The organism is Providencia sp. PROV272, assembly GCF_049901975.1.
Classification (GTDB): Bacteria; Pseudomonadota; Gammaproteobacteria; order Enterobacterales; family Enterobacteriaceae; genus Providencia; species Providencia stuartii.
In genome coordinates this window covers 865,072-922,742 of the sequence record NZ_CP096291.1, presented here as the reverse complement: position 1 = coordinate 922,742, position 57,671 = coordinate 865,072, and the positions used below count along the sequence as shown (strand labels likewise).

Here is a 57,671-nt window from a genome sequence, read left to right as displayed (position 1 = left end):
CTTCCATCTAACATGACCGAGCGTTGCACTTATTATCTGAATTCGCGAGGTAAGCCAGTAAAAGATATAGATTATGGTTATGACCATGGTGCGGAGGATCCACATGTCCATAGTGGCAATATTCATCAAATTCTTCCCTAAGCAAAATTAGGTCAGCCGGAAGACCACTTCAGTCTGGAGAAGCTATCAATGATTAATAATATTAATTTTCATGATGTAAATATATATGGTATATTTTATATCGAAGAAGGGGAAACTCTTGAGTTATTTTTATCTAATAATAAAAAATTACGATTTGAACGAGTTATACATTGGGATTTTTCTGAATTTGAAAAGCAAAATATAATATTTGATATTAAGCAGTATCAAGAAGTTCCTTTGTGGATTAAAGAAAATTTTGGAATAAAAAAAGAATTACCATTAAATAATTTACTATGTTATATAGACTCAAGCGTAGGCCTTTCTGGAATAATAATATATAGAAATGTAAAAATTTTTGAAGATGTAATCTCATAAATAATTATCAACATACGTTAATGGTATTAACGTATGTTGATTTATAAAGTAAAATATTTCAAACAAGACATCGTCTACCAAGATTAAATCTCATTTAATAAAAGAGGCTAAATGAAAATAATCATTATCCCTCTTTCTGAAGATGCTATGCATAGATTGGATTATAACGAATCTGTTGGTGAAGATTTACTAGATTTAAGTAATAACTAATCTAAAAGTTGGCCCCCAACTTTGGGATGTTTTTTATGGCAAAATATTCACTGAGACTGTAATTTAAATTGTGTATTTGCCTTCCATTTTAGGGGAAGTGAACACTCTGCTATCAAAGTTGTTCAAGCTGTCTTGCCAACCGTTCTGCTAACACCTTAATCGCGTCGGAACTATCGTGGACATGCATCGCTATTTCCATCTCTTCGGCGGCGGGGAAACCTTCTTGCTCCGTCAGGATCCGGTGTTGTGGTAACTTAGCGCGTAACGGCAGTAAGCTGATCCCAAGCCCATCAGCAATGGCACTTTGAATACCTGCAAGGCTTGAACAGGTGTAAGTTATATGCCAAGGGCGCTGTTCAATATCCAGTAAGCGGAACATATCGTTACGATACAAGCCATTTTCAGGGAAAACAATCAAAGGCAAAGAATCGGCATTTAAATACTCATTATTGGCGCTCGTTAGCCAACATAACGGCTCCGGCCAGCGATAATCACTCTTAAATTCCCCCTTGCGCTGCTTAACGATAATCAAATCAAGCGCTCCTTGCTGGTAGTGTTGATATAACTGGCGACTAAGACCACTTGTGACCTCTAAACGAATATTGGGGTGTTCATGCATAAAAGCGGCGAGAGTCGGGGTTACTTGCCCTGAAGCAAAATCTTCCGGAAAACCTAAGCGCAGCGTTTGGATCACCGCATTTCCCGTGATTTTCATAAAAAACATATCGTTGAGAGCGATGATCTTCTTTGCATAACTGAAAAGTACTTCGCCGGTTTCCGTCAGTGTGAGCATACGATGACCACGGATAAATAAAGGCTGTCCAACCAAAGCCTCTAAGCGTTGGATTTGCTGGCTTAGCGTGGATTGAGTTGAGTTTAAATGTTGTGAAGCGACGGTGAAATTACCGGTTTCTGCCACAGTAATAAAGGTCTTAAGTAGAATAAAATTCAGCAATGTATTCATTTTATAGATACCTGACATTTAAATATTTAATTTTTAAATAGCATATATTTTCAGTAGATTAAATAGACGACAAAGGAGGAGCACAATGAAAAAATGGTGTTTAACGACCAAGTGGTTAGCTTATATGTTAGGTATTCTTAGTATGTCACTGATATTAATGGCCAAATCATTTGCACAAGTAGACTCATCGTCGTTGGTGACTCTTGCTGAAAAAGGGGATCTTTCTGGGGTGACTCAAGCCCTTAAGCAAGGTGCAAATATTGAACAGCGTGATTTACGTTTACGTACTCCTTTAATGGCAGCGACACATGCCAATCAAATCGAAGTGGCTCGCTTTCTAATCGAGCAGGGGGCTAACGTCAATGCCCGTGATGCAATCCAAGATTCACCTTATCTGTATGCGGGGGCCAGAGGGCTACAAGAAATTCTAGAGATGACACTAGAAAATGGTGCAGATCTAGCAAGTACTAACCGCTATGGGGGAACCGCATTGATCCCCGCTGCTGAACGCGGTCACGTGAAAACTGTGCAAACCCTAATTGATGCCGGTGTTAATGTTAACCATGTAAATAGACTTGGTTGGACGGCATTAATAGAAGCTATCATACTCGGTGATGGCAGCGAAAAATATGCCACGATTGTGACGCAACTTATCAAAGGTGGTGCTGATGTTAATTTAGCAGATGCGTCAGGCAATTTTCCATTGACGTTGGCAAAGCAGAAAGGATATAGCAACTTGGTTGAAATCCTTGAACGTTCAGGAGCGAAATAATGCAAGATAAACAATTTTTACAACAAGCTATTTCACTGGCTAAAGAGAATGTCAAAGCAGGTGGACGGCCATTTGGCGCCGTGATTGTGCGTGATGGCGCAGTGGTTGCAACAGGTGTTAATCAGATGCTTGAGCTGAACGATCCAACGGCTCACGCAGAGCTAATGGCGTTACGTCAAGCAGGCGAAACCTTAAAACGCACTCGGTTAGAAGATTGTGTGGTATATGCGAGTGGTCAGCCATGCCCAATGTGTTTAGCTGCGATGCGTATGGCGGGGATTTCGCGGATTGTTTATGCGTATTCAAATCAAGATGCAGAGCCATTTGGTTTATCGACAGAGGCTATCGCCCAATCACTGAGAGTCGAGCCACAGCAACAATGTGGGCTGACTTTTATTCAATTAAAACCCGAAAATGAGGCTCAATCCGCGCTTTATACTTTCTGGCGGGAACAACAACATTAATGGCTGGGTATAAAACCGCTTCATTAGGTTTGGTTATGACTATCGTATTAGTCGGGATCAATTTACGGCCCTTTATCACGGGGCCAGGTCCACTGATCGAGGGGATTATCCAAACTACGGGGATGACTTACCAAAGCATTTCATTACTGACGCTGTTACCGATGCTATTAATGGGGGTTGGCGCTTTAATTGTTCCTGCCTTGAACCAAAGGCTAGGTGAGCGAGTTGGGCTTAGCCTTGCGATGTTATTGTTGCTTATCGGCTCTTTATCGCGTCTATTTGTGACTAATGGAGAGCAGCTCTTAATCACCGCTTTTATTTGTGGTGTGGGAGCTGCGTATATTCAAGCGGTATTTCCGGGACTAATTAAATTACGTTTCCCACAAAAAATGGCCGCGATGACGGGGCTATACTCCGCGATGTTAATGGCGGGTGGGCGATGGGGGCACAGTTGACCCCGATGCTTGCCAATATTTCTTGTAACGAAATGGCACAATCATGTACAACAGCCTCAGGACATTGGCAAATTGCTTTAGCATGGATGGCATTACCCGCTTTATTTGCACTAATCGCCGTTGTCGTTAATATCGATTCATCAGCCACGCATCAAAACCATGGGCGAGGATCGGTTTTTGTCTTTTTAGCGAAGCCGAGGGCTTGGCTACTCATGGTTGGTTTTGGCCTTGTTAATGCAGGATATGGAACGGTAGTCACATGGTTAGCGCCATTTTTTATTGAGCAAGGTATGAGCAGTGCTGATAGTGGTTCACTGGTTGCCTTACTGAGCGTGTTTCAAGCCCTCTCTGCTTTGTTAATTCCCATTCTTGCTTCTCACAATATTGACCGTCGATTTTGGCTGATTGTGACATTATGTAGCCAAATGATCGGGTTTACAGGGTTAGTATTTTTCCCTCAGTTATTCGCTTTTTTGTGGGTTTGTTTAATCGGTATTGGGTTAGGTGGGTGTTTTGCATTGAGTATTATTGCTTCTCTTGATCATCTTCCGCACCCTGTGAGTGCGGGGGCATTAACCTCCTTGATGCAAGCTGGCGGGTTTATTATCGCGGCCTTTGGGCCTCTATTTGCTGCTTGGTTACATGAGGTAAGCCAAAGTTTTGCTTTGGTTTGGATAGCGCATATTTTGATGATCTTGATAACCTTGTTGTTATTTTTACGTCTTAATCCAAAGCATTACGCCAGATTATTCAATCTAAAATAATTGGCATTGCACAATTTGCAAATGATAATGATTGTTATTTTCTTATTTATTTGACAAGATAGTCAGTACATCGCCTTTGTTTCGAAAAAATCATGCAGCAACGTTCTGAAGATAAACTTAATCAAGCGCATTCTAACCGCGAAGATTATACTGTTGGGCCTTTTGTGCGCATCAGTCGCGGTGAGTTTGTGATCCCACATGATCTGGGGATTAATGAAGAACAACAGGCAGGCCTGAAGTTAGTGGCCATACATCAAGGCGCAATGGGTTGTCGTAGCAGCTCTGGACATAATGTCGAGGTTAATTCACCCTCATTGATACTCTCTGGCAGCCAGAAAAATTACCAGCTATGCAACCTGTTTCGCGCCTGCCAACCGATGAAATATACGATGATCGATATTTCACCTGAATGGTTGGAACAACATCAATTAAAGCTACCTGAAAGCTGCTACCATCCTAGTAAAGCTCAATTATTACATTTTTCAATTCCTGCAAGTGTACTAGCAATGACACAGCAGCTATTTGCCTGTCCTACTCATCCATCATTACATCAGCTCTACTTATGCGCTAAAGTAACTGAAATTACAGCGTTATGCTTAGATCACTTTTTACATGAGCCATCGCAAATAGCGCCTAAATTGCGTCAACGTGATATTGATAATTTGCAGATAGCGAAATCTATCTTAATGCAGGAGTTAGAATCCCCGCCTAGCTTGGATGAATTAGCGAAGCGTGTTGGTATGAATACTCGTAAGTTAACGCAAGGGTTTCGCCAACTGTTTGGTAATAGTATTTACGGTTGGTTGCAAGAGTATCGATTGGAAACGGCTTATCAGCTGTTGAGCGTCCATGATGCGAATATTTCTACCGTAGCTTATCAGGTTGGCTATACTCCCGCTCACTTCTCTGTCGCTTTTCGTAAGCGCTTTGGCATCTCACCAAATCAACTCAAAAAACGTTAGTTATTGCCGGATAGCGATAGACAAAATCCGGCATTCGAAAGTATCCCACCCCATTAATTGCTAAATTGATAACAATTATCATTTAACTTTTTAGGGTAGAAAATGTTGTCCGTTCATAATGCTAAGCGCTTAAAAGGGCTAAAACTTGCCCCTTGCGCACTGTTTTTAGCAACTGCTCCATGGGCTTTATCAGCAGGGGCAGAACAAAGCTCGCAACCTAAGCATGATGTCATGCAAGTAACAACGACCTCCAGTGCTGATGACGATTATGTGGAGCCTGGCGTCACAACATTAGGCAAAATAGCCCTAAAACCAAGAGAAGTTGCACAATCTGTCAGTGTTATTGACCGCGAGCAAATCGAAAAGCAGAACCTACAAACCCTTGACGATGTTATGCAAAGAGCCACAGGGGTAACGAGTGTCCCTTACGTCAAGTTAACGACCGCCTACTATGTACGTGGCTTCCAAATTGACTCCTTTGAAATTGATGGTGTGCCAGCGTTGCTCGGTAATATGGCGAGTTCACCGCAAGATATGGCGGTGTATGAGCGTGTTGAGATCTTACGTGGCTCCAATGGGCTACTTCATGGAATGGGAAACCCTGCTGCGACGGTCAATATGGTTCGCAAACATGCACCAAAGGAAGATATGGCGAAACTCAGCTTAACAGCGGGGAGTTGGAACCGTTATCGCGGTGAAGCGGATGTTGGTGGATTACTCAATGAAGCAGGCAGTGTGCGTGGGCGATTTGTGATGGCGTGGGAGGATAAGGATTTCTTCTATGATGTATCCGATCAAAAAACACGTTTAATGTACGCGACGGTTGATGCGGATCTCACCCCTGATACTTTATTACGTGTTGGTGCACAATATCAAACTATCGATTCAGTCACCAATATGGCTGGCGTACCTATGGGGAAAGATGGTCGTGATTTGCATCTTCCGCGTAAAAGCTACCTTGATGTGGATTGGGACCGTTTTAAATGGGATACCACACGCACCTTTGCTGCGATTGAGCACCAGATCAATGATGATTGGCAATACAAACTCAATACTGAATATCAACATGTTAATGCTCGCCTAATTTATGCAGGTGCATGGGGCAATATCGACCCTGAAACTGGGGATGGTGCCATGCTAATGGGGGGCGCTTATAAATTCCGCAATGAACAAATCAGTCTTGATACAAGCTTGAATGGTAAGGTTGAAGGCTGGGGGCAGAAGCATGATGTGATTATGGGGGTTAATTACTCGCATGCGAGTGAAAAGCAGTATAGCGCGGAATTTGACCCTTCACTGAATGTTCCCGTGAACGTCTATCGCTGGGATCCACACAGCGTACCAAAGCCTAATGTCGGGCCTTATAGCTCTCCAGGTGCAACGAAAACAACTCAAAAAGGCGTTTATGGTATGGGGCGCATTAAGGTTGTAGAGCCTGTCACGGTGATCATTGGGGCTCGCGATAGCTGGTGGGAATTGAAATCGCCAACGTCTAAATTTACTGAAAATGGCCGGATCACCCCTTATGGCGGTGTGATTTGGGATTTTGCAAAAGATTGGTCTTGGTATAGCAGCTATTCAACCGTTTATCAGCCTCAAACCGCGAAAACCTGGAGTGGTAAAATGCTGAAACCCGTTGAAGGGCAAACGCTAGAGACGGGGATTAAAGCGGGATTACTCAACGGTAGCTTGAACTTATCAGGGGCTATCTATCAGATAGATATCAAAAACAATCCTCAAGTTGACCCTGATCACCCGACGGGAGGCTTTGATAACTACTTTATTAGTGGGGGCAAAGTACGTAGCCAAGGTTTTGAATTAGAAGGTGTTGGCTATATTACGCCATTTTGGGATGTCTCTGTCGGCTACACCTATACAGACACCAAATATCGCGATGATAGCCAAAACAAAGGTAATGCCTACAACACGTTAACGCCTCGTCATATGTTACGTGTATGGACCAACTACGATCTTCCTTGGGATGAACGTAAATGGAGCATTGGGGGCGGTATGCAAGCACAAAGTGCTTATAGTACCACCAACGGCAATGTCACTTTACGTCAAGGGGGTTATGCACTCTTTAATACGCGTTTGGGGTATCAAATTGACGAAACGTGGAGCGCAGCGGTCAATGTGAATAACTTATTCGATCGCCGCTATTATTCAGGTCTTTTCTCTCCACAATGGAATAACCGTTACGGCGAACCTCGTAACGTGATGTTGACTGTAAAGGCTGATTTTTAATGAAATTAGTCAGTGCGATTTCCATCATTGGCACTTTAATAGGGGGAGTTGTTCTCTCCCTATTATTCGTTCGCATTTACCCTTCGGATGATCTTCTAAACCGCTTGTATGGAGCAGTTTTTCTTGCCGTTTTTTGCACCATGGGGATGTTTGTCTACAGCTTTACCGCGAGTAGCTGGCGACAAATGTTATTACGCAGTTACGGATGGTGGCCGCTTCCTCTATTGTGGTTATTGCTGTGGGGGGGAGGACAATGAAAGTTCCACTGACGCGCAGAATGTCCGATCTACATCGTAGTGCGGGTGCATTTTTGGGCGTTTTTTTATTTGTGATTATGCTAAGTGGCACTTGGAGCTTAGGAAGTGATGCTTTACGTCTTTGGTGGAATAAAGCGCCCCTTTCAGGAGAACTCCTGCCGCTATCACAATTACTAACGTTACAGCCAGAGGCTGCATTGGTGCAGTTACCTCAATCAGCCAATCCTACCATCACTTTTTGCCTTGGGATGGGGCAGTGCGATAACAGCTATAGTGCCATTACGGGCCAAGCTTTAGCGCAGAATACTCCTGCAATGTGGCTGGTCACATTGCATAAAAACCTATTTATTGATTTTCCAGGACGTATTCTGATTAGCCTATTTGGTTTTGCGTTGGCAGTACTGTTAATTAGCGGCTTTATTATCAACCGCCGCAAGCTAGCTTCGATGATGCGCCTACCACGTCGGCTGAATTTACGCTTATTTATTCATGATCTGCATAATTGGCTGGGATTATGGTGCTATCCATGGCTAATTTTATTTGCTGTGACAGGGGCGCTTTCAGGGTTAGGTGCGTTAGGAACCGTTGGCTTGGCATCAAGTGTAAGCCCTGATAATCCACAGTTGGTCATGCAGCAATTGATGGGGGGCTTTCGTAAGGTTGATAACCACCAAGTAGTTCTACGCGAGCATCAACCAGAGCAAGTATTCGAGTGGCTTAAACAAACTTATCCCTCTTTTACGCCACAAACCTTGATGCGCCAAGGCGATTCATTGGTGATTGGTGGAGTACACGCGGGGCAACCGGGTAGTGCCAACTTTGAGCAATATCGTTTTGATTTGAATGAAGGGCGGCTTGTTGGTGTTCGAGACTCCTCTGATCACGCTTTCTGGACTCGTGCTTTTATCAGTATTCAACCACTGCATTATGGCCAGTATCAATGGCTACCAAACGTCGAAACGCTATTTAGCGTTTTGCATTTTATCGCGGGATTTAGTGGCTGTGTCTTGGTAGCGAGTGGGTTGGCAATGTGGTGTTGGCGGCATGCTGCCTCGCGGATTGCCGGGGGGATCGTTGGATGCTGTGGTGGACTGTTGCTGTCAGTAAGCGCATTGCTGGTTGTGATGTCTCTGTCATTAACATTGCCAATAAGTGCTTTTTTCCTGTGCTGGGGAGGCATTTTTATCCTCTGTCTAGTGATTAAAAATGCTCGCAAGATGCTGATTTTAATTGCTGCTTTATCAACTTTACTCTTTTTCATCGCATTTATTTTCTCGTTATGGCAGCAGCCTGCTGGCTTTAACCGTATTGATGTCATGCTGCTATTTTGTGGCTTGTTTTTGTTATTAACACTTGGATGTGTGGCTAAGTTATCTGCGACACAAAAAAGTGGTCGGAGTGGATATGAAAGATCTGTTACAGAATAAACAACTGGTGATGACCTTAGGATTGTTATACCTCGCTCAAGGTATACCGATGGGGATTGCGATGGATGCTCTACCTACCTTTTTACGACATGATGGTGGTGAGTTAAAGGTACTCGCATTTTTGCCACTTGTGGGCTTACCTTGGGTAGTAAAATTTTTATGGGCATCTTTTGTTGATAACCATTGGGGAAAACGGTTAGGACGTCGTAAGAGCTGGATTATTCCTATGCAGGTTATCGTGACACTCACCATGTTTGCACTTAGCTTTATTGGTTTCTCTGTGGAAAATGCACTGGCTTGTGTTGTATTGCTATTTATTGCTTCTTTAGCGAGTGCGACACAAGATATTGCCACCGACGGTATGGCGGCAGAGCAAGTCAGCGGCTCAATGCTATCAAAAATCAATGCCGTGCAGATAGCGGGCGTGATGGCTGGCTTTTTTATTGGTGGTGCAGGGCTGATGATTATGAGTGAGTCATTGGGTCAGCATATGGCATTAGCGATTTTGGCTTGTGTGCCGTTGTTAAGTCTGTTTTTTATTTCGTTGTGCCCATTAAAAACATCACAAGCCATTCAGGAAGATGAAAAAGCGAGCTTATTAAAAACCTTTAAGCGTCAAGGTGCACCTCGTCTACTGCTGCTAACCTTACTTTCTGCGGTGACCGCCGTTTCTGGTTTTGGTTTGGCAAAATTATTCTTAAATGATACAGGTTGGTCGCTGGCTCAGATTGGGAAAATGGGAATGGCGGGTGGCATGGTCACGTTAGTGTTAGGTTGTGGGGGCGGCGCTTGGTTGATTGGTAAAATCGGCGTCTGGCGCGCATTCTCATTTGGCCTATTATTCGCATTACTCTCATCGCTATTATGGACATTCCAGTCGATGAGCGGCGTATCAATGGCATTAGTGGCTACCTGTATCACACTTGGTTCATTATCTTCCGGTGTCACTTCTGTGGCGATTATGACCGCAGGTATGCAATTCGCTTCTCGCTATACGCAAGCAGGAACGGATATGACAGCAGTACAGAGTACTCGTGATATTGGTGAATTGGCTAGCTCAATGATGCTGGTGGGGCTAACGGCGGCGGTAGGCTATTCTGGCGGGTTTATGCTAGGGGCTGGTATTGCATTTGTTGCATTATTAGTCACCTTTTCTCACTATCGTTATATGAAAAAAATCGAAGCTTAATTGTCATCTTCCTGCCCACTCCTTGGGCAGGAATTGTTATTTAAAAGCGATAAGTAAAATCAACTGAAACCGTTCTACCTGGCGCAGGCATCAAGCTAAGCGCCATTGGATCAACATAGTATTCATTAGTGAGGTTAGTGACGGTAAGGTTGATATCCGCATTAGGGTTGAACTGATAATTAGCGTAAGCATCATAAGTCACGGTTGATAAATAAATTAACTGGGTTCCCGTCATCCCAACGGTATTCCATGAACGGTTTAACTTATGAGTAGGACCGCTATTATAGATACGGCGAACGCCAATATCTAAGTTGCGTTCATCAAGTAGCCTCACCCCAAGTGTTGTATTGATGCTGTATTTGGGTGGGTTAGTGATATTAACTAACGAGGTGCCAAAACCACCATTCACACAGTTTGGGGTATTAGGATCGCCATAAGCGTACTGACGAAAACGCTCAGCAGTTTTCGTATCACACGTTGTGGCTTCTAAATAGTAGTTACCCGATACATCAGCATAGAAGCGACCTTGATCATAAGCTAAGCTATATTCAATACCGGATGTTTTATAAAGATCCACATTCTCTATGAACCAAGAAGCGTTATTTGGGTGATAGCCTCGAGTGATCATGTCATGTAAGTCACTCTTAAACCAGGATACCTTAGCGGCAAGTTTATCTTCTTCGGTAAATAGTGAGTTTTGTACAGTTGATGCACCGATTTCAAGAACTTTGTTTTTCTCTGGTTTTAAATCAGCAGACGGCATTGAGGTCCAGTTGCCTAAAGTTGACTCAAAGATAGTTGGGTTCTTAACGGCTTCACTGTATTTAACATAGATTTGACTATTGTCATCAAGGTGAAATGCCAGCCCTACCTGTGGGCTGAAATCGCTTCCTTTCCGCTCAATAGGTTTGGTGTAAGCGTATTCTGTGGTGACTTCTTTTTTCAGATAACCTTTTTCCCCTCTTGGGTCAGGGTCATAACCATCAAAGTCATACTTTTCGCCAAGCGTTGTGTTTGCGTATGGGGTTTTCTTTAAAGAGTCTAACGTGTAGTTTCCTTGTTCATCAGGCCACCACTCCATATACCAGCTTTCAGGCCATTTGGTGAAATATTCACCGTTTTTCTTTAAGCGAGCAAACGTGTACTCTTGAGTGCGAGATTTCGCCGCATAAGCGGTGCTGTTTCTATCTCTAACATGATATTCGGTATAACGCCCTCCAACTTGAACTGTTAACCAATTCACGGGTTTATATTCTAGGGAGCTTGATAAGCTATACTCTTTGCGAACACCACTGCGCAAGAAATAGTTTTTTTGCAGATTTTCTTTTAGGACAGGTGAATTAGGGCCGGTATCTTCATACTGGAAAGCACCACCAATTGTTAAATTAAACTCACCAAGACGATTTTCGAACGTTGAGCGGTTGGTTAAATTCACGCCATATCTATCCGCTTTAATATCGGATAATAGCCCTTGTTTGTACTCTTCACTTTGTGGGTCTGGACGCTGCTCAGTACTTTGATCGAAAACAGGAACGTTACCGATATTTGCATTGTACATACGGCTGACTGAGTGGGTATACCACAATTCAGAGGTCAAATTGACCCAATCATTATCCGGATCAAAATTGTGCTTTGCTGATAATGAATCAATGGTAATTTTACTCGGGATAAATTGATTAGATTCCCCTTTGCTATTGGGGGTTGTAATCATCGATGGCATGATTTCACCCCATTTAGCGTCATAACGGCGATAAATTAACTCAAGTTTTTGGGTATCAGTAAGCTCGCCAGCCCCTTTGACTAACCAAGATTCACTACGGCTATGGGTATCAAGAACCTCTTTTCCAGCAGGATAGGCGTCAATCACCGCGGCTGTTGTCATCCCCGTGCCACCCGTTGACGAATAATGGGCGTCACGATAGCGTTTCGCGCCGTTTTTACCTGCAAAATAGTTACCTTGATTACGGTAGGCGTAAGCTGCAAGTAATTGATAGCGATCCTGATCTGTTGCGATAGCGACACTACCAAAGCGGCTATTCATATTCGGCCACGGATTGGCGTCATTACTCTCTTTGGTTTTAGTATAAAAACCGGATCGTTCTGAGACCGTGTTATTGGCAAGCCCCCCTCTTAAACGTACCCCAAAAGTTTCACCTTTCGGAATAACATCAGCAGGTTGTAAGGTTGTGACCCGCACCGCTCCTCCGATAGCTCCCGCGCCATCTGTCGCAAGGGTAGGACCTTTGTCGATGGTAACATGGCTAATCAAGTCGGGGTCTAAATAGCTGCGTTGCTGTACACCAGCGTAACCACGGTAAACATCAATGGATTGCTGCGTACCGTCGACAATAACGGGAACGCGGCTTTGGCCTTGTAAACCGCGAATATTGACATCTAACGCTCCGCCATTACGAATATCCCCAAGATGGACGCCACTGACGCCACGTAGAAAATCGGCTGCTGAATTACCTCGGAATCTCTCAACGGTTTTGCCATCAATATAGGACGAGGAGCCAAGCTGCAAATAAGGATATTCAGCATTCAGCTCCTTTTGTGATTTTGCGGAAACTTTGAGAGGGCCTAGCTGTGTTGGTTCTTGAGTTGCACTCTGTGCAGTCATCATGCCGCTTGCCATAAACGGACTCACACCAATCATTAATTGAAGAAGCCGAGTGACAGGCTTCATAGTGTCATTTTTCATAGCCATTATTGTTAAAGATTAATCGGTAATGAGATTGTAAATAATAATTATTATCATTCAATGAAATAACTAAACATTAACAATAAAAGATAGATTTGTACTAATGTATTGATTTAGAAAAATTATAAACATGACTAATTTGTATTTAGGCAGTCAATATAATTACATAGTGTTTGTTGGGATATTGAAAAAAAGAAGGGTGACTGTATCGGTAGGAACATATTGCTTAGAAAGGACTTTCTTAGCGTTGGATCAAAAAGAGGGGCTATATCGCATAGCCCCTCTAAGCATATTGATGGTTTAATCCGTTATGCGGTTACTGCTAATGTCTGGTGCATAACTGGGTGGAATTTACGTTTGAAGTAAATTAACCCGTGACCTTCTTCTCTCACGATAATCTGCTTCATTTCAACCAAATAAACAGAATGCGTACCAATGTCTTGCACTTGGGTTATTTCACCCTCTAGGTTAGCAAGTGCATCTTTCAATAATGGTTGTTGCAAAATACCTTTATCCCAGATGCTCCAAGCAAAGCGCTCTTCCATTGTAGAGCCTTTCATTCCCGCGAAGTGGCACGCCATCTCTTCTTGTTCATGGTTAAGGATATTGACACACAGGCGGCCATTTTCTTGAAAGACCGCATTCATAGCGCTGTTGCGGTTAACACACACCATCAAAGTGGGTGGCGTGTCCGTGACTGAACAGACTGCTGTTGCAGTAATACCGCAGCAACCTGCTGTGCCATCCGTGGTGACTATGTTAACTGCTGCACCAAGACTTGCCATCGCATCTCTGAAACGCAGGCGATGTTCATTTTCTAAAGACATATTGACCTCCTGCTGCCGATTATTTCAGCAGCGAATCTAACTTATTAATATCGTTGTTGTTATGCAGGTGTGGGCGTTTCCAACCATGCTGATCGTAATCAGACAGGCAGCGGTCAACCATATCTGTCATTGCTTTCATATTACCCGAACCATAAGCATGGCGTAGACATTGCAGACGAATTTCGTCCTGACTACCCGCATAGTTGATTTCATAAAGCTCATGACGTCCGCCAAACTCGCTTCCAATCGCATCCCACATTAGCTTTAACACCTTGATACGTTCTACATGATCCATACCGTTAGAGCCACGCACATATTTTGCCAGATACTTATCGATTTCTGGGTTGTTCATGTCTTTCACACTGGATGGTAGATATATCAAACCACTGGTGACATTACTTTCTATGATATTCTTGATTTTCGTATAGGCCATTGGTGCCATTACGCGATAAGTTTGGATTGCTTGCGTATCTGGCAGATAGGCTCCGCCTTCCCAAGCCTTCGCTTCCGAAGTCATTGCATCGGTAAGTGACCAGAATAAATTACGCCATGCGACCACTTCACCTAAGTCTGCTTGTACACCACGGAAGTCGACAACTCCAGTACATTCAAGGCTTTTTTGCAGTAAGCCTGTAATGAAATCCAATTTAACCGCTAAACGCACGCAGGCTTGTAATGGGAACAAGCGAGCGAAACCACCTTGTACAGCCCAATTACGCGCTCTATCAAAATCACGATAAATTAATACGTTTTCCCATGGGATCAACACATGATCCATGACTAATATCGCATCATTTTCATCAAAACGGCTTGATAGTGGGTAGTCAAAAGGTGCGCCTGTTACGCCAGCAACTAATTCGTATGATGCGCGTGAAATTAGTTTCACACCATCAGCGTCCATTGGTGCGACGAACATCAGTGCAAAATCAGGGTTATCCCCCATCACTTGTGCAGAGCCGAAACCGATAAAGTTGTAGTGAGTTAGGGCGGAGTTAGTGGCAACCACTTTTGCGCCGCTGACGATGATACCTGCATCAGTTTCTTTTTCCAGCTTGATATAGACATCTTTTACTTCATCAGCAGGTTTATGGCGATCGATTGGTGGATTAACAATCGCATGGTTAAAATAAAGCCCACTTTCTTGAATACGTTTATACCAATTACGCGCGTTATCAGCGAATTGGCCGTAATATTCTGGGTTAGCTCCTAAACAACTGGCGAATGCCGCCTTATAGTCTGGAGTGCGTCCCATCCATCCATAGCTTTGGCGTGACCAATCAGCGATGGCGTCACGTTGTTGGCGCAGTTCATCGGCGCTGGTGGCGAAACGGAAGAATTTGTGTGTATAGCCGCCGTTTCCGGTATCTGTTCCCCAGCAAAGGCTGTCATGAGTTGCTTTATCATGGAGTGCATCATATAACTGTCCTATTGAAGCGGCTGAATTACGAAATGCTGGGTGAGTGGTGACATCTTTAACACGCTCACCATAGATATAAATTTCACGGCCATCTTGTAGGCTTTTTAAATATTCTTGGCTGTTAAATGGGCGTTTGGCATCTGAGCGAAAATCTTCTGGTTTCATGTCTACCTCGTTATCTCACAAACAGCGCCGGCGCATCATAGGGTACATATTTTCGCTGGCATCTGGATTATGTTAATTTTATGTTTATTTTGTGTTTCTTAATTGAAGCTTTTTATTTAAAAATAAGAAAGAGACTTTAGAAAGGATCGCTGGTACTTTTCGTTGAAAAAGAGAGTTTATGATAAGAATGTGATCACGGTAGTATTTTTAATATTAACAAATGATCGATGCACTATAAAAATAATCATTTAATTCAATAAATTAAAATTTATTAACTACTTAATGAGTTTAAACTTTACAGAATTTTTTGATAAAAAAACTACCAATAAAAATTGCTTTATCAGTGATTTTTAAAAGAAAAAGTACTTTTCCTAGGAAGAAAAAAAGGTGTGCTGATCTTTCTCTATCGAGAACCGATGACAATAATAAAGTTAACAAAAAGTTGCATTGCAAGACGTTGTCGGTGCTAAAACTTCTCTTAGGTTAAGCGTACTACAATAGCGAAGATTGAGTTTTCGATATGTAGCACGCTGAGTTCCAGTAAGAGAAGCGCTAGGCGATATGGTTTTTTTTCAATAAAAGATCTATCGATTCATTGATTAAGTTACCAATGTGCAAGTAGTTATCCATATTTCTATCGCCATTTCGAAAACAGATTTTAGATTTTATTTCTGAATACGAACCTAAAATACTCGTTGGCTGCTCTGTACTATGTCCTTTTTGGGTGACAAATTGATGGTTTATAGGGAAGCTTATCAAGGAGGCTGAAATAAAGTTATCGGGGCATTTTGTTGAAGAAACGATCAGCAAGTTTAAGGACATCGAGGCGAGCTGGGCAAACAGTTCCTCTGAGCTATCCACCGTGACTATTAAGTTAATATTAGGGTCACTTGCTAAGACGGCTTCTGTAATGTAGGAGGCAAAATACTCTGGTAATGAATCAGAAATGCCAATATGAAAAGTTTTTATATTATTATTTGTAGATTGCTGTGCAATGGCTTTAATTTCTTCTATCTCTTTTAAAATAATCTTGCTGTGCTCTAAGATTTGTAGACCCAAAGGTGTAAAGTTAACCCGACGGGTGGTTCTTTCTAGCAGAAAACAGCCGAGTGTGTTTTCTAGTTTACCAATCTGAATACTTAAGGTTGGTTGAGCTACATTGCAATATTGAGCCGCTTTTTTAAAGTTAAGAAACTTACCTAATGCGTTTAAATACTCGAAATCTCTAATATTCATTTTGTTGCCTCTGCTGTGGTTTAAAAATCAAATTTCGTTGTTATTGTCCATTGCTTACATGACTGAGAATGAGTACTAATAAAAATTAAACAAAAATCATTAAAGTAATGGGATAATAAAACATCTGTTTTCAATGAAGTCAGTTTTACTTAGCTGATGACTAAACTCATTCATAATGAAATCTCGAATTAATCCATCATTGTTAAGGTATTACATAGGAGATATCATTATCAGATAAGTTTATTCAGACAGAGGTAAAATATTTCTCAATACGACCCATACTTTTTTAATAAAAAAGAATTAACATGATTAATTGTAATCTTCTTATTCTGTTAGCAATAAAAATCCAATCCTGATTTTTAAAGTTGTTATATCTATTTGAATAACAAACAAATATAAAAAATAAAGAACAAGATCTCGCATTAGGCATATAACTAAAAATCAGACTAGCGATTGGATTTTGTTGATTCATAAAATCTACCCTATAAATAGGCGTTATGATTAAACAGTTTCTACCGAATCTTTCAACCAGCGATGAAACTGTGAGCCAAATGTTTGATGCTGACGACTATATTCAAAGAACGCTTTCATATACCCCATTTTATCGCCACAATCATGAGAACGCCCCTTTATGTGATAACCTTCGATAGCATGGGTTTTCAGAAGCATGGATAATGCATCCGTCAGTTGGATTTCATTACTCTTACCAATAGGTGTTTTTGCCAGCAATGGCCAAATCTCTTTACTTAAAACATAACGGCCAACAATAGCTAAGTTTGATGGCGCACTCTCTTTATGTGGTTTCTCTACAATCGCATAGATATTATTAAACTCTCCGCTATGAGTAACCTCATTATGGCAATCTACAATCCCGTAATTTTCGACATGCTCGATATTGACTTGTTCAATTAATATTTGGCTTTTTCCTGTCGAGTAAAAGCGGTCAATCATTGCGGGTAAATTATCAGATGCGTAATTACAAGCATATTCATTAATAATGACGTCTGGTAAAACAACAATAAAATCATTATCACCAATAAAAGGCTGAGCACATAATATCGCATGGCCTAGACCGCTTGCACAGCCTTGTCTAACATGCATAATTTTTAAATTTTCAGGGCAAATACCATTTATTTCATTGAGTAATTGCTCTTTCCCTTTTTGTTCTAATAACGATTTTAATTCAAAAGAGGTATCAAAATGATTTTCAATTGAATTTTTAGATGAATGAGTAACAAATATAATTTCATTGATACCCGCCATATAACATTCTTTTATTATGTATTGTATAATAGGTTTATCTACAAGAGGTAACATCTCCTTAGGTATCGCTTTTGTTGCTGGTAGCATGCGAGTACCTAACCCCGCAACAGGTATGACAGCTTTCAACATATATAATCCTTGATAAATAAAATATTTATTATAATCTTTACTTGTTGAGTGTAGTTTTCAACTAAGTACGGTTTTAAATTTTATTAGTTAAAACAGCTATATAGTTAAACCTAAATACATTTCTTTATTTGATTTCCTCCTTGTTTTTTCGCATGGTATAAGGCTATATCGGCATTTTTTACTAAACTCCCTAAATGCTCACCATCACGCGGGTATTGTGCAATGCCGACACTAATATTGATATTCGATACTTCTCCTTCTAAATGGCAATATGAACAAGTCCCCATAAAGTGAACCAGCTCCCAAAAGATAGATTCTGCATGATGATGATGTATGTCATTCACCATTAACACAAATTCATCGCCACCTAATCGAGCAAAAATAACCTCACTCGGTAAGTGTTTTTTTACATTTTTAGTGAACTGTTTTAATAGTCGATCACCATAACCATGACCAAAGGTATCGTTTATTTTTTTAAATTTATCAATGTCAATAAGCGCCAAATAGCATTCTGTGTTACTATTTTTGGCTAATTTAAGAGCTTCTCTGCCTTTTCTATAAAAACCATATCTGTTTAATAGTCCAGTTAGAGGGTCATGGTATACTTGGAAAGAGAGTTTATTCTTAGCTGCTATTAGCCTTGTTACTTCAGATAAAATAAGACAGTAATGATAGACATTGTTGCTATTTTCTTCTATCTCCATTAATCTAGCTATAAAAAATATTTTTTTATTTTCTTTAGTTATAAAAATAATATCTTCAGTGTTACTATAATTAGAAATAAAATCAAGACTGTTTTTTTCTAAAACCAACTGATTATTTATTATGCTTGGCTTATATCCAATAACATCTGCACGATTGTAGTTGTAAGTTTCTAAGAAACGTTGACTAACATATGAAACTCTTCCATATATATCAATTAATAAAAAAAGACAGGTTTGACCAATGATTAAGTCCAATGAGATTTTTTCATTTTTTATTGATAACTCTTTGGTTTTATTAATCATGATAATTTATATTTGATGAATCTATTTAAATAAAGCATAACGAAATATGAAAATATCTTCAGTTGCATTTTCATTCCACAATACAGGCACTGATTTATTACCACCTTGCGATGTTAACCACTGAGTATATAAGCCTTCTAAAATACTAGCGCTAGCTCGACGCCATTTTTTATTGACCGATTTAGGCGCGTGAGGCCACGCACAATGCATAATAAGCAATTCACTATTTGCGGGTGCCATTTTAACAAACCCCCAATTGAACACTTCTAGAACAGTATTAATATTTTTTTCTAATTGACTTAATGTACTTGAATTCTCAATAGTGTGTAATTCACCAAGCTGTTGCCCAATTCGCCGTAGCGTTTTACAGCCTTCATTAGTTTCACCTGACGAAAACTCATAAAATAAAAAATTAATTAAATCATGCCAGCCTGTTTTATAACCACGTTGTAAGTAACTATCTTGGTCAAACATCATTTTTATTTTCCTAGTATATCTTTGTCGAATAAATATTTAAAGTAAATATTAGCTTTTGTCTCATCATAATTACCAAAAGTATTATAACTAACATTCGCTCCAATAAATGAAGATGGTGATATTTTATAGTTAGTCTCTACGCCGGCGGATTCAAGTCCGAAGTGCAACGCTAAGCCGCCTTTCTTAGCTCCGCAAACACCACCGAAGGTTGTCTGAACCCCAGACACTTGCGTGGCCTGCTGTTCAACGCTCCCTGATAGCGTTGTAAGTCTTCTTCTGTCACTGTCCGCAGGTCTGTTCCTTTCGGGATAAACTGTCTTAACAACCCATTCGTATTCTCGTTCAGCCCACGCTCATGCGAGGCATACGGATGGGCAAAGTACGTATCTGCGTTCAGTGCTTCTGCTATCGCCTTGTGCTCACTAAACTCTAGACCGTTATCGAACGTTATTGTGTGACATACATCCTGATACTCACTCAGCAGTGAGATAATGGCCTTACTGACTTCCACCGCATCCTTTGAAAACACCTTTTTTGTCAGGTAAATACGGCTTTTGCGTTCTGCCAGTGTCACGATAGCACCAGTGCCCTGTTTACCCTGCACCAAATCGGCCTCCCAGTCCCCCAGACGGCTACGGTCATCGACGACTGACGGCCGTAGCTCAATGGATACCGCATCAGGGATGCGCCCTCGTTTCTGCCCGTAGCCCTTACGATATCGCCGTTTGCCCTGCCTAAGATGCCTGTACAACTCGCCACCGCTACGCTTATCCGCATAGATATACTGGTAAATCCATTCATGGCTGACGCTAAGACCAATAATGCTGCCAATTGCACTTATTTGCTCAGGACTCCACTTCCACTCCAGAGCAAATATCACGAAATCTATGGTCTGCTGAGGAATTGTCCTTTTGGCAGATGACAGCCGCCTATCACAGCACTTCTGGTGTGCCTGTTGTGGGTTATAACCAGTATCTGAAGTGTTACGCCTCAGTTCACGGGAGACCGTGGACTTGCTTACACCGATACGGATACCTATCTCATGGCAGGATAAATTATCCTCACGCAGTATCGATATCTGGTATCGTTGTCCTTCGGTTAGTTGCTGATACTTCATACTTACTCGCTCATCTTTGGTCGGAAGAGCAGGATAGCTTATCAGTAGCTAACCGTCCTTCCATCTAACATGACCGAGCGTTGCACTTATTATCTGAATTCGCGGCCAAAAGAATAACTTATGCCATTTTTACTGCTCTTTTTATAGTGAGGGCGGATTCAAGTCCGAAGTGCAACGCTAAGCCGCCTTTCTTAGCTCCGCAAACACCACCGAAGGTTGTCTGAACCCCAGACACTTGCGTGGCCTGCTGTTCAACGCTCCCTGATAGCGTTGTAAGTCTTCTTCTGTCACTGTCCGCAGGTCTGTTCCTTTCGGGATAAACTGTCTTAACAACCCATTCGTATTCTCGTTCAGCCCACGCTCATGCGAGGCATACGGATGGGCAAAGTACGTATCTGCGTTCAGTGCTTCTGCTATCGCCTTGTGCTCACTAAACTCTAGACCGTTATCGAACGTTATTGTGTGACATACATCCTGATACTCACTCAGCAGTGAGATAATGGCCTTACTGACTTCCACCGCATCCTTTGAAAACACCTTTTTTGTCAGGTAAATACGGCTTTTGCGTTCTGCCAGTGTCACGATAGCACCAGTGCCCTGTTTACCCTGCACCAAATCGGCCTCCCAGTCCCCCAGACGGCTACGGTCATCGACGACTGACGGCCGTAGCTCAATGGATACCGCATCAGGGATGCGCCCTCGTTTCTGCCCGTAGCCCTTACGATATCGCCGTTTGCCCTGCCTAAGATGCCTGTACAACTCGCCACCGCTACGCTTATCCGCATAGATATACTGGTAAATCCATTCATGGCTGACGCTAAGACCAATAATGCTGCCAATTGCACTTATTTGCTCAGGACTCCACTTCCACTCCAGAGCAAATATCACGAAATCTATGGTCTGCTGAGGAATTGTCCTTTTGGCAGATGACAGCCGCCTATCACAGCACTTCTGGTGTGCCTGTTGTGGGTTATAACCAGTATCTGAAGTGTTACGCCTCAGTTCACGGGAGACCGTGGACTTGCTTACACCGATACGGATACCTATCTCATGGCAGGATAAATTATCCTCACGCAGTATCGATATCTGGTATCGTTGTCCTTCGGTTAGTTGCTGATACTTCATACTTACTCGCTCATCTTTGGTCGGAAGAGCAGGATAGCTTATCAGTAGCTAACCGTCCTTCCATCTAACATGACCGAGCGTTGCACTTATTATCTGAATTCGCGGAGTATCTATATATTCATCATTATCTGTGTAACTGTTTAATTCATCTTGTAGTTGTCTATCTGTAGGGTAATAATCTGCACTTTCAGTCGTGTACGATTGATATCCAACAGTGGAGTTTAATTTTACTGATAAATTATCTAATTTTTGCTCATAAGAAATAGGCAATGAAACTGCAATATATTTCTGTGGGCTGAAATACCCTGCATGCCCTAATGTATAATAATTAAGGTTTTTATCAAATCCCATATAATGAATATTAGCGCCTAATTTTAGAGTTTTATTATTTTCATTTATTCCATAAATATAAGAGCCAGCATTGAGATCAACAGATTGGTTATTAGGAACGTGGGTACCAATATACTTATTAGCGGCAACTTTGGCATAAGTACCATAATGGCTATTATCCCATGCGTATTGTGCTGACAGCGTATTGCGTGTCACGGCTCCCCATGTTCTACCTGTTACACTATCTTTAAGCCCACTGTATGAAAGTTGGCTATCAGTTACCGCTCGCCGTTCGGCTGCTAAAGTTAATTGGCTATGTGGTGAGGTGTTAATTGACCATTCAGCTCCGCCAACTAAGGAAACAATTAAGCCATCACTATTGGTATGCCCGAAATCCAATTGAAAGTTATCGCCTTTCAATAAAATATTTGATTCTAAGCCTTGAATTGAACGGCTATTAATTTCATCGGCATGTACATTAGCGCGTGAAGCACTTTCAACTAGGCTACGGCGATTGGCTCTCGTTAACGCTCCACTGCCCACAAGGCTGGCATTTTCAGCGGGAGTTTTGCCTGAACTAATAACCGAAGGGGATACGCTCAGCGCTAACTTAATATTATCAAGCAGTGGAAGAGAGAGTGTGAGGGTCTCTTTGATTTCGGTAAATTTGCTTAATCCTGACTCCCCTGAGTGGCTGTTTACCTGAATGGTATTATTCAATGCGACAGATGTTTTTTGCTGTAAATCTGTAAGCATCATTTCAATATGGTCTAACTGGGCCTTTTGGCGAGGATTGTGCTGAGTGTGCATGAGTATTTGCCCAGCTAATGGGTGATTTACTGGTAAATAAGTTGGCTGTTCTTGCGGCTGAATTAATCCCCATTGTGCTGTTTTTAATAATTTGAGTGCTTGGGTATTATGACCTTCCAGCTCAGCAAGGCGAGCCGACAAAATCAGGTAATCGGTTTTGTTGGTTGCCTTGATCTCTGCAAAATATTTTCTTGCTGCCACACTGTCGTCATTGTTAATCGCTAGATCAACTAAGCCTATTAATGCATCCTGATTTTTAGGGGAAATAGCTAATAGGTATTGATAAACATCACTCGCTTGCTCGGGTTGATCATTTGATTGATAAACTCGGGCAACAGCTAATAAGAGTTGGCTATTATTCGGATCATTTTTTATTTCTGGCGCTAATATTTCCCAAGCTTCGTTGAGATGACCTTTTTCGCGAAATAAATCGGCTTGTTCGCTGAGGTAGCCCGCTCTAATGTGATTTAACTCTTTTTCGCTGGTTGTGGCGAGTAAAGCCGGGGAGTTCATCAAGCTCTCTGCTTCTGCAAAGTATCCTAAGCGGCGTAAGATAAGGATTTGCTGTGTATAATCTTTTAGGCTTCCTTGTGGTTCAACGGATAGGTTTTGATGGATCACATTTAGCGCCATTTGACTATCACCCGCATCTATATATAGCTGAGCAAGGCGGCCAATATCGGCTGGGTTCTGAGGTAATGATTTAATATTTATTTTTAGGGTATTTAATGCTGCATTGTGATTCCCACTATCAATGTAGTGTTGGGCAATATCAATTTGTTGATTAAATTTAGCGCGATGTTTAAGCTCTGTTATTTCTGCCGTTTGTGATCCACTAGGAATTTTATGAATTAAATTCAATACATCCTTCCAGTGATTTTGCTCGCTTGCCAAAATGATCGCGCTATGCCAAGTTGCAGGTGAAGGGTAGGTTGCAACCAAATTATTCATCACTGCATTTGCTTTATGATGATCACCTTTTTTAAGTAGCAGTCTGGCGTAATCGAGGTGCAGCCAAGCATTTTGAGGATCTTTATTAATGGCTTGTGTGAGAATATTTTCCGCTTCATTCACTAAGCCATTATTAAGTGCTTTTTCTGCATTTTTTCGGTATTGCTCACTGAAATTTATTTTTTGCTGATAATCATAGCGCTCAGTAGGAGAGAAGGTTTGTAATAATAGCTCTAATTCTTGATATTTTTTTTGTTCGTTAAATAACCAGACTAGCTGCTCTTTCACTGTTTTATTATTAGGGTAGTTTTGATGAAGCGTCCGATATAACGACTCTGCGCTAGCATAGTCTTTTTTATCACGATAGGTTTGTGCTAGTAATAAATTGAGAGCAAGTTGCTGCTGTGGGTCACTCACACTGGTACTTTTAAGTAAGCTAATTGCGTGATCAAATTGCTGATTACGCGCTAATTGTTTAACTCTATCTAGTTGCGAATAGTAGTTAATATTTTTGATATCTTTTAACCATTGGGCTCTTTTATGATCCGTTGTGTTATTAGCCGCTTCACTTAATAACTTCTCTGCTTCTTGATAGTTTTTTTGACGGAGCGCCACGTAACCCAGACCCGCAGTGGCATCGATATTTTTAGGATCATTTGTTAGCGCTTGTGTGAATTTTTGCTTTGCTTGTTCAAGGCTACCTCTATTTAATAGCGTAAATCCAGCACGAATATCACTGTTACCAATGCGATTGTTATAGTGTTCCATTACAAGGCTATCATTTGGTGATAAATTCATAAAATGCTGGTAAGCGGGCAGATCTTTTTCATCGGGTTGTAACCACAGTAGTGCTTGCTTCAATGAATTGACCACCGCCTTATCTTTATTTTCTATCTGGATGAGCTTTTGAATTCCCTCTCGCCTTGTTTTCTCTTGATAGGTTAATACCGTTGCAAGAATACGCTGTACCTTCTCATCTGATGGTGTTTGCTGTGCTATTTTTCTTAGCTCAGCGATTGCTTTTTCTAGGTGTTTTTTACTGCCAGCGAGTGTTTCATAATACTCAATCGCTAAGTCACCACTAGGTGGATTATGCGTAAATAATTTGTCATACGCCTGTATTGCTTGTTCAATCTGACCTTGTGTTGCAAATTCTCGGGCTTTTTTGAGTATCTCATCGGAACGATTTTCACGGGGCGAAAACTGGGCTAATTGTGAAAGCCGCTGATCGTCTGGGGCATATTTTTTGAGTTTATTAACCCAGAGAGCCGCTTCTTGTTTTTTACCTTGCTGAATTTTGTAATATGACATTAGATATAATGCTTCAATATTATATTGCTCAATGGCAAAAACTTTACTCAGCGCATCGTAAGCAAGGTCATAGTTAGATTTACTGTGCCAATAATTGGCCTTTTCTAATAGAACTTTAATGGCTGTTTCATTTTCTAATGATCGAGCTAACGTCGATAGTGGGTATGTACCACAGAGCAAAGTAATAAATACTTTTATTAATAAGCTATTTTTCATTTTATTTTTTCATCCTTGATAGACGTTTGGATTCATGGTTTTTTAATCTTTTAAACAAATACAAACTCATAAGGAATAAGGTGGTAAATAACATAGCCATTAATAGAAATAAATGTTGGCTAAAAAACCAAAGGACTAATGTGTGTAGCGGTAATTCGCCTGATAAAAATGATGCATTAACTCGCAGAACTTTAACATCATCAAAATCATTAAATAGCAAGATATCACCCGATTCGAGTTGTTGTCTTCCAGGCTTATCAATATCATCATGGAGTTTTTTCAGTTGTTCACTGTTAGTCGCAGTTAAAATGGTCACGACTTTGTTGCTAGACCAAGGTGATGGGAAGCTGAGTAATCCTCGCCATTTTTGTGAATTTATTAAAATATTGTTTGCTTCTTCAAATTGATTTTTCCATTCTCCGAGTAGAAGCAGTTTCAGTTTCTGCAATAGAGAAGGGGGCATGACTTGTAATTGCCCATAACTATAATGATAAGAGGTATCTTTTATTAGTGGCTTGAATGCTGCGATCTCTTTTAATTTAGAGATTGCAATAATATTCGAACTCGTGAGTTTTAAATTATTTTGTGGTTTTGTTGTATCAGTGAGTATGGTGACCTGACTAACCGGAAAGCCAGTAATGCGTCCTGCTTTTTCCATTAAATGAAGCATTAATGCGATTTCTTCTTTAGCTGGATTTTTGGTTAATAAAATGACGGTATCTGATAAATCGGCATATTTCGTAAATGGGAATAGGCCATTTAAAAACCAAGCCGTATTTGGTAGCTCCCCAAAATTGGAAATATTACTGAGATCAAATGTAGAGCTAGACAATATTTGATTAACAATCTCACCATTATTACGGATATTACAAGGCGTTTCTTGATGCGGTGTGATATTAAAATAAAAGCTTAGTCTGTTTTCACCAAATAAGCTTGTGCTATCAAGATAAAGTGTTGTGCTGTTGTCGTGGTTATTAGTAAAAAACTCCATGATTGGACTAATAATGCTGTGTTTTTGAGCAGAAATATTTTTTAAAAATTGATAGTTCAATGCGATAGTTAGCATCGAATGCTTCATATCAATCCAATTTTTACCATCAAACGTATAGTCTATTTTCACGGGGATTTTGTTCCCTGATAACATGAATACATCAGGTGGAAGGCGAAAAATAATGTTTTTCTCTTCATTCCAAAACAAGCGGGATTGCAGGGCGTCGCGACTTTTAATTATTTGGCTGAAAGTGATTATTTTTTTCGCCGAAAGCCAGTTAGGGGCATCATAAGCTTGCCGTTTTTGTACATGATAGTTGGCGATAGCCATATCGCTGCTGTCAGGTAAATCAGGTGTAAAGAGTTGGTAAGCGGCCTGACGCAGCTCATGTGCATGACGTCCACTAATGACCAAGATTTTGTATTTCTCGTTTACAGGGTTATCTATAATTCTGATATTTGGGCCTTTAGCCTGATTAAAGGAGATCCCTGAAATGGTCTCATCCGCCATTGTGAATAAAACAGCATGCTTTTCCGGTAATTCATCAAGATAAATATTGAAATGGTTCCCTTTTTCCCCACTTTTGATGCCAAAAATAGAGGCTACAATGGCAGAGGCCATTAAGGTATCTGGGGTCGGTGAAGCGGCATAGATAAAAGCAAGTTCATTGCTATTCATTTTTAAAGGATCTAAAAATGGCCGAGGAAAATCCATGAGTGATTTACGCGTATTCATTAATACCCCTTTTAATGCCATTGAGGTTAAAGGGGAAATCTCAAGATTAAGATCTTTTAAGTCTGGGCGCTGGCATGTCCACTCATTATTAATGATGTCATCATTACTAATGATCTGAAAGTTTAAATTGTTCTTTGAAGAGAGAATGGCGTTTGGCACTTTTAAAGTAAAAGTCGATTTGTTTTCATGAAGTTGAGATAACGGTATCGAACCTAAAGACTGATCATTTAGCGTTATTTGTAAATTATCCTTTTCGATATTTTCAGTTTCTTTGATTGAAATGATTAAGCGTATTTCTGCATTTATAACAATAAAATCATAGGGCAAAGTAAAACTAATACCAGATTGGAGTTTATCACCACTTAAGGTCAGGCCGTTTATGAGGCCAATTTTTTTCAAGGTAATTTCTTCAGCGGTAGTGTCTATAACATCGCTATTTTTTATTAGCCCATTATTTAATATAAAGTCTAATGGCGCAGAAACTTTTTTCTGTGTATCCACTCTCTCTACGGCAAATGCGGCCGTATGACTTATTAATAACGCGTAAGCGATAAATATTAATTTCAGGCGATTAAACATGATGCTGCTCTTTACTATTTTGTTTTGAAAGCAAAATGGAATTATCCGTGGCCTTCTTATCTTTACGGATAATGAACAATTCAAATGCACATTGCAGCACGTCGATAAATGACCTTAATGGTTTGTCGTTTGCATGTTTAGGTTTAAACCAAGCATCTGCTCGAGTTAATACAACACGTACAACATCACGTCGAATAGCATGAGTTAAGTGAGCAAATTCCATTCTTAATTGCTTATTATCAATCCATGCTTGCTGGATCGGGATAAATGCTCTTTCTTTGCCTATACCAATGGCAATTTGTGTAATAAATGTCTGTGTAACATTATGCTCAAATGGGAAGTTAAGTCTTGCCCCACTCATGGAGAGATCAATGGATTGAGTTTCTATAACGCTATTATCAGAAAAATAAACGGTCACAGGGATTGATGCAGGAACCCTCGTGGCTCGACGTAACTGTTTGGTCTCTTTTGCTACCGATATAGAAGCGAGGACAATCAGTAAGCTATAAATACCCCATATAAGGTTAATCACAATGACACCGTTATCAATATAATGATATAGACCCATAATCCATTTGAATAAGGCAATCCCAATTGCGGCGACTAAAAGTACGGCGACAATAAGGAGCGGGCGAACGGCCGTGTGATCAAAATAGTTTTTATCTGTTAAATCACCTTTATCAGTAACATTAAATTTACCGAGTTTTGGCGATATTAAGCTCATCAATGTTGGGAGTATTAAATGAAAAGCCATCACTGTTTCATAAATTTCCCCCCAGAAAGAATAGCGATAGCTACTGACAAGTTTTGAATTGACATAGTTAGAAGTAATCAAATGAGGTAGCGCATAAGAAAATATGAGTGTTGCGGATGATGAGATAATATTTAAATCAAATAGAATAAAAACCAAAGGGGATAAGAGGAAAATCGCTCGAGGTAGCCCATACTGAAAATGTAGCATGGCATTTAAATAACAGATACGTTGTGTAAATGTCAGACCTTTACCTAATAGCGGGTTATCGACGCGAAAAATCTGTGTCATGCCTCGTGCCCAACGTATACGTTGGTTAATGTGCAAAGTTAAGCGTTCAGTCGCTAAACCCGCTGAAAGAGGAATATCTAAGAAAGCGGTATTCCATCCCTTACGCTGCAATTTAAGGGCCGTATGGGCATCTTCGGTAACCGTTTCTACCGCAAATCCATTTGTCTCTTTTAAGGCACTACGGCGAATTACCGCACAAGAGCCACAGAAAAACGCGGCATTCCAATTATCGTTACCTTGCTGCACTGGACCATAAAATAGCGCACCTTCATGTGGCGCTCTTTTAGCCGCACTTAAATTACGTTCAAAGGGATCTTTAGAGTAAAAATAATGGGGGGTTTGGATCAAAGCGAGTTTTTCATCGACTAAAAATGCCCCTACTGTTGCTTGTAAAAATACGCGTGTCGCTACATGGTCGCAATCAAAAATACAAATCAGTTCACCATGCGTTTTTGTTAATGCATGATTAAGGTTTCCTGCTTTTGCATGGTTATTATCAGGGCGGATCATATAGCCAACTTGAATATCTTCAGCTAACTGGCGAAACGCATCTCGCTTTCCATCATCTAATATATAAATTTTTAATTTATCTTTAGGATATTCGATACACTGTGCAGCAAGCGCTGTATCTTTGACGATATCAATACTTTCATTATAGGTTGGAATAAATAGATCAACCGTTGGCCATAATGAAGTATCTTTCGGTAAGGGGGCGATCGTTCTTTTTAATGGCCAACAGGTTTGAATATAACCGAATAATAGAATAGCTAATGAATATAGTTCCGCAATAAATAGTAATGATCCTAAAATCAGCTCAATATAAGAATCAAAATAAAGGGTCGTTGTTGCCCGCCACCAGATATAACGAGAAGTACAAAGTAGTGATATTAATATCAAGGCAAGCTGTAGTTTTTTATTTTTAAATATTCCAATAAAGAATGTAAATACAATTAACACGCCTCCTAATAGAAACTGTTTATCACTATCTAGAGGAATGATAATTAATAAAATAAATAAGAATAACAAAAGTATAGACGTAACGATTTTGAGTGTTTTTTGCATATCACTAACTCATAATGAGGTTTTATTATACTATAGGTAAATGAGTATTTTATTTTTTACTAATACTTGAAAAGAGTTCACTCAGTATAACAAGTTGCTCCGTATGAGAAGCTGAGTCCGCTGTATTATGGTAGTGATTATTTTTATAATTAAGGAAATGAGAAAACTCATTAATTGTTGAGTAAGACTCATTTGGTTGGGTTGGCTGGGGCTGAGTCGTTGATTCAGAAACCACTTCAATTTTCTCAGGTAATGGGAGTTCTTGCTTAATAGCCATATTAGATAATGGCTGTTCATCCTTGGATTGAGTGGTTTCTTCAATTTCAAGGAAAGAAAAATTATCCATTTTAAGCTGACGGCTTAATGAATTTAAATCATCGTACATAGTTAACCTTCACCCTGAGAATAACAAACACCATTACACGTAGAATGAGTGATTTTTACCATGGTCTTTTAGGTAAATCATCTTATTTTGATATAATATTTAGTTATAGAATTAAGTAAAAATACCTAATTGATTAATATGTAAATAATCTATAGAGATACGTTATATAACATCCTGATTTAATTTTAAAATATGATGTAATTGTGAAATTTGAATAAATAGTAATTGTTAATTTATTTCATTTTAATAGTTATGGCGGATTCAAGTCCGAAGTGCAACGCTAAGCCGCCTTTCTTAGCTCCGCAAACACCACCGAAGGTTGTCTGAACCCCAGACACTTGCGTGGCCTGCTGTTCAACGCTCCCTGATAGCGTTGTAAGTCTTCTTCTGTCACTGTCCGCAGGTCTGTTCCTTTCGGGATAAACTGTCTTAACAACCCATTCGTATTCTCGTTCAGCCCACGCTCATGCGAGGCATACGGATGGGCAAAGTACGTATCTGCGTTCAGTGCTTCTGCTATCGCCTTGTGCTCACTAAACTCTAGACCGTTATCGAACGTTATTGTGTGACATACATCCTGATACTCACTCAGCAGTGAGATAATGGCCTTACTGACTTCCACCGCATCCTTTGAAAACACCTTTTTTGTCAGGTAAATACGGCTTTTGCGTTCTGCCAGTGTCACGATAGCACCAGTGCCCTGTTTACCCTGCACCAAATCGGCCTCCCAGTCCCCCAGACGGCTACGGTCATCGACGACTGACGGCCGTAGCTCAATGGATACCGCATCAGGGATGCGCCCTCGTTTCTGCCCGTAGCCCTTACGATATCGCCGTTTGCCCTGCCTAAGATGCCTGTACAACTCGCCACCGCTACGCTTATCCGCATAGATATACTGGTAAATCCATTCATGGCTGACGCTAAGACCAATAATGCTGCCAATTGCACTTATTTGCTCAGGACTCCACTTCCACTCCAGAGCAAATATCACGAAATCTATGGTCTGCTGAGGAATTGTCCTTTTGGCAGATGACAGCCGCCTATCACAGCACTTCTGGTGTGCCTGTTGTGGGTTATAACCAGTATCTGAAGTGTTACGCCTCAGTTCACGGGAGACCGTGGACTTGCTTACACCGATACGGATACCTATCTCATGGCAGGATAAATTATCCTCACGCAGTATCGATATCTGGTATCGTTGTCCTTCGGTTAGTTGCTGATACTTCATACTTACTCGCTCATCTTTGGTCGGAAGAGCAGGATAGCTTATCAGTAGCTAACCGTCCTTCCATCTAACATGACCGAGCGTTGCACTTATTATCTGAATTCGCGTATTATTAATAAATAAAAATGACAATGAAAAATAGAAAATACGCATTGATTATTACTTATAGATATTAGTAATGAACAATTTATAAATAAAGCAGTTTATTAAACATTTTTATTATGGTTATTGCGATAAATAGCAGAGAAACGCGTTAATAGACAGCGTTAAAATTTTCAATAACCACGTGTCATGATTAAGTTTAACTATCATAGATTAGTGGATATTTTTATCTCGCCATTGGCTAGGGGAATCTCCAACTAAACGGTTAAAGAAGCGTGCAAAGTAAGCCGGATCTTTAAATCCAAGTTGGTAGGCTATTTCTGATACAGGGCTGTCACAAAACAATAGCATACGTTTCGCTTCTCGTAATATGCGGTCAAAAATCAGGCGCTTGGGTGGACGGTTAGCGAAACGTCGGCACATATCTTTGAGTCGAGATTCGGTAACACCCAGTTTGTCTGCATATTCGGGAACAGAAAGGTGCTCATGGTAGTGTGAATCAATAAGCTGGTTAAAACGTTGGAATAGGCGATGTTCTCCTCTTACACCACTAACTGGGTGGTCATCAAGGGGAATTGAGCGTAATAGGAAAGTAAATAGCGCTTGAGCTAAAGAGGATAATACCTGATCGCGTCCGGCGTAGCTATTGGCCGATTCGCGAGCCATTAGTGCCCAATAGTGATTAAAAGTTTCAAGGTCATCGGGTTTATCAGCAACAGACAAACAAATCGCAGGAATAGAGACTAAATCAGGGTTAGCAGGGTAAAGTGATTCTAATAAAGGGATGATTAAATCTTGGCGAACGGTCAGCACGTGCCCATCTGTATCTTCTTGAGTAAAAAAGGCATGAGGAACAGAAGGCGGCGTTAGAATAAATAAAGGGGCTTGGACTGAATAACGTAGGTCATCAAGTTGTAATGTGATATGACCTGTTTCAAGGTAGTGCAACTGAAAAAAGCCATCATGTCGATGTGCTTGCATATCACGGCCAAAAAAGGCGGCCATATTACCGAATGTTTGGTAATGAACATCATCATTCCCTTGTGTTTCATCATAATCTTTACTGATATCAATATTGGTTATTAATGATGACACCACATTCTCCCTTTACTCTGTTGGTTTCGAGCCGCAATACAGAGGATTGCGGCTCGACTATTTTGTTATCTTTGAATATTACGGTGTTGCTCTAGGACGTGAGCTTTTCATGGGGATAAATGCGACTAATAGCGCCCCAACGACCAACAACCCAGCGACAAAGTACAGCCCTGAATTGAAGCTACCTGTTTGGTCTTTTAGCCAACCAATCAGTAGTGGGCTGACCGCTGAACCAATATTACCTGTTGCGTTGATAACAGCAATACCAACAGCACGAGCACGTAAACTGATGGATTGGTCTGGCGTGGTCCAGAATACAGCCATTGCGGTAAATGAACCTGTCGATGCCATAATGATACCAATTAATTGGATGACAGGATGATGTGTCAGTGCCGCTAATACCCAACCTGCCGCTGCAAATAGGTAGGGGAGTGCGGTGTGCATTTTACGTTCTTGTAATCTGTCAGAACGCCGGCTCCAATACACCATACCAAGTATAGTACAGAACTGAGGGATAGCCGTCAGTAGGCCTATCATGGCGTTACTACTGCCTTCATTAAAGCTCTGCATAATTTGTGGCGTCCAGATATTAATGGCACTGAGCGTATTGGTCAGGCAGAAATAGGCCACGGTATACATTAAGACCACAGGGGTAAAAATCTCTTTCCATAAGCTAGTATTCTGTAATGCCGTATGGCTTTTCGAACCGTGCGGCTGAACCAATTCTAACTTATCTTGCTCCATCATTTCTTGAAGACTCTCTTTGTCTTCTTTCGTTAGCCATTTTGCTTTATCTGGCGAATCATCAAGGTAGAACCAGACCAGCACGCCTAAGATCACGGAAGGGAAACCTTCCAGCAGGAACAGCCACTGCCAGCCTTTTAGGTTTAAAATACCATCCATTTCGAGGATGTAACCCGATGCTAGGGAACCAAATGCCATTGTGACAGGCATGGCCACCATAAATAAAGCGTTAGCACGGGCGCGGAAATAAGCAGGAAACCAGTAAGTTAAATAAACTAGGATACCCGGTAAAAAGCCAGCTTCGGCGACGCCGACTAGCATCCGCAAAATATAGAGGCTTGTCGGGCCTGTTGCGAACATTGTGGCTGTTGAGGCGATGCCCCACAGTACCATGATGGTGGCAATCCAACGGCGGGCGCCCACAATACCCAACATAATATTGCTAGGTATCCCAAAAATAACATAGGTTGCATAAAATAGTGTGGCAGCAAGGCCAAACATCGTTGATGTCAGACCAATGTCTTTCCCCATAGTCAGACCCGCAAAACCGATATTAATGCGGTCAAGGAAAGAAAAAACAAATAATACAAATAAAAAGACAATTAGGCGGCGAAATAATTTTTTAATTACGCGTTGTTGTGGTTCAGTTAAATTTTTATGCTGTTCAGCAGGATTTTTTTCAGCAACATTGGATAAATTGCTCATTTTGTAATTCCCTCATTTATATGCATTTAATGCTATTATGGGTACAAAAAGCTCTTAGGCAGCCATATAACATGTCTGCCCCGTAGGTACAGGGTTGTTAATGTTGTTTTCCCTTAGCCACCAGATTGATATTTGTAGGGTAATTGGTTTGCCATATTCCAAGTTGTTTCATTATTCGCTCTTGCTCATCTATCCGAGTCACACAATAATCCATGCTCCTCGGCGATTTTTGCTTAGCGCTTAGAGACAAACTCGAAGTATTTACAACCGAAAGATCGAGTTATCTTAATGGCTTTGGGTGTTTACTACTGTATTGCAAATCACTAATACACACTGGGTGTGTTAGATGTCACTTCAGAAACGGTATTGCCAAAGCGAGCCGCTAATGCTTCTGCGCTACGCGCTAGCAATGTTGTATCCACACCAACCGCAACAAATAGTGCACCTAATTTTAAATAATGTTCAGCGACGTCTGGCGCTGCCATTAAAATACCAGGGGCAATACCCGCTGCACGAATTTGGACAATAGCCTTTTCGATGACTGCCTTCACTTCGGGATGATTTGGATTACCTGAATAGTCCATGTCTGCACTGAGATCAGCTGGCCCAATAAAGACGCCATCGATCCCTTCGACTTGTAATATTTCCGAAAGATTATTGATAGCTTCACGGGTTTCGACTTGCACAATGACACACATCTCATCATTGGCCCGTTGCAGATAATTAGGAATACGATTCCAACGTGATGCACGTGCTAGAGCGCTCCCCACACCGCGGATCCCCGCCGGAGGGTAGCGTGTGGCGCGAACAGCTTGCTGTGCTTGCTCTGCATTTTGCACCATAGGCAGTAATAATGTTTGTGCCCCAATATCCAATAACTGTTTAATAATGACAGGATCATTCCAAGGTGGACGTACAACCGGCTGCGATGGATAAGGTGCGATTGCCTGTAATTGAGTTAATATTGTTTGTACATTATTAGGAGCGTGTTCACCATCAATCAGTAGCCAGTCAAAACCTGCTCCAGCCACCAATTCAGCACTATATGAGCTGCATAGCCCCAGCCATAAACCGATTTGTGGTCGACCTTCTTTTAGTGCATGTTTAAATTTATTTTGTAGGATATCCACGATGATCTCCTTATACGAAGCGGCAACTAACGGAACCCATCACGCCGTAGTCCACATGAAATACATCCCCTTTACGAGCAGGAACCGGTCGAGTAAATGAGCCACCTAAAATGATTTGGCCAGCTTCTAGTTGGACGTTGTGTGGCGCGAGTTTATTTGCCAGCCAAGCAACCCCGTTTGCAGGGTGGTTAAGTACCGCAGCCGCGACGCCAGACTCTTCAATAACACCGTTACGGTACAGCAATGCACTGATCCATCGTAAATCAAGGTCGCGAGGTTTGATTGGTCTCCCCCCTAAGATCACCGCCGCATTCGCCGCATTATCTGAAATGGTATCGAATACTTTGCGTGGGCGCTTTGTTTCAGGATCAATACCGTGGCAACGGGCATCAATAAGCTCAAGTGCCGGTATGACATAATCAGTTGCGTTATAAACATCAAACAGGGTGCAGTTTGGGCCACTTAAGGGTTTTGCTAAAACAAATGCTAGCTCAACTTCAATACGTGGAACGATAAAACGATCTGTTGGAATTTCACAACCATCGTCAAAAAACATATCGTCGAGAAGTGCACCGTAGTCAGGTTCATCAATTTGAGAACTAGCCTGCATAGCTTTCGATGTTAAGCCAATTTTATGGCCTTTCAGTGAACGACCTTCAGCGATTTTTAGGCCAACCCATTCACGTTGAATAGCGTATGCGTCTTCAATGGTGATTTGTGGATGATCCAATGAAATCTGACGGATCTGTTCACGTGTTTTCTCGGCCTGATTAAGGCGCTGTGCAACTTGCGATATGACATCTTTTTGTAACATGCGAGTATTGCTCCTGTTGAACTCTGCTTATCACGCAAGAAACGTTGGGCGCTTTCTAACCCGCACTGCCAGATGGCAGTGCGCTAATCTGTAAAGGTCAAATTAGTTTGTAGATAGCCCACCGAAGCAGAGATATTTCACTTCCAGATAGTCTTCAATTCCGTAACGTGAACCTTCACGCCCCAGCCCTGACTGCTTAATGCCACCAAATGGGGCAACTTCATTTGAGATAATGCCTTCATTGATACCGACCATGCCGCTTTCGAGTGCTTCTGCAACACGGTAGATGCGGCCGATATCTCTAGAATAGAAATAGGAAGCCAGACCAAATTCGGTATCATTTGCTAAATCAATGGCTTCTTGTTCATCGCGGAACTTAAACAGAGGCGCCAATGGACCAAAAGTCTCTTCTTTGGCGACGATCATAGATTCAGTGACGTCTGCTAATACGGTTGGCTCGAAGAACAATCCGCCTAATGAAGCAGGTTTACCGCCTGCCAGTACGCGTGCGCCTTTAGAAACCGCATCTGCAATATGCTCGGTGACTTTATCAACCGCAGCTTGGTTAATCAGAGGGCCTTGTTGTGAATCGGCTTGAGTTGCTGGGCCGATTTTTAGCTCAGTGACTGCTTTTGCTAAGCGTTTAGCAAATTCATCATAGACGCCTTCTTGAACTAAAATACGGTTAGCACAAACACAGGTTTGCCCGCTGTTGCGGAATTTAGCCGCTAATGCGCCCTGTACGGCGGCATCAAGGTCGGCATCGTCAAACACGATAAAAGGCGCATTGCCACCGAGCTCCAATGATAGCTTTTTCACTGTATCGGCACATTGCGCCATCAGTAATTTGCCAACGCGTGTGGAGCCAGTGAAAGTCAGTTTACGAACAACAGGACTTGATGTGAGTACACCACCAATGGCTTTTGCATCTGTACCTGGCACGATGTTGAACACCCCTGCTGGGATACCAGCTTCTTCACCTAATGCTGCTAGTGCTAATGCTGATAATGGGGTCTCAGCCGCAGGTTTCAGTACCATCGTACATCCTGCCGCCAGTGCTGGGCCAACCTTACGGGTGATCATGGCATTTGGGAAGTTCCATGGCGTAATCGCAGCGACCACACCCACAGGCTGTTTAATCGTCACTAAGCGGCGACCAGGAAGTGGAGATGGGATTGTTTCGCCATAAACGCGTTTACCTTCCTCGGCAAACCACTCAATAAAGCTTGCACCATAGGCGATTTCACCCATTGATTCTGTGATGGATTTGCCTTGCTCCCAACTGAGTAGCTCTGCAAGCTCTTTTTGGTTTTCCATCATCAATTGGAACCACTTATTAAGAATTTGGCTACGCTCTTTGGCACTTTTAGCACGCCAAGCGGGTAGGGCTTTTTCCGCAGCATCAATCGCTTGTTGGGTTTGTGCTGCACCTACATTACTGACTTTTGCAATGACTTCACCGTTCGCAGGGTTAGTGACATCGAATTGACTATTGTCGTTGGCGTTAACCCATTGACCGTTGATATAAGCCTGCTGGCGGAATAAGGTAGAATTGACATTGATACTCATTTTTCTTTTTTCTCCGAAGGCACTGAGACTAACTGTGAGCGGACATTTTTAGCCGAGAAACGTTGGCTTGTGAAACTTAATCCGGCACAGACAGCCATAACCAGTGCCATAGCAAATGGGGATTCATCCTGTAGTACAGAAACTGCAACACTTGCCAGCGCCGCCAATGCAAATTGAATCGAAATAGCAAGCGCACTGGCGCTACCGGCAATTTTTCCTCGATGCTGCAATAACAGTGATAAGCTATTTGTACCGATAGCATTGACCATCGATAAAAACAGCACCACCAGAATAACAATAATAGGCAGGCTTTGCTGGTAGAAAATGAGTAGTAATAGCCCAAACAGTAATTGCGCACCACTTTGTAGGCAGAGTATGCGAGTTAAACTGTATACTTTGAGCAGTCTGACATTCAGTAGTAATACCACTATCATCCCGAGAATATTACAGCCGAATAATAAACCGTAGTGCTGCTCCGATACGCCAAAATAGTTGATATAAACAAAGGGAGAGCCGCTGATAAAGGCAAACATACCCGCAAAAGAGAATGCCATCGTACCGATAATACTCAGTGCTTCTCTATCGCTTAAAACTTGAGCGTAATTTTGAAACGCGACACTGAGTAAATTTTTAGATTCTTTCTGCGGTGTCAAGGTTTCAGGAAGCAAGAAGAAAATACAACTTGCAGAACAAAGACCTATCAGTGCAAGAAGATAGAAGATCGCTTGCCACTGAAAGTGAATTAATAAAAAGCCACCGAGTAGGGGAGCCAGTAAGGGCGCTATCATAGTGACTAACGTCATCAAAGATAAAACTTTAGGCAGTTCACCTGTTGGGTAAACGTCTCGAGCAATGGCTCGTGCCATGACAATGGCGGCTCCACTACCGAAGGCTTGTAACGCACGAAAAGCAATTAATGCGTCAGCCGAAGAGGCTTGCGCGCACAGTAAACTTGCGAGCGTAAAAATAGTTAGGCCACTTAACAGCATCTTACGGCGACCAAGAATGTCGCTGAGTGGCCCATAAAACAACATGCCAATACAGAAGCCAGCAAAGAATGCGCCGAGTGTATACTGCATCTGCCCTTGGCTCGCCTGGAGGTCATTTCCCATTTGCGGCAGAGCAGGCAGATACATATCTATCGATAATGGCCCAAATGCAACCAGTGACCCTAATAATGGGATCAAGTAGCGAGGGATCTGTTTATCGAATGGCGTCGGCATCAGGCTTCCTTATTTAAATAAAGCGTGAACATTGTTTTGTTTGTAATTCAACACGGGATCAAGCTCTTCCATGGTAAATGATAGAGCGAGATACCTATCACTCATTAACTGAGCAAAGTGTTCTTTGATGAGGGTAAAGAGCATCTCACCTGTTTTTTGACGATCTTCAAGAGAACGCCCTGAACCAATTTTGAGTGTCATATGGACAAAGGCGTAATCATGTTTACCATCAGCCATCTGCCAAGTATCTAACCAAATAGCACGGCTACGAATGCCGCCTAAAGGAAAAATACCAGTTCCTGCTAATGCACTATTTACCTTAGAAAATAGCTCAGGCAAATTCGCTTGTTCACGGATATTGTCGGTACACTCAGCAATAAAATGCGGCATGACGACTCCTTACGCACTGACTTTTTGTTTATCGGTGATATAGCTTGGCAACGGGAAAATAGCGTTAATTTGTCCGGTACCTGAACTGGCGAACAAATCGGTCAGCACTTCAACTTTTTCTGCATATTTATCCCAACCTAGCATGCCTAATAGCATCACCGTATCGTGCATATGACCTTCGCCATAACAGTAGTCGGCGTATTCCGGTAGCATCTTACAGAACTCACTAAAACGGCCTTCACGCCACAATTTGACGACACGCTTATCCATTTGCTCATCAAATTCACGGGTATAATTGTTCATCCCTTCTTCTGCACGATGGTCATCAATAAAGCGATGCGATAATGAGCCACTCGCGAGTACGGCAACCGTGCCATCATATTTTTCGATGGCTGTGAGTACGGCTTCGCCTAATTTACGGCTGTCTTCAAAACTGTGAGAGGTGCAAAATGCAGAAATAGAGATCACTTTAAAGTGGCGATCACTATTCATATAGCGCATAGGAACTAAGGTGGCATATTCTAACGTTAGGCTTGGGATTTCGTGGGATTGAGCACGAACGCCAAGTTTACGGGCTTCTTCACCGATCATGCGACCAAGCTCGGAGTTACCATCATATTCATATTCCATATCACGAATAAAATGAGGGAGTTCGTTACTCGTATAGATCCCTTTAAAGTGATCGGCACAGTTGATGTGATATGCACTGTTAACTAACCAGTGAGTATCAAAAACAATAATAGTATCAACACCAAGTTCGCGGCAGCGGCGGCTGATCTCTTTATGACCGTCAATGGCGGATTGGCGGCAGCCATGATGTTTGCCGGGTAATTCTGACAAGTACATGGATGGAACATGCGTTATTTTTGCCGCAAGTGCTAATTTACCCATAAGTTTTTACCTCCCCCGTGATATTTCGAGCTGTAGCGTGTGAGTGATTTTTCGCTACAGCCCGAATTATTTAGGGCATAAGTTAGATTAAATATTTATTATTGAATTTCCAATAAACTAAATATCTCAATAAATTAAACACCCCAACGAGGAATGTTGTGATCCCCGAAGGAAATACAAACGTTCTTCATTTCTGCAAAAACTTCAAAGCTATATTCACCGCCTTCACGACCAACACCAGAGGCTTTAACGCCACCAAATGGTTGACGTAAATCACGTACGTTTTGTGTATTAACAAACACCATACCGGCTTCAATGTTGCGTGATAAGCGGAGGATCTTGCTGACATCTTGTGTCCAAATATAAGATGCGAGACCATACTCAACATCATTTGCCATACGTAGGCCATCTTCTTCTGACTTGAATGGGATCAAGCAGGCAACTGGCCCAAAGATCTCTTCTTGCGCAACACGCATACGGTTATCGACATCTGCTAATACGGTCGGGCGTAAGAAGTTACCATTTTTCAGATGTGCAGGTAGGTCGGTTGGCTTGTCTGGGCCACCAGCCAGTAATGTTGCCCCTTCTTCTACACCAAGGCGAATATAGCCGGATACCTTGTTCCAATGCTGTTCACTGATCAGTGCACCAACTTGTGTTTTTGGATCCGTTGGGTCGCCGACAATTAGGCGATTAGCGCGCTCAGCGAAGCGCTTAACAAATTCAGGGTAGATACTTTCTTGGATGAAAATACGAGAACCGGCAGTACAACGTTCACCATTAATTGAGAAAATGGTAAACAGAGCCGCATCTAATGCACGTTCGATATCGGCATCTTCAAATATCAGAACAGGGGATTTGCCGCCAAGTTCCATCGAATATTTTTTCAGACCCGCGTTTTGCATGATCACGCGGCCTGTTGCTGTTCCACCAGTAAAGGAAACGGCACGAACGTCATGGTGTTTGACTAGAGCGTCACCTGCTGTGCTGCCGTAACCTTGCACAACGTTAAGTACGCCAGCAGGGATCCCCGCTTCTAATGCCAGCTCACCTAAACGGTTTGCTGATAATGGTGACAGTTCAGACATTTTTAAAACAGCGGTGTTACCTAGGGCTAAACAAGGTGCTGTTTTCCATGTTGCCGTCATGAATGGCACGTTCCAAGGGGAGATCAGTGCACAGACACCAACAGGTTGGATTAGGGTGTAGTTCATCATTTTGTCGTCAACAGGGTAGGTACGACCATTCATCTGTTGGCAGACTTCGGCAAAAAACTCAAAGTTATGTGAAGCACGAGGGATCAACACATTTTTGGTTTGATGAATTGGCAAACCTGTATCCTTAGTTTCCATTTCTGCAATTTCAGGTACGTTTTGGTCGATCAATTCACCAAGACGGCGCATCAAACGAGCACGCTCTTTCATTGGCGTATTAGCCCATTTAGGGAATGCCTCTTTGGCTGCCGCAACGGCTTGATTTATTTCATCTTGACCACCAGAAGCCACTTCAGCGAGTACTTCACCTGTTGCAGGGTTGGTGGTTTGGAAATATTCTTTGCTGGCAACATTTTTGCCATTGATCCAATGGTTAATCTTAGTCATTACACTCGTTCCTCATATTCTTTTTCGCTGACAATATAGTTAATCAGCCGGCCTACACCCTCAACTTCAACGATCACTTCATCACCAGGTACGACATCAGAAAGGCCTTTTGGTGTTCCTGTTGCGATCATGTCACCCGGTTGCAGTGTCATAAAATCACTGAGATAGGAAATTAAAAATGGGATATTGAAAATGAGATCAGCAGTGGTTCCTTTCTGGCGCAACTCACCGTTTACATAGGTATATAGCGCAAGGTTATGGGGATCTTTAACCTGATCTTTATCGATAACCCATGGACCGATAGGCGTTAAAGTGTCACGGCTTTTAACACGCAGGTTGGGGCGATAGTAATTTTCTAAATAGTCACGGATCGCATAATCATTACATACGGTGTAGCCTGCAACATAATCCATCGCATCTTCTTGTGATACTTTGTATGCCGCTTTACCAATGACCACAACAAGCTCTGACTCATAATGCATATAGTCAACATTATCGGGGCGCACCGAAACTTGGCGATGGCCTGTTAATGTGTTATCTGCTTTGATAAAAATCAGAGGCTCTTCAGGTGGCTTGAAATCAAGTTCAGTAGCATGGTCGGCATAATTTAAGCCCAGTGCGAACAGTGTGCCTCTAACAGGAGGTAACCATTCAACATTAGCATCATCGCCTGCAATAACTTGGCCATTTGGTAATGTGATTTGCTCGTTTTCACCAACCGTAACGGAATACTCAGTACCTTGGTAACGAATTTTTGCGTGTTTCATTATTGTCCTCCTGCCACAACAACGTTATTGCTTAGGCTCGGAAAGCCTTCTGCTTGAACAGTGACTTCATCACCAGGCTGAATGGTGACGCGTTGATGAGGCGTGCCCATCAGTATCACATCACCCGCTTTTAACGTGGCAAATTCACTGAGTGCGGCAACTAACTCACTGGCATCACGAACCAGATCTTTTGTAGACCAACGGTCAGCTTCTTTACCATTGATGAGGGTGATAATGTCGACAGGGGCAGTTAATGTTGTTTCAACCATTTCCCCAATAGGGCAGAAACTATCACAGCATTTTGCTTTGATAGCAGGACGATAAAATGAGTCTTCAGGTAGGCTGACTTCATTTGCTAATGCAAAGCCCGCAATATAATTTTTGGCTTCTGACTGGCTGACTTTACGTGCATCTTTACCAATAACCAGTGCTAGCGTTGCACCACTTTGCACCACTTCACCGGCAGGGTGCAAAATAGGCTCCCCTGAATTGATCCGAGTATTACGCGGCTTTATAAACCACACAGGTGTTTTTGGTGGGGTTTTATAAGGGGCTTGCCCGAATGCCTCATGCCAGTGAGCCACTTGGCTTTGATGATTGAGGGCAACGGCAAATACAGTGCCTTTCATTGACAACTCCTTATTAGGAAAACGATGATTTCGAATGATTGTTAATATATTAATAATGTATAAAGTGGTAATTGGCAATAGGCTAGAGAAATTGTTAATTTTAATTGTGATCTCTTTAACATATTCAGAAGGTTTTTATGTAACCTATTGATATTCAGTATTTTGATATTTTTTTTGAATTTTTATTGTAACTTTTTATTAACTTTTTGGTTTGCTGTTGAATTGTTTACTCATTAATATTTTGGGGTTTTTCTTTGTGATTGTTATTTTACCGTGCTAACCTTGGTTTTAAGTGGATAGAATAGGCTATCACTAAGGGTAAATTTGCGGTGTAAAGGCGCAATAGATTGTGTAATACCAATTTAATTGGTATTAAATAAACATTTTAGAGTGGTGAGTTTTAAACTTATGCATGAATCATTGACAATTGCATTATTACAGGCAAGAGAGACCGCAATGGGGTTCTTTCGCCCTATTTTAAAGTCATACAATTTGACTGAACAGCAATGGCGTATTATCCGAGTACTTGCCGATAAACGCTCTATTGATTTCCATGAGTTATCAGTTCAAACCTGTATTCTTCGTCCAAGTTTGACAGGGATTTTGACTCGTATGGAGCGGGAAGGGTTAATTTTTCGCTTAAAGCCACTCAATGATCAGCGTAAGCTCTATGTTTCTCTGACGCCTAGTGGTCAAACATTGTACGATAAAGCACGTCAAGAAGTGGAAGAGGGCTATCAAAAAATTGAGCAGGCATTTTCTCAGGAGAAAATGCAACAATTAACCGCACTGCTGGATGAATTAATTGCTTTAGAAAGTCCTGATTACAGCCATATTGCGGATAAAAAAGAGAGCGCTTAGGGCGAATTTCGCATGTCGTGGGCAATAAATAAATTGCCCCCTAATCAGCAACATTCTGATTAGGGGGCTTTTTGTTGTTTACTTACCTAGTAGATGTAGGAAGTGAATATGTTTCTCGTACTGGTCGAGAATATCATGGATGACCTGTTCTTTGGTCCAGCCCATAACATCATAGTCTTGCCCACCTTCTTTAAGGTGAACCTCTGCACGATAATATTTCTGCTCTTCGCTTTTTTCATCATCGCTCTCTGTTCCCATGCCAGAAAGGGCAAAAGAAGGTTGGACATAGTAGCGCAAGCGAACTTCGTATAGGAAGTTCATATCCTCACCTAAATCGACCTCGAAGCCAATCCTATCATCTTTATCATTATAGATATGGCAAGTCGTATTCTGCTTCTCAAGCTCCTCTGAGACCATTTCCATCGATGGATGAACAACCTCACCGAGAAAACGTTTTACTTGGTTACGTTTTGGGAAATACGCGATATTACGTAAGCGTCGTTGCCATGGAATTGGATTGCGGCTCGCTGTCGGAGCAATTGTGGCTAATTGTTGGCTATCACGTTTATAAGCATCAATACGCAATGCTTTAAATAAGCCATAAATTGCTGCTAATAGTACCATCGCAAACGGTAAGGCGCTGGCAATAGTTAAGGTTTGTAGTGCTTGTAAGCCACCTGCAAGTAATAATGTGATAGCAACGATACCCATTAAGCCAGCCCAGAAAATACGCTGCCAAACTGGGGTATTTGAATCACCACCCGATGCTAAAGTATCAACAACCATTGCCCCAGAGTCAGCCGAAGTGACAAAGAAGACGACCACCATCAGCATAGCAAAAAATGACAGTACGGTAGAGAAAGGGAAATAGGTTAAAAATTCAAACAGGGCGAGTGAAACATCTGATTGCACTGTTTCTGCCAGTTTAACGGCATCTTGGTTTTTAATCAGGTTAATGGCGGAATTACCGAAGAACGTCATCCACATCAAGGTAAAGCCAGCAGGAACAAATAGAACGCCGGTGACGAACTCACGAATAGTACGTCCACGTGAAATTCGCGCGATAAACATCCCAACAAATGGCGACCAAGAGAGCCACCAACCCCAATAAAGTAATGTCCAACCACCTAACCAATCACTGGATTTAGGCTCATAGGCATACAAGTTAAAGGTTTTGTTGACTATCTCGGATAGATAACCACCTGTGTTTTCAACAAATGATTTCAGTAATAAAACGGTTGGTCCTAAGATCAACACCAGCAGCATCAATATAAAGGCTAAACCTAAGTTTAATTCAGAAAGAATGCGGATCCCTTTATCTAGGCCTGAAACCACAGACAGCGTCGCAAGGCCAGTAAAGACAACGATCAGAATAACTTGTACGGTTGGGCTAACAGGCAGACCAAACAGGTGATTCATCCCTGCATTAACCTGCAATACGCCAAAGCCTAATGATGTCGCAACCCCAAAAACAGTACCGACAACCGCGAAAATATCGACAAAGTGGCCAATAGGGCCATAAATACGATCACCAATAATAGGATACAGTGCGGAGCGGAGGGTCAGCGGTAACCCATGGCGGTAGCTAAAAAAGGCTAAAATCAGCGCCACAATGGCGTAAATCGCCCAAGCGTGTAAGCCCCAATGGAAGAAGGTCAAACGCATTGCCTCTTTCGCGGCTTCAACCGTTTGCGGATCACCGACTGGTGGGTTGAGGTAGTGCATTACAGGCTCTGCAACACCAAAGAACATTAACCCTATCCCCATACCTGCGGAAAACAGCATGGCAAACCAAGACACATAGCTAAAATTAGGTTGTGCGTGATCGGGGCCGAGTTTTATCTGTCCATAACGAGAGAGTCCCAGATAAGTCACACTCAAAAGAATGATAGCGACGGCTAGAATATAGAACCAGCTAGCATTATTGAATAGGTTTTGTTGAAGATGACTTAGATGAGATTCTGCTACTTCAGGCATGATGGCGGCAAAACCAACAATAACCATAATCACAAGTGCAGAGGTATAAAATACCGGGGGACTAATTTTTGAGCGATTTTTTTTAGAATCAGTATCGTTTTGACTCATAACAACCTTCTTTGATTTATTTTATTTTTGACATACCAATAATCTGTTGGGTATGCAACGCGCAGTCCTTCTTAATGAAACAATGAAATTGCGAAAGGGTTCCCAGTGGGGAAACAGTAGAAAGAACAATAATGAAACAGTTTGCAGAGATAGCGATAAAAACGGTTATTGCGCCCGTTGCTATCAAATGTTTTTTTAGCTGTTATTACTCCATTTGCGAAAAAACCGGCGGATATATTGCCATATATCGAGACTGGTTTCAAATAAACAGGAAAAACCTCTATGTTTTCATAAAAATATAGCCTTATAAATCACATTATTAACTATCATTGTTGTTATCTTTTTAACTATTTAACAAAAAGTTAGATAAAAAGCTTAGAAAGGTTAATTAAATTAACATTAATATTCGGATTTTAGGTAGAAATAAATATTGGTAGAGTTTCGGTGTTATTTAGGAATAGGGCATATTCACCGTAACTGACTATCTTTACTCCCTCGGCGATTATAACCACTAAATGTGGCACTTTTTTGATCGGCGGCATTTTGGCAAGTGATACAGAGCTGTACGCCAGGGAGTGCCTTGCGGCGGGCGAGAGGAATAGGCTCACCACATTCAACACAGTATTCAGCACTTTCGCCTGAATGGAGTTGACTGCGAGCCTTAGCGATAGCGTCATCAAGAGTGGCATCAATTTGTTCTTGAACCGCATTTTCGTTAGCCCAACCATTTGCCATAATCACCTCGTACAAAAAAGCATCACTTTATTGATCATAAGGGGTGATATGGAAAATTCAAGGCGTTAGAACTTAAATTAACGGTAGAACCATATAGATATGATCCATACCATCTTCGTCATACATTTCGCCTTGTGTGTGATAGCCTAATGTTTCGTAAAAGGCGATTGCGGTATGTTGTGCAGATAGTCCTACAGCATGAAATTGGTTCTCGATAGCGTACTGCTCAACAAATTTCATTAACTTACGTCCAAAGCCTTTGCCTCGATATTGTTTAAGTACCGCGACTCTGCCCACTTTTATCACTTTGTCGGCTTGTAAAATACAACGTAGTACAGCAACAGGGCTATTTTCTAGGTATAGCACCACATGTAATGCATCATCATCATATACATCTACATCGATTTCAGCAGGAAAGCCTTGTTCATGGGTAAAAACTTGTTGGCGAAGCGCGAAAGCGTGATTAACGATTTTAGGATCAGTATACCCAAGGCTATATCTCACTTGCATGTTGTCTCCAATTTATAAGGTAACGTGTTTATATTATTTCGGTTTTAAATTGTTATACCAGAATTGAGGGGGAACAGGACATGGTTTTGTGTGCTTTACTTTCTCAGCATAAAAATATAAAAAAAGCAGGCCAGCGTAGACCTGCTTTGAGAATAAACCGAGTTATCTAGCACAGATAGTTATTTGTTTTCTGCTTTTAATTCTTCAGTTTTATTTTTGGCATCAGTCGCTAGTTCATCTGCTTTATTGATTGAGTCTGTTTTCACTTCTTGGCTTTTTTCTGCTATTTTATCATTTGTTTCTGATAGCTTATTTTTTGCCGATTCAGTTAATTCATCTGATTTTTTATCAGCCGCATCTTTTAGCTCTTTAGCTTTATCAGATAGCTCATCTGCCTTAGCTGAAGCTTGTTTTTCAAGTTCGTTAGCTTTCTCTGTGGCACTATTTTTAAATTCAGAGATTTTTTGCTCGCTAGCCTTTTTTAATTCATCGGCTTTCTCTGTAGCGCTTTCTTTAAGCTCAGCCGCTTTTTGCTCGCTAGCTTCTTTCAATTCATTAGCTTTCTCTGTGGCGTTCTCTTTAAGCTCAGCTGCTTTTTGTTCGCTAGCTTCTTTTACTTCTTTAGCCTTATCTGCAATTTCATCCGCTTTTTCTGAAGCTTGTTTTTGAAGGTCATTCGCTTTTGCTTCTGCACTATCCTTAAGTTCGGCTGCTTTTTGCTCACCAGCATCTTTTAATTGCTCCACTTTTTCTTCAGTTTGTTTCATCGTTTGATCTGTCTTTGATGAATCATCACAACCTGCCGCCATAGCGATAATACCTGCTAGAATAAGAGAACTTAATATTTTCTTTTTCATAAATATTTCCTTTAGCATGATGTAAGTGGATACGGATCTGCTATCAATAGCATGTTATAAATATAACTCATATTTTTAATAATTAAAAATCAGTTGTCTCTGAAAGTTACCTGAAATAAAAAGGTAGCATTATCAGCAAAATAGTGATTTTAATGCTTGATATCAATATTTAACTTAATAAAAAAGACGAGCTTTATTATTTCGCTATAATTAATCTTGGATATTAGCAAAAAAATAATATGCTGGTTTCTTTAACTAAAATTCATAAAAACGTGAGTATACGAAAGGAAGTCTTATATGAGTTATTACTATATGCTTGTTGTAGTCAAGTTTATCATTGGTTTTGCCATTGTTCTTACTCATATGAATTTGTCTGGGAAAACGCAGCTGTCACAGATGACACCTATTGATTTTATTGGGAATTTTGTGTTGGGTGGAATTATTGGTGGTGTGATTTATAGCGATACAATCCCATTATATCAGTACATTATTTTACTCTTTATAGGTGTGTTTTTTATATCAGGGCTAAACTATTTAACTAAAAAATTTAACTTTATTCGCAACGTGACTATCGGCAATCCTATCCCTATTATTAGTAAAGGAAACTTTATTATGGAAAATATATTAGAAAAAGGGAATAAAATTGATATTTTGAATATATCCTCAAGAATTCATGCACAAGGGGTTCATTCATTCCAAGAAATCTATTATGCCCAGATTGAACCAGATGGGCAATTAACGGTTATTTGTGATCCAACAAATATGCCATCAGTGATTATTATGAAAGATGGTGTTGTTAGGCTAAATGAATTGCAATCGATAGAAAAAGACGAAGAGTGGTTAAATAAACAGATGGTTAAACATGGGATCGATAAGCCCGAATCTGTTTTTCTTGCTGAGTTTTGGCAAGGCGAAGTCAAATTTATTCGGCAAGATGGCAAAATTCAGTAACTATCACGTTTCTTAATAAAAAGATGAAGAGCCGCTAAAGGCTCTTCATCTTAGGTAGAAGATGCTTTACTGACAAATTATTTTTTCAAATCATCATACAGCATCAAAGAGGATTTATTCTCAGGGTCACCAATGTAACGCGGCTGTGGTTGGTATTCGTCACTAAATAGGCTTTTCTGAGGAGTGTAGCCTTTGTAGTTAAAGCCCGCGAGATCAGACCATGAGTAGATAAAATCCATGGTGCTATAAGGCCTATCGGTTTTACTGTTCAAATTAAAATTATGGCTTTGTAACCATTCAGGAGATTGCCATACTAGGAATGGAACATTGTAGATCACACGACTTGGTTTGCCTTCACTACGACCTAAAGTTTCATGAGGAGGTGTATCAAAGACATCTTCACCATGATCAGAGAAAAAGACTAAAAAGCCATTTTCTTTTGATGAATCAAAATCTTTAATTAATGTGGAAACAATATAATCATTGTAGTGTTGTGCGTTGTCGTAAGCATTGTAATCTTCGACTTGGCTCTCTTTGAGGTTACTTGGCACCAGACTATCTTTACCTTTAAAGATGGCTTTATCTTCAGGGTAACGGAACTCATATCGCATATGGGTTCCAAGTAGGTGAACAACAATAAATTTTTTCTCAGCAGGGTCGGCCAGAGCTTCTTTAAACGGGGCTAGCACAACTTCATCGTAAATACGTGAACTTTGGGCCATATCGTTATTTAAGTAATATTGTTTATCTGTTTGTCGAGAAAAAGCGGTTAATAGCGTATTACGCTCCGTCATTGTCTGTTGGTTTGTGATCCAAAAAGTTTTAAATCCAGCTTGCTTCATCATATTCATGATTGAAGGGCGCGAATTAAATAACTCGGGCTCAGTTTGAGAGGCAAACGTGAGAATTTGCTGGAGCGCCTCTATTGTATAAGGACGAGAGGTCACGACATCGTTAAATACAGACAAATTATCGGGATACTGTTGTTTTAGCTGCTCAAGCTCTGGTGTTGTTGGGCGTTTATAACCATATAAGCTCATTCTATCGCGACTTGTTGATTCACCAATGACCAAAACAAAAGTTCTCGGCGTATTGCCATTAGCATCGATAAAGTTTTCTAATGGCGGGATCTTACTGTTATCACGGATCAGTTCTTCCATATTGGCTAACTGGTTTTTATAGAGAAAATAGCCACTAACAAATTGCCAAGGCGCAGCATAGGCAAGTTTACTATTCACATAAGACATGACATTGGCGAACGGCCTATCTTGTTTAATTCCTTTATTATAATAAGGCACGCCAAATAAGATGATTAGCACGAGCAAAGAGACACCACATCTCGCTGACACTGGCATGGTCACTGGTTTTAGTCGTGACCATAAGAAAATCGCGACCAAAGTATAAATCAATATAACCGCGATAACCTTAAAGCTAATGTATTGCCTTAAAAATTCACCTGCTTCATTTGTATTTGTTTCAAACATCACAAACATGACGCTTTGTGAGATCTGATGCCCATAGACGACAAAATAAGCGAGTGCAATGACAGATGAAAGCCAAAGAATGATACCGATAATGCCGGCAACTAATTTGATCCTTCTAGGGAAAAAGAGCGCAGGGATTAACCAGAGTGTGCTGTACAGTAAAGAGTCTCTTAATCCGACGGTGTTACTTTGTCCTGTAACAACAACATAGATTTGGAGCAATGATGAGAAATACCAGAAATAGATGAGCAACCACAGTAAAGCTGTCCAGCTAAATCTCTTTGCTTGCGTAGAATTAACCATAATTTATTGAACTCTTATTCTTAAGTCATGTTAGGTAATAAGAAAAAACGCCAAAAATCGATTTTTAGATATTATCTTAGAAATTAAGTTCAATAAAATAAACAACTAATAATTGATGAGATTTGGTTGATATTTGGTTTAATTTTACACAGGAAATAAAGTCAAATTAAGATAGCTTCAGTTTGATAGTTAGGCTTTTTTTATATTTTATTTCTCCTAAGTATAAAAATGGAACTGTATCAGTTGATATAGGGATATGTCGGTTATACCAATAAAATCAACCGAAGAACGGCATTCTAACTAACATCAATGACCAACATGTGTTATATAGACTTTATGTAATCTTATCTGAGCAGAGGGTGAAGGAAAAATGTCAGATAACGCGTTTATTGCTTTTCTGAAATCATCCTTATTTATCCGTTTAATCATCTCAATACTTATCATTTTTGATGGTTTTATGATTATTAAGCCTGTATTGGGGGCTTATACTGACTATATTGATTGGCGAGCGAATGGGTTTAGTGAGTGGCTTAAATCTCTCGGCTTTATGAAGTTGCTTGATATCCCTCGTTTTTTGTTAGGAATTTCATTGATATTTTTATCTTTTTTCATGCTTAATGGCGCCCGAATCGCATGGGTGTTTTCACTGCTTTTACTGGCCATTATTTCGTTTGTTGATTTAAAAATTGCAACGGAAAACCTTCATCAAGGTTATTTTTCGCTGGTCCTTTTTTTGGCGTTGAGCTTTTTTTGGAAGCGTTATCATCATCACAGCTTAACCAGTGCGGGATTTGTGGCGATAACTTGTATCATTGCATTATTGCTTTATTCCATTTTTGGCACACTCTATATTGGTAATGAATTTCTACCTGTCGTTAAAGATGGAACCACAGCATTTTATTTTGCGTTAGTTTGTATGACGACCGTCGGTTTCGGCGATATAGTGCCAGTCTCTACAGATGCTCGGGTATTTACTGTTACGGTCATTATTCTTGGTATTACAATTTTTACAACATCAGTGGTTTATGTTGTAGGGCTGTTAGCTAAAGGAACAAAGGAAATTGTTCGCAAGAGGTTTTCTTATATGAAAAATCATTATGTTGTAATTGGTAGTACGCCAATGGCGGTAAGCATGTATGAAGGGTTAAAAAATCGCGAACTGCCAGTTGCGGTGATCTGCCAAGAAAGTCATCGCGCACATTATCCTGAGAAAGATAATATCGTCACTGGTGACCCTACAGATACAGCGCTATTAGCCGAATCGAATGTTAAACAGGCAAAATATGTATTAGTGATGACAGATAGCGACGCCTTAAGTACTTTCGTGCTCTTAGGGATAAAACAACTTGCTGGTGAAGGTGTAAAAACGGTGGTATTGGTTAACCAAGAAAGCAATATAGATAAAATTCGCCTGCTTAACCCCGACATGCTGTTTTCATTATCTTCTTTAGGAGGCGAAGTTTTGATGAAAGTGCTTTGCGGTGAAACAATATCAAATGACAGTATTAGTGATATTCTGTTAAATAAAGTGGCGAAAAACGAATAACAGGAATAAAACACTATGTTAACTGCCGAGCAAATCAGTTGTCAGCGGCAAAACAGGATGCTTTTTCAAAAGCTGGATTTCACCGTATTGCCCGGCCAAATTTTACAAGTTGAAGGGCCTAATGGTGCGGGTAAAACGACCTTATTACGTATGGTGGCTGGGCTGTTAAAACCCGATGAAGGGGATATTTTGTGGGAGCAACATTCGATTCATCAGTTAAAAGAAGATTTTACTCGTCAATTACTTTACTTAGGGCACAAGCCAGCCGTTAAATCACTACTCACTCCTTATGAGAATCTACAGTTTTATTATCAGATGCAGCATCGCCATCCTGCCGGGGATAGTTTGTGGTCGGCTCTCGAAGAAGTGTCACTCATTGGCTATGAAGATGTTCCTGTTGGTCAGTTATCAGCGGGGCAACAAAGGCGAGTGAATCTTGCAAGGTTATGGTTAAGTGAAGCTCCTTTGTGGGTGTTGGATGAGCCTTTTACTGCTATTGATGTCGCAGGCGTGAAACGTCTTACCGAACGTTTTCATCAGCATGCTGAACAAGGTGGGATCATTCTTTTTACTTCTCATCAAGCTATGTCGGGGCATTTTGGATCCTTAAAACTGACGGGCGGATATGAATAATGTTTTGGCTAGTGATTAAAAGAGAACTAAAAATAGCATTTAGAAGTTTTTCTGAATTGGTAAACCCATTATGGTTCTTCTTAATTGTTATTACGTTATTTCCATTGAGCATAGGGCCTGAGCCTCAGTTATTAGCACGTATCGCTGTTGGCATTTTTTGGGTAGCCGCGGTGCTTTCTTCTTTATTATCGCTCGAACGTCTCTTTAAAGATGACTATCTGGATGGTTCGTTAGAACAACTGTTGCTCGCACCGCATCCACTATTTTTAACGGTATTAGCTAAAGTGATTGCTCACTGGCTGGTAACTGGAGTGCCGCTAATCTTACTTTCACCGATAGCAGCTTTAATGCTCTCTTTTGACGCGAATACCCTTTCTGTACTTGCAGGTACTTTGTTGCTAGGTACACCGATCCTGAGCTTTATTGGTGCAATAGGGGCTGCTTTAACGGTATCTCTGAAAAAAGGGGGAGTACTCGTGAGTTTACTGGTGCTGCCGCTGTATATTCCTGTGCTCATTTATGCAACGGGAACAATGGAAGCGTATAGTTTTAATATGCCTTTGGGGAGTTATTTTGCGATTCTAGCTGCATTGTTAGTGGGGAGCGTGACATTTTCGCCTATCGCAATTGCCGCAGCATTAAAAATTAATATCAGTCATAATTAAACACGGTACCCAAAAACATCACTAAGGCGGTTGCACTATTTTTTAATTAGTTTTATTGTTAAAAGTAAATTAGAGTCGGGGATAGCAATCTTCATCGTGATAAGCATAAAGCCAGAAGTGAGACTCAATGCTGGCTTTATGTTTTTTAATTATGCGGCGAGTGAAATAGCAGGTATCTATAGATCAGTATGTAATCTATTTAATTAGGCACCAAAGTTGGGGCCAATGATATCAATCGCATCCGTACAAATTACATCAACTCCCCAGTTTAAAAGTTGCGAAGCGCGCGCAGGGTCATTAACGGTATAAACTAAAATGTATAAGCCAGCCTCTTTTAAGCGTTTTACGCGTTTTTCATCCAATAATGTATGATCTAAATGGATGGAGACACAATCAAGCTGTGTTGTAAGGGTTTGCCAATCATCTCGCCATTCATCTAATAATAACCCTCTCGGTAGTTCAGGAGCGTATTGTTGAGCCGAAATTAGTGCTTCAATTGAGAAAGATGAAATCAATGGGGCTGTTTGTCCTTGCCACAGTTGACGAGCTGCAAGCGCAACAATTTGACCTGTTTTAGCTTCCAAGCCTGTCGTTGGTTTGATCTCAATATTTGCCATCATGCCATGTTGCTGACAACGTTTTGCGACCTCAGAGAGTAAAGGCAGCCGCTCTTTGGCGAATTCTGGACCATACCAGCTTCCAGCATCGATATTTGATAATTGCTCCCAATTTAATTCGCCTGCAATACCATGACCATCACTGGTGCGCTCAAGAGTATCATCATGTAATAAAAAGATTTGATCATCATGGGAAAGTTTGGCATCAAACTCGATCATGGTATGTCCATATTTTGCACCAATATCAATGGCTGCGAGTGTATTTTCAGGAGCGAGTCTGCCACCACCACGATGGGCAACAATTTTAGGATAAGGCCAAGAGTTCATAATGTTGTCTATTTTCCTATTAAAGAAATACAACGGCTTTTTAAAGCGGTGTGACCAGTATTATAGCCGAATGTCACATTATATTACTCTTTAGCAGCTGTAAATGAAGATTAGCTCTAGAGGTAAGTTATCTATTTACAGAAAAGCGGGTGTTTATGAGAAAAGAATTTTCAAAAAAACGATATAAAAGCCTATATTTGTTTTTTATTGGTATTTTAATTTTATTTATTAATCCAATAATGATTATCTGAAAATGTGATCTTGGCGCCTTTACCGAAATTGTTTCGTTTTGTAGGATACTTAACTTAAATTTAAGTATCGCGGTTGGATACATTGATACATCGAACAACTTATTTATCTGGTTACTTATTACTGGTTATTGTCGAGGTTTAATCGTGATTTTCTACTATTAGCCATGACTCATTCGTGATGAATGGTTTTTATCAATAGTAGTTTGTGGCGCGGTATGATCCTCAAACGGAGCATGTATGTCCACTCAAAACTCAAGTAAATCCGCTAACCCACCTCCAGTCAAAATGACACCAGCTGGCAGGGCTTATGCGGAACAAGAACGCCGTACCGCGAAGCGAGATCCCTTCTTGAAAGCATGGTATAACGGGGAATTAAACTCTGGTTTGGTGTTTAACTGTCGTATCGATGGGCTTCCCGATGACACCTTTCAGGTTACCGAATTTGATCTACAAGAGGGGTTGTCAGAACTATTTACTTTAACTCTTCATGCGGTCAGCTCCCTACTTGATGTGGATTTCCATGATATATTAGGCGGGGCTTCTTCCTTGACTGTGAAACGGGATGGGATAAAAATTCGTGAGGTACAAGGCTTATTGGCAAGCGCCGAGAATCTGAATACCGATGGAGTGAAAACATAGTATAAATTTGTTATACGCCCAGAAATGTGGGTGATGACTCTCAAGCAAGACAGCCGTATTTTCCAAGATACCACCGTACCAAAGATATTAGAAACCTTGCTGAATGAATCGCACATTAAACACGATAAATTGTTTTATCATCCCGAAGAGCACCTTGAACGCCCGTACATTACCCAAAAGCGTGAAACGATGTATGATTTTTGGTGCCGCCTCGCCGCCGAAGAAGGGATTACCTTTTGGTTTGAGGAAGGCCCGAAACTGTTTTACAGCGACCGCCATTTAGGAATGACGGCAGGGATTACCCTCACTTATAACCTGCAAGCTGATACCGATACTACCGACAGTACTGCTACTACATGGCGCTATGCCGAGCAGCAGTGCAGCGATATTCGTATTGATAAAGATTACAATCAACAGCGACCTTCTCACCCGCTCAGCCATCAAGTCGTTGGTGACGTGCACCACCAACACGAAGTGTTCGAAAGTTATGGTCGCTTCCAAGAAGACGCGGAAGGGGAAACGTTCAATCAAATTCGTTATGAACAATCGCAAAATAACCGTCAAATGGGGCACGCCAGCACCAACTGTTTTGCCTTGCACCCCGGTAAGATGTTTACTTTAACCAATCACCCCAATGAGCGTATGAATAAGCGTTGGCAGGTGGTCAGGGTATCACATCATGGCGTACAACCCCTTGCCGACAACAGTGGCGGCGAAGGAACGCAGTTGTCCAACAGTGTGTCGTTTATCCCAGAGACGCAAGAGTGGCGACCGCCGTATCGTTATAAACCGACTGCTGATGGTGATGAGTTAGCGACAGTTGTGGGGCCTCCGGGAGAGGAAATCTATACCAACAGCAAAGGGGAAGTGGTGGTCTATTTCCATTGGGATAGACGCGGCACGCCCGACCACGGCGCCTCCTGCTGGGTGCCAGTGTCACACGGCTGGAGTGGCAATGGCTATGGGTTTATGAGTATTCCTCACGTCGGGCAACAGGTTTTAGTCAGTTACCTGAATGGGGATATTGATAGGCCGATTGTCACGGGGTGCACCTACAATGGACGCAATAAACCACCGTTAAATTTACCCAACGAAAAAACGCGTACCACCTTTAAAACTTGTACTCATAAAGGCGAAGGGTTTAATGAATTGCGTTTTGAAGACAAAGCCGGATACGAAGAAATCTATTTTCACGCACAGCGTGATATGAATGTGCACATTCAAAACGATAATCACACTCATATTCAGCGGGACAGCAAACAGCGCATTGACCAACATCGCTACGCTGAGATTGCGGGTGATGACCACCTCCATGTCAAAGGCACGCAAAAAGCGTTAACCGAAGGCGATGTTTTTCAGCAAGTGCTGGGGGCTTACCATCAGCAAGTGGATGGTGCATTGGTCAGTGAAAGCGGACAAGAAACCCATCTGAGCAGCCAAGGCAAAGTGGTGATTGAAGCCGCCACCGAAATCACGCTTAAAGTCGGTGGCAGCTTTGTGCGCATCACCCCGAGCAACGTGTTTACCTCGGGCAATGTGGCGATTGGTGACAGTGGAGGCGGCTCAGGGCAAGCGGTCAATCTTCAGCTCCCTGACGGGGTGGCTCCGTTTGCACCTCCGCCATACCCCATCAAACCGTACTGTGCGATGCAAGCTCAAGCCACTGGCAGTTGGGTGATTAAACCCAGCGGAGGCAATGCATGAGACCGACGCCTTGGACAACGTGGTTGAGTGAGCCTCACCGTGACCCGGTGTATTTACTGCTCAATACCTTGGCGCAGCCCAACCCGACGGATGTGCTGTTTGCCAACGATTGGATTGAACAGGCGTTTCCGCTGTATAACGGCACCCCCTTGGCCCATTTAATCGCACAAAGTCCGTGGTTGGTGAAATTGAAACCGAGCGCCGCCGTCCCACTCGGGCAGCTGCTTGACCGCAAAGGCTTCAGTGACCCCAGTTGGGGCTGGGCTTACCGCAGCCCGATGGCGTGGGACGCGCAGTTACACCATTGGCAACAACGTCAATTAGTGAAACTGGATGGCGAAATGGTGGTATTACGCTTAATGGACAGCCGCATCGCCAATATCTTGATACCCAGCATGCGCGAAGCGGATTGGTATGTGTTGATGAACCCGGTGCATGAAGTGATGCTGGATACTGACACACAACCTGTCTGCCTGATATCGCCCGCCCGTGACCGTCCGCCGCTGATACCCGAGCTG

The 57,671-nt window shown here is 41.4% G+C and carries 46 protein-coding genes and 2 pseudogenes (1 of these 48 running past the window's edge); 15 read left to right on the top strand and 33 right to left on the bottom strand.

Translation table 11 applies throughout. The annotated features are described in order from the left end of the window. Positions 1 to 189 precede the first annotated feature (189 nt). The gene (locus tag M1E93_RS04085) at positions 190 to 516 is read left to right on the top strand and encodes a hypothetical protein (RefSeq protein ID WP_426207135.1); all 327 of its coding nucleotides are present in this window, start codon (positions 190 to 192) and stop codon (positions 514 to 516) included. Positions 517 to 838: 322 nt separating this feature from the next. Here the strand turns inward: M1E93_RS04085 and M1E93_RS04080 are convergent, their stop codons facing one another. Then, entirely contained in the window at positions 839 to 1,690 is an 852-nt protein-coding gene (locus M1E93_RS04080; protein ID WP_036941746.1) for a LysR family transcriptional regulator, read from the bottom strand. Between the two features lie 85 nt (positions 1,691 to 1,775). On the opposite strand from M1E93_RS04080, the gene M1E93_RS04075 reads away from it, so the two are divergent. The 7 genes and pseudogenes from M1E93_RS04075 to M1E93_RS04045 all read left to right on the top strand — a co-directional run bounded on the left by M1E93_RS04075 (position 1,776) and on the right by M1E93_RS04045 (position 10,224). Then, entirely contained in the window at positions 1,776 to 2,462 is a 687-nt protein-coding gene (locus tag M1E93_RS04075) for an ankyrin repeat domain-containing protein (RefSeq protein ID WP_426207134.1), read from the top strand. Beyond that, positions 2,462 to 2,926 (top strand): nucleoside deaminase, encoded by a 465-nt coding sequence (locus M1E93_RS04070; RefSeq protein ID WP_061064707.1) that lies wholly within the window; start codon positions 2,462 to 2,464, stop codon positions 2,924 to 2,926. Before M1E93_RS04075 ends, M1E93_RS04070 begins: the two co-directional genes overlap by 1 nt. Beyond that, positions 2,926 to 4,145: pseudogene (locus M1E93_RS04065) on the top strand (cyanate transporter). The gene M1E93_RS04070 and the pseudogene M1E93_RS04065 overlap by 1 nt, the downstream one beginning before the upstream one ends. A gap of 92 nt (positions 4,146 to 4,237) precedes the next feature. Then, on the top strand, positions 4,238 to 5,107 hold the full coding sequence (locus M1E93_RS04060; RefSeq protein WP_004927282.1) for a helix-turn-helix domain-containing protein: 870 nt from the start codon (positions 4,238 to 4,240) through the stop codon (positions 5,105 to 5,107). A gap of 102 nt (positions 5,108 to 5,209) precedes the next feature. Further along, positions 5,210 to 7,351: a TonB-dependent siderophore receptor gene (locus M1E93_RS04055; RefSeq protein WP_426207133.1), complete on the top strand. Its 2,142-nt coding sequence runs from the start codon at positions 5,210 to 5,212 to the stop codon at positions 7,349 to 7,351. A 253-nt stretch (positions 7,352 to 7,604) separates the two neighbouring features. Continuing rightward, complete coding sequence (locus M1E93_RS04050; protein ID WP_036941739.1) at positions 7,605 to 9,035, top strand: PepSY-associated TM helix domain-containing protein; 1,431 nt, start codon at positions 7,605 to 7,607, stop codon at positions 9,033 to 9,035. Then, positions 9,013 to 10,224 carry a RhtX/FptX family siderophore transporter gene (locus M1E93_RS04045; RefSeq protein WP_036941737.1) on the top strand — a complete coding sequence of 404 codons (1,212 nt, stop codon included), beginning with the start codon at positions 9,013 to 9,015 and terminating at the stop codon, positions 10,222 to 10,224. The genes M1E93_RS04050 and M1E93_RS04045 overlap by 23 nt, the downstream gene beginning before the upstream one ends. Positions 10,225 to 10,264: 40 nt before the next feature. Here the strand turns inward: M1E93_RS04045 and M1E93_RS04040 are convergent, their stop codons facing one another. The 26 genes from M1E93_RS04040 to M1E93_RS03915 form a co-directional block, all read right to left on the bottom strand. Further along, positions 10,265 to 12,925, bottom strand: a complete 2,661-nt coding sequence (locus M1E93_RS04040) for a TonB-dependent receptor domain-containing protein (RefSeq protein ID WP_231136211.1) — start codon at positions 12,923 to 12,925, stop codon at positions 10,265 to 10,267. Between the two features lie 308 nt (positions 12,926 to 13,233). Continuing rightward, the gene (hpaC, locus tag M1E93_RS04035; protein ID WP_004927299.1) at positions 13,234 to 13,752 is read right to left on the bottom strand and encodes a 4-hydroxyphenylacetate 3-monooxygenase, reductase component; all 519 of its coding nucleotides are present in this window, start codon (positions 13,750 to 13,752) and stop codon (positions 13,234 to 13,236) included. 19 nt (positions 13,753 to 13,771) lie between these two features. Continuing rightward, positions 13,772 to 15,334 (bottom strand): 4-hydroxyphenylacetate 3-monooxygenase, oxygenase component, encoded by a 1,563-nt coding sequence (gene hpaB, locus M1E93_RS04030; protein WP_004927302.1) that lies wholly within the window; start codon positions 15,332 to 15,334, stop codon positions 13,772 to 13,774. A gap of 552 nt (positions 15,335 to 15,886) precedes the next feature. Continuing rightward, positions 15,887 to 16,570: a LysR family transcriptional regulator gene (locus tag M1E93_RS04025; RefSeq protein ID WP_004927309.1), complete on the bottom strand. Its 684-nt coding sequence runs from the start codon at positions 16,568 to 16,570 to the stop codon at positions 15,887 to 15,889. A gap of 501 nt (positions 16,571 to 17,071) precedes the next feature. Next, positions 17,072 to 17,962, bottom strand: a complete 891-nt coding sequence (galU, locus tag M1E93_RS04020) for a UTP--glucose-1-phosphate uridylyltransferase GalU (RefSeq protein ID WP_004927318.1) — start codon at positions 17,960 to 17,962, stop codon at positions 17,072 to 17,074. 110 nt (positions 17,963 to 18,072) lie between these two features. Continuing rightward, entirely contained in the window at positions 18,073 to 18,969 is an 897-nt protein-coding gene (locus M1E93_RS04015; protein WP_392503936.1) for a sensor domain-containing diguanylate cyclase, read from the bottom strand. Positions 18,970 to 18,990: 21 nt separating this feature from the next. Beyond that, positions 18,991 to 19,446, bottom strand: coding sequence for a cellulose biosynthesis protein BcsD (gene bcsD, locus M1E93_RS04010; RefSeq protein ID WP_004927325.1), 456 nt, complete (start codon positions 19,444 to 19,446; stop codon positions 18,991 to 18,993). A 2-nt stretch (positions 19,447 to 19,448) separates the two neighbouring features. Then, on the bottom strand, positions 19,449 to 19,673 hold the full coding sequence (locus M1E93_RS04005; RefSeq protein ID WP_426207132.1) for a cellulose synthase subunit BcsC-related outer membrane protein: 225 nt from the start codon (positions 19,671 to 19,673) through the stop codon (positions 19,449 to 19,451). Beyond that, entirely contained in the window at positions 19,616 to 20,563 is a 948-nt protein-coding gene (locus M1E93_RS04000; RefSeq protein WP_140035165.1) for an IS30 family transposase, read from the bottom strand. The genes M1E93_RS04005 and M1E93_RS04000 overlap by 58 nt, the downstream gene beginning before the upstream one ends. A gap of 177 nt (positions 20,564 to 20,740) precedes the next feature. Then, positions 20,741 to 21,688, bottom strand: coding sequence for an IS30 family transposase (locus M1E93_RS03995; RefSeq protein WP_140035165.1), 948 nt, complete (start codon positions 21,686 to 21,688; stop codon positions 20,741 to 20,743). A 48-nt stretch (positions 21,689 to 21,736) separates the two neighbouring features. Further along, positions 21,737 to 25,306 (bottom strand): cellulose synthase subunit BcsC-related outer membrane protein, encoded by a 3,570-nt coding sequence (locus tag M1E93_RS03990; protein WP_426207131.1) that lies wholly within the window; start codon positions 25,304 to 25,306, stop codon positions 21,737 to 21,739. A gap of 1 nt (position 25,307) precedes the next feature. Further along, complete coding sequence (locus M1E93_RS03985) at positions 25,308 to 27,611, bottom strand: cellulose biosynthesis cyclic di-GMP-binding regulatory protein BcsB (protein ID WP_426207130.1); 2,304 nt, start codon at positions 27,609 to 27,611, stop codon at positions 25,308 to 25,310. Beyond that, positions 27,604 to 29,715: a UDP-forming cellulose synthase catalytic subunit gene (gene bcsA, locus M1E93_RS03980; RefSeq protein WP_426207129.1), complete on the bottom strand. Its 2,112-nt coding sequence runs from the start codon at positions 29,713 to 29,715 to the stop codon at positions 27,604 to 27,606. The genes M1E93_RS03985 and bcsA overlap by 8 nt, the downstream gene beginning before the upstream one ends. Before the next feature lie 49 nt (positions 29,716 to 29,764). Continuing rightward, positions 29,765 to 30,100, bottom strand: coding sequence for a hypothetical protein (locus M1E93_RS03975; protein WP_004927336.1), 336 nt, complete (start codon positions 30,098 to 30,100; stop codon positions 29,765 to 29,767). Between the two features lie 280 nt (positions 30,101 to 30,380). Further along, positions 30,381 to 31,328, bottom strand: coding sequence for an IS30 family transposase (locus tag M1E93_RS03970; RefSeq protein WP_140035165.1), 948 nt, complete (start codon positions 31,326 to 31,328; stop codon positions 30,381 to 30,383). Positions 31,329 to 31,640: 312 nt separating this feature from the next. Then, the gene (gene hpaA / locus M1E93_RS03965) at positions 31,641 to 32,525 is read right to left on the bottom strand and encodes a 4-hydroxyphenylacetate catabolism regulatory protein HpaA (protein ID WP_004927338.1); all 885 of its coding nucleotides are present in this window, start codon (positions 32,523 to 32,525) and stop codon (positions 31,641 to 31,643) included. Between the two features lie 75 nt (positions 32,526 to 32,600). Then, complete coding sequence (gene hpaX, locus M1E93_RS03960; protein WP_004927339.1) at positions 32,601 to 33,971, bottom strand: 4-hydroxyphenylacetate permease; 1,371 nt, start codon at positions 33,969 to 33,971, stop codon at positions 32,601 to 32,603. Positions 33,972 to 34,294: 323 nt separating this feature from the next. Beyond that, on the bottom strand, positions 34,295 to 35,101 hold the full coding sequence (gene hpaI, locus M1E93_RS03955; RefSeq protein WP_426207128.1) for a 4-hydroxy-2-oxoheptanedioate aldolase: 807 nt from the start codon (positions 35,099 to 35,101) through the stop codon (positions 34,295 to 34,297). Between the two features lie 10 nt (positions 35,102 to 35,111). After that, the gene (hpaH, locus tag M1E93_RS03950; RefSeq protein WP_004927346.1) at positions 35,112 to 35,915 is read right to left on the bottom strand and encodes a 2-oxo-hept-4-ene-1,7-dioate hydratase; all 804 of its coding nucleotides are present in this window, start codon (positions 35,913 to 35,915) and stop codon (positions 35,112 to 35,114) included. A 102-nt stretch (positions 35,916 to 36,017) separates the two neighbouring features. After that, complete coding sequence (locus M1E93_RS03945; RefSeq protein ID WP_004927350.1) at positions 36,018 to 37,484, bottom strand: NAD-dependent succinate-semialdehyde dehydrogenase; 1,467 nt, start codon at positions 37,482 to 37,484, stop codon at positions 36,018 to 36,020. Continuing rightward, positions 37,481 to 38,707, bottom strand: a complete 1,227-nt coding sequence (locus M1E93_RS03940) for a Bcr/CflA family multidrug efflux MFS transporter (protein WP_004927355.1) — start codon at positions 38,705 to 38,707, stop codon at positions 37,481 to 37,483. Before M1E93_RS03940 ends, M1E93_RS03945 begins: the two co-directional genes overlap by 4 nt. A gap of 9 nt (positions 38,708 to 38,716) precedes the next feature. Further along, on the bottom strand, positions 38,717 to 39,097 hold the full coding sequence (locus M1E93_RS03935; protein WP_004927358.1) for a 5-carboxymethyl-2-hydroxymuconate Delta-isomerase: 381 nt from the start codon (positions 39,095 to 39,097) through the stop codon (positions 38,717 to 38,719). Positions 39,098 to 39,106: 9 nt separating this feature from the next. Continuing rightward, on the bottom strand, positions 39,107 to 39,988 hold the full coding sequence (hpaD, locus tag M1E93_RS03930) for a 3,4-dihydroxyphenylacetate 2,3-dioxygenase (RefSeq protein WP_004927362.1): 882 nt from the start codon (positions 39,986 to 39,988) through the stop codon (positions 39,107 to 39,109). A gap of 134 nt (positions 39,989 to 40,122) precedes the next feature. Beyond that, the gene (gene hpaE, locus M1E93_RS03925) at positions 40,123 to 41,589 is read right to left on the bottom strand and encodes a 5-carboxymethyl-2-hydroxymuconate semialdehyde dehydrogenase (protein ID WP_426207127.1); all 1,467 of its coding nucleotides are present in this window, start codon (positions 41,587 to 41,589) and stop codon (positions 40,123 to 40,125) included. Beyond that, on the bottom strand, positions 41,589 to 42,356 hold the full coding sequence (locus M1E93_RS03920; RefSeq protein WP_004927367.1) for a fumarylacetoacetate hydrolase family protein: 768 nt from the start codon (positions 42,354 to 42,356) through the stop codon (positions 41,589 to 41,591). The genes hpaE and M1E93_RS03920 overlap by 1 nt, the downstream gene beginning before the upstream one ends. Next, positions 42,356 to 42,985: a fumarylacetoacetate hydrolase family protein gene (locus M1E93_RS03915; RefSeq protein WP_004927370.1), complete on the bottom strand. Its 630-nt coding sequence runs from the start codon at positions 42,983 to 42,985 to the stop codon at positions 42,356 to 42,358. The genes M1E93_RS03920 and M1E93_RS03915 overlap by 1 nt, the downstream gene beginning before the upstream one ends. A gap of 408 nt (positions 42,986 to 43,393) precedes the next feature. On the opposite strand from M1E93_RS03915, the gene hpaR reads away from it, so the two are divergent. After that, positions 43,394 to 43,846 (top strand): homoprotocatechuate degradation operon regulator HpaR, encoded by a 453-nt coding sequence (gene hpaR, locus M1E93_RS03910; RefSeq protein WP_004927374.1) that lies wholly within the window; start codon positions 43,394 to 43,396, stop codon positions 43,844 to 43,846. Between the two features lie 78 nt (positions 43,847 to 43,924). Here hpaR and M1E93_RS03905 read toward each other — a convergent pair whose 3' ends face one another. The 4 genes from M1E93_RS03905 to M1E93_RS03890 all read right to left on the bottom strand — a co-directional run bounded on the left by M1E93_RS03905 (position 43,925) and on the right by M1E93_RS03890 (position 48,033). Then, complete coding sequence (locus M1E93_RS03905; protein WP_072502503.1) at positions 43,925 to 45,931, bottom strand: BCCT family transporter; 2,007 nt, start codon at positions 45,929 to 45,931, stop codon at positions 43,925 to 43,927. A gap of 468 nt (positions 45,932 to 46,399) precedes the next feature. Continuing rightward, entirely contained in the window at positions 46,400 to 46,666 is a 267-nt protein-coding gene (locus M1E93_RS03900; RefSeq protein ID WP_004927380.1) for a DksA/TraR family C4-type zinc finger protein, read from the bottom strand. Between the two features lie 72 nt (positions 46,667 to 46,738). After that, positions 46,739 to 47,176, bottom strand: coding sequence for a GNAT family N-acetyltransferase (locus tag M1E93_RS03895; protein ID WP_004927383.1), 438 nt, complete (start codon positions 47,174 to 47,176; stop codon positions 46,739 to 46,741). A 179-nt stretch (positions 47,177 to 47,355) separates the two neighbouring features. Continuing rightward, positions 47,356 to 48,033, bottom strand: a complete 678-nt coding sequence (locus M1E93_RS03890; protein WP_036941715.1) for a hypothetical protein — start codon at positions 48,031 to 48,033, stop codon at positions 47,356 to 47,358. Positions 48,034 to 48,330: 297 nt separating this feature from the next. On the opposite strand from M1E93_RS03890, the gene M1E93_RS03885 reads away from it, so the two are divergent. Further along, on the top strand, positions 48,331 to 48,984 hold the full coding sequence (locus tag M1E93_RS03885; RefSeq protein WP_036941712.1) for a DUF421 domain-containing protein: 654 nt from the start codon (positions 48,331 to 48,333) through the stop codon (positions 48,982 to 48,984). 77 nt (positions 48,985 to 49,061) lie between these two features. Here the strand turns inward: M1E93_RS03885 and M1E93_RS03880 are convergent, their stop codons facing one another. Then, positions 49,062 to 50,771 (bottom strand): phosphoethanolamine transferase CptA, encoded by a 1,710-nt coding sequence (locus tag M1E93_RS03880; protein WP_004927389.1) that lies wholly within the window; start codon positions 50,769 to 50,771, stop codon positions 49,062 to 49,064. Positions 50,772 to 51,141: 370 nt separating this feature from the next. Here M1E93_RS03880 and M1E93_RS03875 point away from each other — a divergent pair, with 370 nt between their 5' ends. Genes M1E93_RS03875 through ccmB form a run of 3 tightly spaced genes read left to right on the top strand, consistent with a single transcriptional unit; the run spans position 51,142 to position 53,615 of the window. Next, positions 51,142 to 52,317, top strand: coding sequence for an ion channel (locus M1E93_RS03875; protein WP_040132859.1), 1,176 nt, complete (start codon positions 51,142 to 51,144; stop codon positions 52,315 to 52,317). Between the two features lie 15 nt (positions 52,318 to 52,332). Continuing rightward, positions 52,333 to 52,950: a cytochrome c biogenesis heme-transporting ATPase CcmA gene (gene ccmA / locus M1E93_RS03870; protein WP_004927393.1), complete on the top strand. Its 618-nt coding sequence runs from the start codon at positions 52,333 to 52,335 to the stop codon at positions 52,948 to 52,950. Then, a complete protein-coding gene (gene ccmB / locus M1E93_RS03865) occupies positions 52,950 to 53,615 on the top strand; it encodes a heme exporter protein CcmB (RefSeq protein ID WP_004927397.1) in 666 nt (221 codons plus the stop codon). Before ccmA ends, ccmB begins: the two co-directional genes overlap by 1 nt. Positions 53,616 to 53,818: 203 nt before the next feature. On the opposite strand, the gene ugpQ is transcribed toward ccmB, so the two are convergent. Continuing rightward, on the bottom strand, positions 53,819 to 54,559 hold the full coding sequence (ugpQ, locus tag M1E93_RS03860; protein WP_061064717.1) for a glycerophosphodiester phosphodiesterase: 741 nt from the start codon (positions 54,557 to 54,559) through the stop codon (positions 53,819 to 53,821). A 488-nt stretch (positions 54,560 to 55,047) separates the two neighbouring features. Here ugpQ and M1E93_RS03855 point away from each other — a divergent pair. Continuing rightward, a pseudogene (locus M1E93_RS03855) lies at positions 55,048 to 57,153 on the top strand (type VI secretion system Vgr family protein). Continuing rightward, positions 57,150 to 57,671 carry the 5' portion of a DUF4123 domain-containing protein gene (locus M1E93_RS03850; RefSeq protein WP_053110075.1) on the top strand. The gene runs 285 nt beyond the window's last position, so 522 of the gene's 807 nt are visible here — the first part of the coding sequence; its start codon is at positions 57,150 to 57,152; the stop codon falls past the right edge of the window. Before M1E93_RS03855 ends, M1E93_RS03850 begins: the two are co-directional and overlap by 4 nt.

Bases quoted from the DNA above. Each gene is read 5' to 3' on its own strand.
- M1E93_RS03970 (WP_140035165.1), bottom strand. From the start codon at position 31,328: ATGAAGTATCAGCAACTAACCGAAGGACAACGATACCAGATATCGATA.
- M1E93_RS04000 (WP_140035165.1), bottom strand. From the start codon at position 20,563: ATGAAGTATCAGCAACTAACCGAAGGACAACGATACCAGATATCGATA.
- M1E93_RS03875 (WP_040132859.1), top strand. From the start codon at position 51,142: ATGTCAGATAACGCGTTTATTGCTTTTCTGAAATCATCCTTATTTATC.
- hpaH (WP_004927346.1), bottom strand. From the start codon at position 35,915: ATGTTACAAAAAGATGTCATATCGCAAGTTGCACAGCGCCTTAATCAG.
- hpaR (WP_004927374.1), top strand. From the start codon at position 43,394: ATGCATGAATCATTGACAATTGCATTATTACAGGCAAGAGAGACCGCA.
- M1E93_RS03975 (WP_004927336.1), bottom strand. From the start codon at position 30,100: ATGTACGATGATTTAAATTCATTAAGCCGTCAGCTTAAAATGGATAAT.
- M1E93_RS03880 (WP_004927389.1), bottom strand. From the start codon at position 50,771: ATGGTTAATTCTACGCAAGCAAAGAGATTTAGCTGGACAGCTTTACTG.
- hpaX (WP_004927339.1), bottom strand. From the start codon at position 33,971: ATGAGCAATTTATCCAATGTTGCTGAAAAAAATCCTGCTGAACAGCAT.
- hpaB (WP_004927302.1), bottom strand. From the start codon at position 15,334: ATGAAACCAGAAGATTTTCGCTCAGATGCCAAACGCCCATTTAACAGC.
- hpaE (WP_426207127.1), bottom strand. From the start codon at position 41,589: ATGACTAAGATTAACCATTGGATCAATGGCAAAAATGTTGCCAGCAAA.
- M1E93_RS04060 (WP_004927282.1), top strand. From the start codon at position 4,238: ATGCAGCAACGTTCTGAAGATAAACTTAATCAAGCGCATTCTAACCGC.
- hpaD (WP_004927362.1), bottom strand. From the start codon at position 39,988: ATGGGTAAATTAGCACTTGCGGCAAAAATAACGCATGTTCCATCCATG.
- M1E93_RS04015 (WP_392503936.1), bottom strand. From the start codon at position 18,969: ATGATTAATAAAACCAAAGAGTTATCAATAAAAAATGAAAAAATCTCA.
- M1E93_RS04055 (WP_426207133.1), top strand. From the start codon at position 5,210: ATGTTGTCCGTTCATAATGCTAAGCGCTTAAAAGGGCTAAAACTTGCC.
- ccmA (WP_004927393.1), top strand. From the start codon at position 52,333: ATGTTAACTGCCGAGCAAATCAGTTGTCAGCGGCAAAACAGGATGCTT.
- M1E93_RS03945 (WP_004927350.1), bottom strand. From the start codon at position 37,484: ATGAGTATCAATGTCAATTCTACCTTATTCCGCCAGCAGGCTTATATC.
- bcsD (WP_004927325.1), bottom strand. From the start codon at position 19,446: ATGATGTTTGACCAAGATAGTTACTTACAACGTGGTTATAAAACAGGC.
- M1E93_RS03985 (WP_426207130.1), bottom strand. From the start codon at position 27,611: ATGTTTAATCGCCTGAAATTAATATTTATCGCTTACGCGTTATTAATA.
- M1E93_RS04025 (WP_004927309.1), bottom strand. From the start codon at position 16,570: ATGAATATTAGAGATTTCGAGTATTTAAACGCATTAGGTAAGTTTCTT.
- M1E93_RS04045 (WP_036941737.1), top strand. From the start codon at position 9,013: ATGAAAGATCTGTTACAGAATAAACAACTGGTGATGACCTTAGGATTG.
- M1E93_RS03935 (WP_004927358.1), bottom strand. From the start codon at position 39,097: ATGCCGCATTTTATTGCTGAGTGTACCGACAATATCCGTGAACAAGCG.
- M1E93_RS03895 (WP_004927383.1), bottom strand. From the start codon at position 47,176: ATGCAAGTGAGATATAGCCTTGGGTATACTGATCCTAAAATCGTTAAT.
- M1E93_RS04070 (WP_061064707.1), top strand. From the start codon at position 2,462: ATGCAAGATAAACAATTTTTACAACAAGCTATTTCACTGGCTAAAGAG.
- M1E93_RS04075 (WP_426207134.1), top strand. From the start codon at position 1,776: ATGAAAAAATGGTGTTTAACGACCAAGTGGTTAGCTTATATGTTAGGT.
- galU (WP_004927318.1), bottom strand. From the start codon at position 17,962: ATGTTGAAAGCTGTCATACCTGTTGCGGGGTTAGGTACTCGCATGCTA.
- M1E93_RS04050 (WP_036941739.1), top strand. From the start codon at position 7,605: ATGAAAGTTCCACTGACGCGCAGAATGTCCGATCTACATCGTAGTGCG.
- M1E93_RS04080 (WP_036941746.1), bottom strand. From the start codon at position 1,690: ATGAATACATTGCTGAATTTTATTCTACTTAAGACCTTTATTACTGTG.
- M1E93_RS03905 (WP_072502503.1), bottom strand. From the start codon at position 45,931: ATGAGTCAAAACGATACTGATTCTAAAAAAAATCGCTCAAAAATTAGT.
- M1E93_RS03990 (WP_426207131.1), bottom strand. From the start codon at position 25,306: ATGAAAAATAGCTTATTAATAAAAGTATTTATTACTTTGCTCTGTGGT.
- M1E93_RS03920 (WP_004927367.1), bottom strand. From the start codon at position 42,356: ATGAAACACGCAAAAATTCGTTACCAAGGTACTGAGTATTCCGTTACG.
- M1E93_RS03940 (WP_004927355.1), bottom strand. From the start codon at position 38,707: ATGCCGACGCCATTCGATAAACAGATCCCTCGCTACTTGATCCCATTA.
- M1E93_RS03915 (WP_004927370.1), bottom strand. From the start codon at position 42,985: ATGAAAGGCACTGTATTTGCCGTTGCCCTCAATCATCAAAGCCAAGTG.
- M1E93_RS03890 (WP_036941715.1), bottom strand. From the start codon at position 48,033: ATGAAAAAGAAAATATTAAGTTCTCTTATTCTAGCAGGTATTATCGCT.
- M1E93_RS04085 (WP_426207135.1), top strand. From the start codon at position 190: ATGATTAATAATATTAATTTTCATGATGTAAATATATATGGTATATTT.
- ccmB (WP_004927397.1), top strand. From the start codon at position 52,950: ATGTTTTGGCTAGTGATTAAAAGAGAACTAAAAATAGCATTTAGAAGT.
- bcsA (WP_426207129.1), bottom strand. From the start codon at position 29,715: ATGCAAAAAACACTCAAAATCGTTACGTCTATACTTTTGTTATTCTTA.
- M1E93_RS04040 (WP_231136211.1), bottom strand. From the start codon at position 12,925: ATGAAAAATGACACTATGAAGCCTGTCACTCGGCTTCTTCAATTAATG.
- ugpQ (WP_061064717.1), bottom strand. From the start codon at position 54,559: ATGAACTCTTGGCCTTATCCTAAAATTGTTGCCCATCGTGGTGGTGGC.
- M1E93_RS03995 (WP_140035165.1), bottom strand. From the start codon at position 21,688: ATGAAGTATCAGCAACTAACCGAAGGACAACGATACCAGATATCGATA.
- hpaC (WP_004927299.1), bottom strand. From the start codon at position 13,752: ATGTCTTTAGAAAATGAACATCGCCTGCGTTTCAGAGATGCGATGGCA.
- M1E93_RS03900 (WP_004927380.1), bottom strand. From the start codon at position 46,666: ATGGCAAATGGTTGGGCTAACGAAAATGCGGTTCAAGAACAAATTGAT.
- M1E93_RS03885 (WP_036941712.1), top strand. From the start codon at position 48,331: ATGAGTTATTACTATATGCTTGTTGTAGTCAAGTTTATCATTGGTTTT.